Origin of the sequence: Actinacidiphila acidipaludis (assembly GCF_019890725.1) — a bacterium.
Taxonomy (GTDB): domain Bacteria; phylum Actinomycetota; class Actinomycetes; order Streptomycetales; family Streptomycetaceae; genus Actinacidiphila; species Actinacidiphila acidipaludis.
Genome location: NZ_JAINZZ010000035.1, coordinates 1 through 57,516 on the forward strand (window position 1 = coordinate 1; position 57,516 = coordinate 57,516).

At 70.3% G+C, this 57,516-nt stretch carries 47 protein-coding genes and 3 pseudogenes (1 of these 50 only partly in view); 19 read left to right on the forward strand and 31 right to left on the reverse strand.

Going from position 1 to position 57,516, the window contains the following annotated elements; all coding sequences use genetic code 11:
- The first annotated feature begins 264 nt into the window (after positions 1-264).
- Positions 265-627 (forward strand): hypothetical protein, encoded by a 363-nt coding sequence (locus K7862_RS23965; protein WP_222965935.1) that lies wholly within the window; start codon positions 265-267, stop codon positions 625-627.
- Between the two features lie 319 nt (positions 628-946).
- Here the strand turns inward: K7862_RS23965 and K7862_RS23970 are convergent, their stop codons facing one another.
- From K7862_RS23970 to K7862_RS23985, 4 genes are all read right to left on the reverse strand, one after another.
- A complete protein-coding gene (locus tag K7862_RS23970) occupies positions 947-3,298 on the reverse strand; it encodes an ATP-binding SpoIIE family protein phosphatase (RefSeq protein WP_222965937.1) in 2,352 nt (783 codons plus the stop codon).
- 88 nt (positions 3,299-3,386) lie between these two features.
- Positions 3,387-4,586 carry a PP2C family protein-serine/threonine phosphatase gene (locus K7862_RS23975; protein ID WP_262413704.1) on the reverse strand — a complete coding sequence of 400 codons (1,200 nt, stop codon included), beginning with the start codon at positions 4,584-4,586 and terminating at the stop codon, positions 3,387-3,389.
- Positions 4,587-4,666: 80 nt separating this feature from the next.
- Positions 4,667-5,299 carry a VOC family protein gene (locus tag K7862_RS23980; RefSeq protein WP_308012151.1) on the reverse strand — a complete coding sequence of 211 codons (633 nt, stop codon included), beginning with the start codon at positions 5,297-5,299 and terminating at the stop codon, positions 4,667-4,669.
- Positions 5,300-5,508: 209 nt separating this feature from the next.
- Entirely contained in the window at positions 5,509-7,011 is a 1,503-nt protein-coding gene (locus K7862_RS23985; RefSeq protein ID WP_222965939.1) for an MFS transporter, read from the reverse strand.
- 175 nt (positions 7,012-7,186) lie between these two features.
- Here K7862_RS23985 and K7862_RS23990 point away from each other — a divergent pair, with 175 nt between their 5' ends.
- Positions 7,187-7,708 carry a winged helix-turn-helix transcriptional regulator gene (locus K7862_RS23990; RefSeq protein WP_308012152.1) on the forward strand — a complete coding sequence of 174 codons (522 nt, stop codon included), beginning with the start codon at positions 7,187-7,189 and terminating at the stop codon, positions 7,706-7,708.
- A 202-nt stretch (positions 7,709-7,910) separates the two neighbouring features.
- Here the strand turns inward: K7862_RS23990 and K7862_RS23995 are convergent, their stop codons facing one another.
- Complete coding sequence (locus K7862_RS23995; protein ID WP_222965941.1) at positions 7,911-8,936, reverse strand: alcohol dehydrogenase catalytic domain-containing protein; 1,026 nt, start codon at positions 8,934-8,936, stop codon at positions 7,911-7,913.
- Between the two features lie 305 nt (positions 8,937-9,241).
- On the opposite strand from K7862_RS23995, the gene K7862_RS24000 reads away from it, so the two are divergent.
- A complete protein-coding gene (locus K7862_RS24000) occupies positions 9,242-9,421 on the forward strand; it encodes a hypothetical protein (protein WP_222965943.1) in 180 nt (59 codons plus the stop codon).
- On the opposite strand, the gene K7862_RS24005 is transcribed toward K7862_RS24000, so the two are convergent.
- Both K7862_RS24005 and K7862_RS24010 read right to left on the reverse strand, forming a co-directional pair.
- On the reverse strand, positions 9,394-10,071 hold the full coding sequence (locus tag K7862_RS24005; RefSeq protein WP_222965945.1) for a LysE family translocator: 678 nt from the start codon (positions 10,069-10,071) through the stop codon (positions 9,394-9,396). The two genes, K7862_RS24000 and K7862_RS24005, sit on opposite strands and share 28 nt — an antisense overlap.
- A gap of 309 nt (positions 10,072-10,380) precedes the next feature.
- Entirely contained in the window at positions 10,381-10,779 is a 399-nt protein-coding gene (locus tag K7862_RS24010; RefSeq protein ID WP_222965947.1) for a nuclear transport factor 2 family protein, read from the reverse strand.
- Positions 10,780-11,202: 423 nt separating this feature from the next.
- On the opposite strand from K7862_RS24010, the gene K7862_RS24015 reads away from it, so the two are divergent.
- Positions 11,203-12,300, forward strand: a complete 1,098-nt coding sequence (locus K7862_RS24015) for a pentapeptide repeat-containing protein (protein ID WP_222965949.1) — start codon at positions 11,203-11,205, stop codon at positions 12,298-12,300.
- 22 nt (positions 12,301-12,322) lie between these two features.
- Here K7862_RS24015 and K7862_RS37785 read toward each other — a convergent pair.
- Positions 12,323-12,481: pseudogene (locus K7862_RS37785) on the reverse strand (hypothetical protein); the annotation flags it as partial.
- 49 nt (positions 12,482-12,530) lie between these two features.
- Complete coding sequence (locus tag K7862_RS24020; protein ID WP_222965951.1) at positions 12,531-13,151, reverse strand: NAD(P)-dependent oxidoreductase; 621 nt, start codon at positions 13,149-13,151, stop codon at positions 12,531-12,533.
- Here K7862_RS24020 and K7862_RS24025 point away from each other — a divergent pair.
- Positions 13,150-13,998: a TetR/AcrR family transcriptional regulator gene (locus tag K7862_RS24025; RefSeq protein ID WP_262413705.1), complete on the forward strand. Its 849-nt coding sequence runs from the start codon at positions 13,150-13,152 to the stop codon at positions 13,996-13,998. The two genes, K7862_RS24020 and K7862_RS24025, sit on opposite strands and share 2 nt — an antisense overlap.
- On the opposite strand, the gene K7862_RS24030 is transcribed toward K7862_RS24025, so the two are convergent.
- From K7862_RS24030 to K7862_RS24040, 3 genes are all read right to left on the reverse strand, one after another.
- Positions 13,986-15,470, reverse strand: a complete 1,485-nt coding sequence (locus K7862_RS24030) for a HAMP domain-containing sensor histidine kinase (protein ID WP_222965953.1) — start codon at positions 15,468-15,470, stop codon at positions 13,986-13,988. The two genes, K7862_RS24025 and K7862_RS24030, sit on opposite strands and share 13 nt — an antisense overlap.
- Positions 15,467-16,216 (reverse strand): response regulator transcription factor, encoded by a 750-nt coding sequence (locus tag K7862_RS24035; RefSeq protein ID WP_222965955.1) that lies wholly within the window; start codon positions 16,214-16,216, stop codon positions 15,467-15,469. Before K7862_RS24035 ends, K7862_RS24030 begins: the two co-directional genes overlap by 4 nt.
- A gap of 62 nt (positions 16,217-16,278) precedes the next feature.
- Positions 16,279-18,492, reverse strand: a complete 2,214-nt coding sequence (locus tag K7862_RS24040; RefSeq protein WP_262413706.1) for an MMPL family transporter — start codon at positions 18,490-18,492, stop codon at positions 16,279-16,281.
- Positions 18,493-19,245: 753 nt separating this feature from the next.
- Between K7862_RS24040 and K7862_RS24045 the strand changes: the two genes are divergently transcribed.
- The 4 genes from K7862_RS24045 (at position 19,246) to K7862_RS24060 (ending at position 27,430) form a co-directional block, all read left to right on the forward strand.
- Positions 19,246-22,245, forward strand: coding sequence for an ATP-binding protein (locus tag K7862_RS24045; RefSeq protein ID WP_222965957.1), 3,000 nt, complete (start codon positions 19,246-19,248; stop codon positions 22,243-22,245).
- A gap of 351 nt (positions 22,246-22,596) precedes the next feature.
- Entirely contained in the window at positions 22,597-25,014 is a 2,418-nt protein-coding gene (locus K7862_RS24050; protein ID WP_222965959.1) for a hypothetical protein, read from the forward strand.
- 26 nt (positions 25,015-25,040) lie between these two features.
- The gene (locus K7862_RS24055) at positions 25,041-26,348 is read left to right on the forward strand and encodes a S53 family peptidase (RefSeq protein WP_222965961.1); all 1,308 of its coding nucleotides are present in this window, start codon (positions 25,041-25,043) and stop codon (positions 26,346-26,348) included.
- Between the two features lie 299 nt (positions 26,349-26,647).
- Positions 26,648-27,430, forward strand: a complete 783-nt coding sequence (locus K7862_RS24060) for a class I SAM-dependent methyltransferase (protein ID WP_222965963.1) — start codon at positions 26,648-26,650, stop codon at positions 27,428-27,430.
- Positions 27,431-27,512: 82 nt separating this feature from the next.
- On the opposite strand, the gene K7862_RS24065 is transcribed toward K7862_RS24060, so the two are convergent.
- From K7862_RS24065 to K7862_RS24085, 5 genes are all read right to left on the reverse strand, one after another.
- Positions 27,513-31,877: a caspase, EACC1-associated type gene (locus K7862_RS24065; protein ID WP_222965965.1), complete on the reverse strand. Its 4,365-nt coding sequence runs from the start codon at positions 31,875-31,877 to the stop codon at positions 27,513-27,515.
- On the reverse strand, positions 31,874-32,290 hold the full coding sequence (locus tag K7862_RS24070) for an effector-associated constant component EACC1 (RefSeq protein ID WP_308012154.1): 417 nt from the start codon (positions 32,288-32,290) through the stop codon (positions 31,874-31,876). Before K7862_RS24070 ends, K7862_RS24065 begins: the two co-directional genes overlap by 4 nt.
- Positions 32,291-32,559: 269 nt before the next feature.
- Positions 32,560-32,790, reverse strand: coding sequence for a hypothetical protein (locus K7862_RS24075; RefSeq protein ID WP_222965969.1), 231 nt, complete (start codon positions 32,788-32,790; stop codon positions 32,560-32,562).
- A gap of 697 nt (positions 32,791-33,487) precedes the next feature.
- A complete protein-coding gene (locus tag K7862_RS24080) occupies positions 33,488-33,793 on the reverse strand; it encodes a putative quinol monooxygenase (protein ID WP_222965971.1) in 306 nt (101 codons plus the stop codon).
- A gap of 203 nt (positions 33,794-33,996) precedes the next feature.
- Positions 33,997-34,758 carry an SDR family oxidoreductase gene (locus K7862_RS24085; protein WP_222965973.1) on the reverse strand — a complete coding sequence of 254 codons (762 nt, stop codon included), beginning with the start codon at positions 34,756-34,758 and terminating at the stop codon, positions 33,997-33,999.
- Between the two features lie 190 nt (positions 34,759-34,948).
- On the opposite strand from K7862_RS24085, the gene K7862_RS24090 reads away from it, so the two are divergent.
- A complete protein-coding gene (locus K7862_RS24090) occupies positions 34,949-35,821 on the forward strand; it encodes a helix-turn-helix transcriptional regulator (RefSeq protein WP_222965975.1) in 873 nt (290 codons plus the stop codon).
- A gap of 62 nt (positions 35,822-35,883) precedes the next feature.
- Here the strand turns inward: K7862_RS24090 and K7862_RS38310 are convergent.
- Positions 35,884-35,958, reverse strand: a pseudogene (locus K7862_RS38310) (winged helix-turn-helix transcriptional regulator); the annotation flags it as partial.
- 262 nt (positions 35,959-36,220) lie between these two features.
- Between K7862_RS38310 and K7862_RS24095 the strand changes: the two are divergent.
- The 4 genes from K7862_RS24095 (at position 36,221) to K7862_RS24110 (ending at position 39,430) form a co-directional block, all read left to right on the forward strand.
- Complete coding sequence (locus tag K7862_RS24095) at positions 36,221-36,907, forward strand: HdeD family acid-resistance protein (protein ID WP_222965977.1); 687 nt, start codon at positions 36,221-36,223, stop codon at positions 36,905-36,907.
- Positions 36,908-37,050: 143 nt separating this feature from the next.
- Entirely contained in the window at positions 37,051-37,992 is a 942-nt protein-coding gene (locus K7862_RS24100; RefSeq protein WP_222965979.1) for a diacylglycerol/lipid kinase family protein, read from the forward strand.
- A 275-nt stretch (positions 37,993-38,267) separates the two neighbouring features.
- Positions 38,268-38,705: a hypothetical protein gene (locus tag K7862_RS37795; protein WP_372461645.1), complete on the forward strand. Its 438-nt coding sequence runs from the start codon at positions 38,268-38,270 to the stop codon at positions 38,703-38,705.
- Positions 38,706-38,746: 41 nt separating this feature from the next.
- Positions 38,747-39,430 (forward strand): sensor histidine kinase, encoded by a 684-nt coding sequence (locus tag K7862_RS24110; protein ID WP_222965980.1) that lies wholly within the window; start codon positions 38,747-38,749, stop codon positions 39,428-39,430.
- Here the strand turns inward: K7862_RS24110 and K7862_RS38315 are convergent.
- Genes K7862_RS38315 through K7862_RS24125 form a run of 3 tightly spaced genes read right to left on the reverse strand, consistent with a single transcriptional unit; the run spans position 39,332 to position 43,691 of the window.
- Positions 39,332-40,810: a sensor histidine kinase gene (locus tag K7862_RS38315; RefSeq protein WP_222965982.1), complete on the reverse strand. Its 1,479-nt coding sequence runs from the start codon at positions 40,808-40,810 to the stop codon at positions 39,332-39,334. The two genes, K7862_RS24110 and K7862_RS38315, sit on opposite strands and share 99 nt — an antisense overlap.
- Positions 40,807-41,484: a response regulator transcription factor gene (locus K7862_RS24120; protein WP_222965984.1), complete on the reverse strand. Its 678-nt coding sequence runs from the start codon at positions 41,482-41,484 to the stop codon at positions 40,807-40,809. The genes K7862_RS38315 and K7862_RS24120 overlap by 4 nt, the downstream gene beginning before the upstream one ends.
- 41 nt (positions 41,485-41,525) lie before the next feature.
- Entirely contained in the window at positions 41,526-43,691 is a 2,166-nt protein-coding gene (locus K7862_RS24125; protein ID WP_222965986.1) for an MMPL family transporter, read from the reverse strand.
- A 102-nt stretch (positions 43,692-43,793) separates the two neighbouring features.
- Here K7862_RS24125 and K7862_RS38510 point away from each other — a divergent pair, with 102 nt between their 5' ends.
- Both K7862_RS38510 and K7862_RS38515 read left to right on the forward strand, forming a co-directional pair.
- On the forward strand, positions 43,794-44,387 hold the full coding sequence (locus K7862_RS38510) for a protein kinase domain-containing protein (protein WP_372461648.1): 594 nt from the start codon (positions 43,794-43,796) through the stop codon (positions 44,385-44,387).
- Positions 44,282-44,554: pseudogene (locus K7862_RS38515) on the forward strand (protein kinase domain-containing protein); the annotation flags it as partial. The gene K7862_RS38510 and the pseudogene K7862_RS38515, both read left to right, overlap by 106 nt.
- 632 nt (positions 44,555-45,186) lie before the next feature.
- Here K7862_RS38515 and K7862_RS37805 read toward each other — a convergent pair.
- The 3 genes from K7862_RS37805 to K7862_RS24145 all read right to left on the reverse strand — a co-directional run bounded on the left by K7862_RS37805 (position 45,187) and on the right by K7862_RS24145 (position 47,632).
- Positions 45,187-46,053, reverse strand: coding sequence for an SCO4651 family lipoprotein (locus tag K7862_RS37805; RefSeq protein WP_504740059.1), 867 nt, complete (start codon positions 46,051-46,053; stop codon positions 45,187-45,189).
- 97 nt (positions 46,054-46,150) lie between these two features.
- Positions 46,151-46,420: a hypothetical protein gene (locus K7862_RS24140; protein WP_222965992.1), complete on the reverse strand. Its 270-nt coding sequence runs from the start codon at positions 46,418-46,420 to the stop codon at positions 46,151-46,153.
- A 63-nt stretch (positions 46,421-46,483) separates the two neighbouring features.
- Positions 46,484-47,632, reverse strand: a complete 1,149-nt coding sequence (locus K7862_RS24145) for a serine hydrolase domain-containing protein (RefSeq protein ID WP_222965994.1) — start codon at positions 47,630-47,632, stop codon at positions 46,484-46,486.
- 475 nt (positions 47,633-48,107) lie between these two features.
- Between K7862_RS24145 and K7862_RS37810 the strand changes: the two genes are divergently transcribed.
- Genes K7862_RS37810 through K7862_RS24160 form a run of 3 tightly spaced genes read left to right on the forward strand, consistent with a single transcriptional unit; the run spans position 48,108 to position 49,900 of the window.
- A complete protein-coding gene (locus tag K7862_RS37810; protein WP_262413717.1) occupies positions 48,108-48,644 on the forward strand; it encodes a transposase in 537 nt (178 codons plus the stop codon).
- A gap of 21 nt (positions 48,645-48,665) precedes the next feature.
- Positions 48,666-49,010: a transposase gene (locus tag K7862_RS24155; protein WP_222965996.1), complete on the forward strand. Its 345-nt coding sequence runs from the start codon at positions 48,666-48,668 to the stop codon at positions 49,008-49,010.
- A 20-nt stretch (positions 49,011-49,030) separates the two neighbouring features.
- Positions 49,031-49,900, forward strand: a complete 870-nt coding sequence (locus K7862_RS24160) for an IS3 family transposase (RefSeq protein WP_222965998.1) — start codon at positions 49,031-49,033, stop codon at positions 49,898-49,900.
- Positions 49,901-49,913: 13 nt separating this feature from the next.
- Here K7862_RS24160 and K7862_RS24165 read toward each other — a convergent pair whose 3' ends face one another.
- The 7 genes from K7862_RS24165 to K7862_RS24195 all read right to left on the reverse strand — a co-directional run.
- Positions 49,914-51,149, reverse strand: coding sequence for an IS256 family transposase (locus K7862_RS24165; RefSeq protein WP_222966000.1), 1,236 nt, complete (start codon positions 51,147-51,149; stop codon positions 49,914-49,916).
- Positions 51,150-51,654: 505 nt separating this feature from the next.
- Complete coding sequence (locus K7862_RS24170) at positions 51,655-52,095, reverse strand: DUF1931 family protein (protein WP_262413709.1); 441 nt, start codon at positions 52,093-52,095, stop codon at positions 51,655-51,657.
- Positions 52,096-52,141: 46 nt separating this feature from the next.
- Complete coding sequence (locus K7862_RS24175) at positions 52,142-53,815, reverse strand: FAD-dependent oxidoreductase (RefSeq protein WP_308012155.1); 1,674 nt, start codon at positions 53,813-53,815, stop codon at positions 52,142-52,144.
- Between the two features lie 104 nt (positions 53,816-53,919).
- On the reverse strand, positions 53,920-54,183 hold the full coding sequence (locus K7862_RS24180) for a UBP-type zinc finger domain-containing protein (RefSeq protein WP_222966004.1): 264 nt from the start codon (positions 54,181-54,183) through the stop codon (positions 53,920-53,922).
- Entirely contained in the window at positions 54,183-54,707 is a 525-nt protein-coding gene (trxA, locus tag K7862_RS24185; RefSeq protein ID WP_222966006.1) for a thioredoxin, read from the reverse strand. The genes K7862_RS24180 and trxA overlap by 1 nt, the downstream gene beginning before the upstream one ends.
- Entirely contained in the window at positions 54,707-57,331 is a 2,625-nt protein-coding gene (gene clpB / locus K7862_RS24190; RefSeq protein WP_222966008.1) for an ATP-dependent chaperone ClpB, read from the reverse strand. Before clpB ends, trxA begins: the two co-directional genes overlap by 1 nt.
- A protein-coding gene (locus tag K7862_RS24195; protein WP_079138935.1) for a chaperone modulator CbpM crosses the window boundary here: on the reverse strand, positions 57,322-57,516 show its final stretch. The gene runs 195 nt beyond the window's last position; only the last 195 of its 390 coding nucleotides appear in the window; its start codon lies beyond the right edge, outside the window — the gene reads right to left on this strand; its stop codon occupies positions 57,322-57,324. Before K7862_RS24195 ends, clpB begins: the two co-directional genes overlap by 10 nt.

A 57,516-nucleotide genomic window follows, 5' to 3' on the forward strand; every position in this document is an offset into this window, starting at 1 on the left:
CCCTGCGAACTGCGACTTGCGTGTACCGCTGCCCGGCAGTTCATGTCTGCCGGGCCTCATCGATCTCGACTATGACAGAAACCATAACCACACCACGACCAAATGTCTACTCCAGCCGAGACAGATTTCAGCGTGTCCGAAGATGAGGTAAAGGCTCTCGAACGGTGGAGGGCGGAGAGGTCGGCGACTGCGGTGCCGGGCTGGCGTTCGCACGTCCAGCCCCACGGCGGCATCTGGACGAGCCGGTGCATAGACTTCGCTCTCATGCCGACGCATGACGAGCTACTCGTTGACATCGCCGCCCGCGTGGAGTCCGGGCAGAGCAACCAGATGCCCCTGACCGTGGTCACCGGGGGCGCCGTCATCACCGGCCGCCTGGCTCCCGAAGCCGTGTGGCGGCAGAGGGTCTCGGAGGTGCTGACGGCCTCGGCCCAACTGGGCGAGTTCTCCGCTGCCTTCGGCACTCCCGCCGGGGAGGACGGACGGCCGCCCACGCACCTGCACTTCCATGTCGCCCGCATTCTGCAGGGCGCGGTGGGAATCCCGGAGACCGGCGGCATGTACCGCGTTGCGATCGAGCACGTGAGCGCCTGGACGGTGGGTGACTTCAGCTATTCCGACCACTGACCCGCCGCCGCGCACTGATGGCCGCCGGGTCGACCCGATGCAGCATGCCGGCCCGCACGACATCCCGATGGCCGTTTTCGGAATCAGCGATCCGCGGACCTGGTCGGCCGAGGACTGGCCGTCCCACGTCATCCCCCACCGCGCCTACGGACTTGCCGCAGCCGCGGTACTCGCGGACGAAGGCGGGGCACCAGCCCACGTATCGACATCGCGGCCGACTGAGACCCCAGTCCAAGGACTACGCCTGATCGGCCCGCCAACCGCTCAGCCGGCGTCGACCGGCAGGCAGATCCGTTCGGTGGTCGGACACGTATCGATCTCAATCTGCGACACGTCTGCTTGTCCCGTCACTCACGTTCGCATGCGACGACGCTGCCGACGTCTCCCAGGTGCCTGCAGGCAGTTCGGCCCAGACGGTCTTTCCCTGCGCGTTGTACCGGGCCCCCCACCGGTTTGCGAGTGTCGCCAGGATGAACAGTCCCCGGCCGGTCTCGTCGACCGTGCGGGCGTGCTGTACGTGGGGAGCGCTGTTCGCGGCGTCGCTGACCTCGCAGGTGAGCATCTGTCCGAGGACCAGCCGTAGCCGCAGCGGCGGAGCGCCGTAGCGGACGGCGTTTCCGACGAGTTCGCTGACGACGAGCTCAGTGGTGAAGGCCGTCTCCTCGTCGACTCCCCACAGGTCCAGCTGGTGCCGGGTCGCCTCGCGGGCGATCGGCGCTGCCTCGGGGTCCGAGGGCAGCGCGCGGGTCAGTAGACGGTCGTCGGGTTGCGCCTTCGTCCGTGCGAGGAGCATCAACGGCTCACCGTTCGAGGCGTCTTGTCCGGAGCGGAGCTCGGATTCGAGCCTGTCACTGAGTTCCTTGAGGGGTCGCGCCTCAACGCTGTCCAGAAGCGGCAGCAAGGGACCCGATGGCCTGAGCATCCTGCTGGCGGCGGCCGTGCCCATCGCGAGAGTGCTTCCTTCAGGGAGGTCAACGGTATCGGCGGGGAACGGGGCCTCGCCTGCCCCGGCGAGTGGCGGTCCCGCGGGGCCGGAGATGTGGACAGACGTGCCATCGGGGAGCCGAGTAAGCGGCGCGGGAGCACCTGCGCGGGCGACAGTGCAGGTGCGCTCCACCGGATCATAGACGGCGGCAGTGCAGCTGGCGGTCAGCGGCTCGTGCCCTGGGAGGTCCGACGGGGCATAACCTGCGGCGAGACGAGTGGCGGTGTCGTTGAGGCGGGCCAGCAGTTCGTCGGGCTGCAGGTCCATGTCGGCCAACGTCTGGACGGCCGTACGCAGGAGACCGACCGTGATCGCCGTGGTGATGCCCTCGCCTGCCACCTCGCCGACGACGAGGAGGGTGCGTGAGCCGGGCAGAGCGATCTCGTCGAACCAGGCGCCGCCGCCCTCGGAGGTTGGCTGGTGCAGGTGGGAGACCTCCAAAGTGTCCTGGGCTGCCGGCTCCTGGGGGAGCAGCTGCCGCTGTACGGTCCATGCGGTGATCCACTCGCGCATGTACCGGGTGACGTTGTCGATGCACAGCGAAGTGTGGGTGCATACGGCCGACGCTACGGCGAGGTCGTCCTCTTCGAAGGGATCCCTCTGCCCACCGCGGTAGAAGGTGACCACCCCGAGTGCCCGGTCACGCAAGCACAATGGCGCCACGATCAGGGAGTTCGCACCGGACCGCCTGATGATGTCGCCGCGGATCGGATCGGCTTCCTGCCACACGCTGTCGTCATTGCCCGCGAGCAGGCGGGGCCGGAGATCGGCCAGGACCTGCGAAAAGGGGGTGCCGGTCGGCAGCGGACCTACCGGTGGGCCGGCGAAGGCCGAGCCGGGGCCCGCGGAGGCCGCCCGGCGCAGGGAGACGTTCTGGTGCACGGGTACCAGCGGCGCCTCCTCGCCTCGAACAATGCCATCGATCAACTCGACGGCCACGGTGCTCGCGAAGGCTGGCACTACCGCCGCCACCAGTTCCCGGCAGACCGCCCCGAGGTTCAGTCCCTGTCCCACCTGGGTGCGGACCGTGTCCAGCAGCGCCAGGCGGGCCCGTGCTTTCTCTCGCTCCGTTGCGTCCGCAACGGAGGCCACGAGACCGGGGACGTCACCGTCGCCGCCCTCGAGGCGGAAATATGAAACCGAAAGCGTACGACGCCCCGCCCGGCCCGGCGCCCGGACTCCCCGGACCACTCGGTTCACCACTGGCCGCCCGTCCTGCAGGACCCCCCGCGCGATGTCCGCCTCCTCAGTGCACGTCTCAGGCTCGAATACCTCGGCGAAGTGCCTGCCCAGCACGTGCCCATCCGGCACCCCGCACTGCCCTACCTGCAAGCTGCTCGTCCGCACCGTGCGCAGTTGACCGTCAAGGACGTGAACTCCCGACGGGAACGATGCGAAGAGGGATCGCAATGTCGCCGCGTCCCGCCCGGGAAGGGCCTCTCCGGCCGCGAGGATCTGCCACACCACAGAAACCCCGCGAAGTATGGGTTTGACCAGTACCGACGTGAAGTCCGGAAATTCCGCACGCCGGTCCTCGTCAGCGGCGGCAAGGTCCTGCACCGGAGTGATCGTCTCTCGGCCGACGGCGTCTTCGGCGGACAGCCCGACGAGTTCCTCGGCCAGGCGTCCCCACTCGATCACCCGGCCCTGCTCGTCGAGAAGGGCCAGCACGTCATCGCTGGGCATTCGCATGCACCTCCGCTGCCCTGTAACGGTGCTTTTCACCGCCCCTGACGTCGTGGGGACGGCTTGAAGTCTGACCACAGTGCTCAGGTCACGGCCAACCTGCCGGGTGGGCTGCTGGCCCGTCCGGGTCGGTCGCCAACTGTGGCCGGGGCAGGCGATGGGGGGAAGCGCGTTCGATGATCAGCAAGGCGGCGTCGTCGTTGAGTGGCTGGCCGGTATGGGCGAGCAGGTCCCGGTGGATGTGGTGCAGCAGGCCGTCAGGGCTTGAGGCGGAGAAGGCGGCGACCCGTTCCACGAGCGGATAGAAGGCACCGGTCGGTGAGCGCGCCTCGATGACGCCGTCGGTGTAGAGCAGCAGCTTGTCGCCGGCTTCCAACGGGAATTCGTCGGGGCGGAAGCGGGCCGCGTCCAGGCCGCACAGGCCCAGCGGGGGTGCCGGGTGCGTGGCGCTCAGGACGGTGATCTGATCGCCGCGTACGAGGAGGGGCGGCGGATGACCGCAGTTGATCATCTCGGTCTGTGAGCCTTGGTCGTGGATGTTGAGGGTGATCGCGGTGACGAAGTGCTCGCCTGGATCGAGGGTGGTGTCGGCGACGTCCTCCACGTTCCGGCAGACGCTCTCCTCGAGGACAGCGACCAGTTCGGGCAGGGTCGTGTACCGGTGAGCACCTTCACGGAAGGCCCCCAGCACGACGGACGCATCGGCGATGGCGGCCAGACCGTGTCCGCGGGCGTCACCGATGAGCACTCGGGTACAGGCGTGGTCGGTGTGCGCGACGGCTAGCAGGTCGCCCCCGATCTGGGTCTCGTCTTCAGCTGCTAGATACAGCCAGGCCACCCGGAACGGTCCCATACGGCGAGGCGGAGGGCGCAGCAGGACGTGCTGCGTTGTCTCGGCCACAGACCGTGCCCGGTTCAGCTGTCTGGTGCGCCGCTCTCGAACATGACAGAGGAAGACGACCGAGGCCGACAGGATCACCAGGGCGAGGAGTTGCGCCATGTGATTCGCCGTGGTCAGCCCACCGTGGAGGACCGAGATGATCAGCAGGGCGGCTATGGCCACAGCTCCCATGACAGCGGTCAGCCGCGCGCCCGCGAAGGAGGCCGTCAGAGCCGGCGCGACGACCAGAAAGGGGCCCAGATGAACGCTGGTCCCGATGGCGATGTCCGCCGCGGTGATCGCCAGGATCAGTGCGAGCGTGACAGTCACCATCCAACGTGCCGTGCGCCGCTCCGAGAGACCCTCGATCCATGTATGCCGTTTGCCCATGAACACCTTCTCGTCCATCGCCTGTGATCTGCTGGATGACGGTGTCGGCGCCTGCGTGCCGTGCGGGCCTCCCGGCGTGCGGCGACCTGCGTGGCTCGCTATGGGGGTGGCTCCTGGCCGGTCTGCTCGTCCACCATGAACTCCGCGTACCAGTCGGGCCAGTTGTCGTCGAACCCGCCGGTGCGCATCTCGTGCTCGCCATGGGCCGCCGCGGCGCGCCGCAGCGCCGAGGCCAGGTCGTTGCGCGACGCGTACTGGGTGGGGCCGGGTTCGACACGGCCCGGTAGTCGGCTGGTGACCTCCTGCATCTGCCACCCGTTGCCGTCGGGGTCCTCGAAGGAGAACAGCGAGCGGTAGCTGCCGCGGTCAGGATCGGGGCCGGGGTGGATGCCGTCCGCGGCGAGGTGAAAGATGTCGCTCACGCTGACGCCGGCGGCCTGCACTGCGTCCTGCGCCGCCACGATGTCCGGGGTGGTCAGGAACATACGCTGTGCCGAACCGGGCGCCGTCGGCACGAGGTCGGCACCGAACTGAACCGAGCATGATGAACCGGGCGGTGTGAACTGGAAGCGGCCCGGCGGAGTCTTGTCCTCCCGCCAGCCGAGCCTGCGGTAGAAGTCTCTGGCACGTTCGGGATCCGAAACCGGGATGGTCATCACCTCGAGCTTCTCGTCCGGCCTGCCGACCGTCGACGTGCCGCTCACTCCCTGGCTGACCTGGGATGTACCCACAGCGACCTCCCTGAGGTTGCTCCCCCCATGACGCTACTCGTGTGCCCCACGCGTTGCAGCGCGGTCACCGCCGACGAGCCTGGCCAACTGGTTCAGACATGCCATGGGCCTGCCAGTGCGCAGGAGCAGTCCGTGGCACATGCCGAGACATGGGCCTGCGTGATGTTGCCTTCTCGAACCAGGGAGCAGGTCATGCCGTCCCGCTCCCTCTAGCCTGCAGGAGCGGACTCCGTGGCCACCGTCTCGGCCGGCGTCGGGCCGTCGGCGTCGTCGGTGCCGCCAGCCGGGCGGCCCAGCCGTGGCAGGTGGAGCAGCAGCCCGGAGGCGAGGCCGAGGGCGCCCAGTACCCACCACACGCGGTGGAAGGAATCCACGGCGGTGGCCGGTGTCGGCGTGGCGAGGACGGCCACGAAGACGCTGATGCCCAAAACCGCTCCCAGCTGGCGGAAGCTGGCGTTGATCGCCGAGCCGACGGCGAGCCGGGCGGCCGGCAGGGCCTGGACGGCCGCTCCCGACTGCACCGGCAGCGTGAGGCCGATGCCGAGACCGATGATCAGCGACGCGGGCAGGAAACCCGTCACCCAGTGCGGATGGCCGCTCGTTCCCAGCGCCAGCAGCGTCAGTCCCACGGCCCAGCACAGCGCCCCGGCGGAGAGCACCCGCTTGGGTCCGTAGGCGTGCCCGAGACGGCTCGCGGTGCGGGCGACGGCGGTGACGACGAGCGGCGAGGGCGCGCTGGCGAGCGCCGCGCGCAGCACCGAGTACCCCCACACCGTCTGTAGGAAGAGGATGTTGGCGAGCAGCATCCCGTAGAAGGCCGACGAGAACACCAGCGACGAGGCGTTGACGACGCGGAACTGCCGTACGCGGAAGAGCGCGAGGTCCATGACCGGATTGGCGGCGGCGCGGGTGCGCAGCAGGAACACCGGCAGCAGCGCGACGGCGACGGCGAACGCGGCGATCACGCGAGGGTCGGACCAGCCCCAGGACGGGCCCTCGATGATGGCCAGGCTCAGCGCGGCCGGCATCGCGGCGACCAGCACCACGCCCACCGGGTCGGGCAGGCCGTTGGCGTGCTGCTCGCGGGTCTCGCGCAGCAGGCGCAGTCCCACGACCAGGACCAGGGCGCAGATCGGCACGTTGACCAGGAAGATCCAGCGCCACGAGGCGTACTGGGTGAGCAGCGCGCCGGTGGTGGGGCCGAGCGCGGCGGCGGCCGCCCCCATCGCGCCCCAGGTGCCGATCGCCATCGGGCGCCGGGCCGGCGGGAACTCGGGCAGCACGAGGGCGAGCGAGGTCGGTGTGACGAGGGCGGCGAAGGCCGCCTGCAGGGCCCGGGAGCCGATCAGCACGCCCGCGCTGGGCGCGATGCCGCACAGCGCACTGGTCAGGGCGAACCCGGTGATGCCGGTCAGGAACACGCGCTTGCGGCCGTAGCGGTCGGCGATCCGCCCGGCCGGGATGAGCACGGCGGCGAAGACCAGGCTGTAGGCGTTCAGCACCCAGGCCAGGTGCCCGGTGGTGGTGTGGAAGCCGCGGCTGATGGTCTCGAAGGCGACGTTGACGATGGTGGTGTCGAGGAACACCACGAAGACGCCGAGGCTGCTGAGGGCGAGGACGCGCAGGGCGCGCCGCCGGGCGGCCGGGGAGTCGTGGGCGTCCGCGGTGGTGCCGCTGGTGCCGGGGGCGGGCGTCCGCTCCGGGATGGTCATGGTGCCCCTCGGTGAGTGTGCTCGGGTGCGCGGGAGCGCGCGTCCGGAGTGGGGGTGCGCGCATCGGGGTGCGTGCAGCCGCACGGTGGAGTGTGTTGTGATTTCCTACTGACTCGGCTCGACTGTACCGGCGGTGGGTAGGAGAACACAACCGACCCGGAGCTACGCTGGGGGCATGGACGGCAGCAAGGCAGAGGCGCGGACCGCGCACGCGGCGGCAGCGGATACGGCGCGTACGGGCGACGAGGCCCCGCTGGCGCGGATGTCGGCGATGCCGGTCGAGCCGCGGCCATGCTCGATCGCGGCGGCCCTGGACATCCTCGGCGAGCGGTGGTCGCTGCTCGCACTGCGGGAGATGGGCTACGGCGTACACCGCTTCGCGAAGATCGCCGGCTACACGGGAGCGTCCCGGGACATCCTCGCCGACCGGCTGCGCAAGCTGGAGGACGCCGGTGTCGTCGAGCGCCGCCAGTACAGCGAGCACCCGCCGCGCTACGAGTACCACCTGACGCAGTCCGGCCGCGAGCTCTTCCCCGTCCTGCTGGCCCTGCGCACCTGGGGCGACCGCTGGGCCGTCGACTCCCCCGCGCTCGACCTGCGGCACACCTGCGGCGAGTCCGTCGACGTCGCCCTCCACTGCGCCCACTGCGGCGACCCCGTCACCCGCGAGTCCCTCACCCCGGCTCGCCCGCGGTAGCGGACTGTCAGCGGGGCGCTCGGTCCTACCGGCTACTCCAGCGGAATCTCCCGCGTCGGTCGCCTCCCCGCCGCCTGCCCCCTGGCGTGGCGGAACGACTGATCATCTGCGCCTGGCACGCTCGAGCTTGGACATCCTCGCCGAGAGGTCGCGGCAACCGGGCGGGAGGAGATCGACGCGACGGGCGTGCTGCCCCCGGCCGTCAAGCGGGGGTGAGTACCATCCGGAAGCGGGCGCCTCCGGAGAGCATCTTCTGGTAAGCGGCTTCGGCGTCGTCCAACGATGCGGTCTCCGTCATCGGCCGGATTCCGTGCAGCACGCTGAAGGCCATGGTGTCCTCCACGTCCTGTGAGGTGCCGGACAGGTGACCGCGGATGACGCGGCCGGTCAGGAGGAGCTGGTTCGGGGACGTCCCCAGTGGTCCGGGGTCGGCTCCGATGACGACGAGTTCGCCTCGTGGTGTCATGCCTTCCACGGTCGCGCTGACGGCCTGGGAGTTGCCGGCAGTGGCCAGGACGGTTGTTGCACCCCCCAGGGCCTGCAGCGCCTCCGCGACCGGGGTGTGCGAGGTGCTGTCGATGTAGTGGTGAGCGCCCAGTTGTTCGGCGAATTCGGCCTTTTCGGAGCCTCGGGCGATCCCCACGGTCTCGAAGCCCATGGCGACCGCATATTGGACTCCGAGGTGTCCCAGACCGCCCAGACCGAGGACGGCGACGAGGTCTCCGGGCTCAGCCGGACTGCGTCGAAGCCCGTTGAACGTGGTCACGCCGGCGCAGGCCAGCGGCCCGGCGTCGACTGCCGCTAGGTCGTCCGGGACCTTGGCGAGGGCGTCGGCGGGCGCGATCATCTGTTCGCCGAAGCCTCCGTCGTAGGTCCAGCCCGGGACTTTGAGGCTCTCGCAGGTGATGAAGTCGCCTTTGCGGCACCGTTTGCAGTGGCCGCAACTGCCGCCGAACCACCCGACCGCCACTCGGTCGCCCACGTGCCAGCCTCGCTCGGCCACATTGTCGCCGAGTTCTTCGATGTGTCCGGCGATCTCGTGACCGGGCACGTCCGGGAACGTGACTCCAGGCAGCTGGCCGTCGACGAAGAGGGTGTCGCTGTGGCAGATACCGCACGCCTCCACCGCGAGTCGGACCTGTCCGGGGCCAGGACGCCGCACTTCCCGCTCGACGATCTCGAAGCTGCCACTCGGGGAGGTTACCTGCGCGACTCGGTAGCTGGTCATCGATCCCTCCTACGGTGACGACAGGGACCTGCTACCAGCACAGCAGGTCGGGGATACTCACGCACCTCGAGCCCGGTGAGTGTCCCGGCCGGGTCTGCGCGGGGATTGTGGCCGACACGACATGACGGTGCCGGCGAAGGGGAGCAGGCTGAGAGGAGGAGCGCGGGGGTGACACCTGGCGAGCGATGAGGTGAGGCGCGCAGGGCAGAGGCACCGAGGGCCGTCCGAGGCTGCGTGGTTTCCTGGAGAAGTGAGCCGAATTCGTCGGGTGTGAACGACGAAAGGTCTCTCTGCTGCCGGAATCCATGCGTACGGGCGTGGCCGAGAAGGTCGGCGAGCCCAACGACGTCCTGCGGCTGGAAAGCCGGTCCGTGCCCACGCCGGAAGCCGGCCAGACGCTGATCCGTGTGACGGCGACCCCCGCGCACGCCAGCGATCTGCACGTGCTGCGGGGCCGCTACGGCTTCTCCCCCGGAACATACTGAGCCTTGTCCAACCTCAGTTGGAGCACGTCAGGTGCAGTGCGCAGAGCGAAGATGCCGAGCAGGCCGCCTGCCGTGAACCGCTGGGTGGTCATGACGCGGGGCCGGGCGGCGAGAAACCCGGACACCCGTGCTGCACCCAACATGATCACAGCGTTCACGGTGATCCCCACAATGATCTGTACACCGCCGAGCTGGAGCAGTTGCTTCCAGGCCGGACCGGCCTGAGGGTTCAGGAACTGCGGAAGTAGGGCGGCGTACAGCAGAGCGATCTTAGGGTTGAGCAGGTTGGTCAGCAGCCCCATCGAAAACAGTCGGACGTCGGAGACTGGGGGCAGGTCCTGGGCCGGGGCGAAGGGCGAACGGCCGCCGGGCTTGAGCATGCCCCAGGCGAGGTAGGCCAGGTAGACGGCTCCGGCGAGCTTGACCACTGTGTAGGCCACCGGCACGGCAGTGAACAGCGCGGAAAGGCCCGCAGCCGCGGCCACCAGGTAGCACAGGAAGCCCACGGCGGTCCCACTGAGGCTGACCAGACCCGCCCTGCGGCCTTGGGTGATCGCGCGGGATGCGAGGTGGATCATGTTCGGCCCCGGAGTCAGGGCCATGCCTAGTTCGACCAGAGCCACTCCTCCCACTGCGGACAGAGTGATCACCGGTCAACCTCCTGGTGGTTCGCGGGGTGCCTGGTACCCCGGAGCGGGGAAGCGCCCACTGCAATGGACAACAGGCGCATCTACAGCGCCTGCTTCGCCCACCGAAGGATATGGCCTTGCCGTTCGGCACATCCACGCTCCCTGCCCGCCTGCCCCGCATCTCGGGGGAACCTCGAACAGACCATGGCCGCCCTCAAGACCGGCGAACCGTTTGGACGCGAGCGGCCCGATCACACTGCGGGGTCGACAGAGCGTCGCCTTCGCCACCTGGCCTTCCAGCAGAGCGAAGCCATCTGGCGCAACCCGTCGTCAGACGGCGTAGGCCTGCGAAACCTTCAGCGTGTCCTCGTAGAGGTAGAACTTGACGATCTTGTCGCCCGCCACTTGGAAGTGCATCGCGATGGGCATCTCGTACGTGCGGCCCGTGCTCTTCGCCACGCGGGTGAATCGGCCCAACATGACCGCGTGGTCGCCGTCGACCACAAGGGCCTCCACGCGGTCGACATTCTTCTCCGGAACGATGTTGTCCACCAGCGTCCGGAGATAGCCGGGTACCTCACTGGACTTGGAACGGCGCCCGGTCCAAGGGAGGGACGGCGATCCGGGCACGTACCAGTCGATGTCCTCGCCGAAGACCTCCGCGACCGCGTCCGGGTCCCCGGCGGCAAGCAGACCGAAGAATTTCTCGACAACCTCACGTGTAGCCATGATGCGAAAGCCTTCCAGAACGAGAGACCCCGTACCTATGTCCAGGTAGATGAATCGCCGCACGCCCGACCGCAAGGCCGGGTGAGCGGTACGGAAGCAGATGAACCCGGCCGGATTCCATCCCGGGGAGTCCCGACCACGAGTACGCGGGAACGCAGCAAGATCTGCCGGAAGGTGGCCGGCAGAGGTTTCTCCTTCTCCGCCGGGCGTGGCTTGCGATTGTGGAATTTTATCGATCAACGCGCCTGCCCGGGCGCGGCCTGGCGACGGCCGAGCCCATGCGTGCCGTCACCGTTTCAGCCTATGCGTCTCACGGACAACGGCGCACGCGGGACTGCGGCGCACAGGCTCTCTGCGATGGCGGGCGAGGTGACCTGTTCGCCCGCGGGCCCCGGGCCCAGCGGTCGATGCCGTGCGGATGGCATGCTGCTCGTCATGGGGGCGGGTGATGCGTCGACGCGCTGGAGCACGGGCAGGCAGGCCGGACTTGAGCAGCCGTGGCTGTCGCGCCATCGCTTGCACATGCTCGCCGTCGTCGGGCTGCTCGGCGTGATCGGCGGCGTGCTCGTGATCCTCGGGCCGGTGTCCTGGCTTGTTGCGGGTGACAGCGTTCGATCGCTGAAGGGCAAGGATCAGGCGGACGCGCTGAACTCTGTGCGGCAGACGGTCCTCGGCGCCTTTGCCGGCGTCACCGTCTTCGCCAGCCTCGCCTACACCGCCCGCACCTACGGGCTGTCCCGAAGGGGCCAGGTGACCGAGCGATTCCGGTCCGCCGTGGAGCAACTCGCGTCACCCGAGCCGGAGATCCGCATCGGCGGCATCTACAGCTTGGAGCACGTCCTCGCCGAATCCCCGCAAGACCACATGGCGGTGGTCAGCGTCCTGGCCGCCTACATCCGCAACCACACCGACGCCGCGCCGGGAAGGCCCGGCATTCTGCCCGAAGACCACAACGCCGACCGCCCCGCGCCCCCTTGGGGAACACAGCCCTCTCAGGACGTCCAAGCCGCCGTCGACGTCCTGGCCCGCCGTCCGCACCGCCACGAACCCCGCAGGCTCGACCTGCGCGGAGCCGTACTGATCGGGCTCACCCTCCGCAGCTTCGAGTTCACCACGGCACCGCGGCTCTCGCCCATGTTCCTGACCTCGGCAGACTTGAGAGGGGCCGATCTTCGCGGCACCGACTTCCGGCGCACGATCCTGAACGGAGCCGATCTCCGCAGAGCCTGCCTGGTCCACGCCCGACTGGCCGGAGTCGCTCTGCACGGCGCCGACATGCGTCAAACCCTCCTCACGGACGCCGATCTGCGGGAGGCCGATCTGGGCGCGGCGGACCTGCGCGACGCCACGGGCCTGACCGCCGGCCAACTGGCCACCGCGTTCATCGACGCCGAGACCTCTCTGCCCGAGTCACTGGCCGCCGACCCCTGGGTCGCAGCCCGGCTCGCCGACTGCTCTGCCTGGCGGTCGCACGAAACCCACGGCTGGAGCGTTCCTCCTCCCACGCACCGGCCTGGCTAAATACGCTGCCGGCGCGGTGGGCCTGATGAGCCTGTTCCATGGGGTAGGTGCGGGCCACCCGCAAGGTCAGGGCGCCTTCTTCGGCCTGGCGTGCCAGCCGGCCCAGGATGTCGTGGCGTCCGTCGTAGGAGGCCCGGTCGGGACGGACCGTGCCGATCACCCGCAGCCCCTGCAGGCACATCACCGGGAAGCGCGTGGTATCGACGGCGCTCCGGTCGTCGGCCAGCGGGTCAGCCGAGTGGGACCAGGACCTCGGCGCGGTGGGTCGGGGCCTCGGCCTCGTCGATCAGGAGAGCGGCGAGCGTGTCACGGGTGATGCGAGGCGGGAGGAAGGGCCGCCGGTAGTCGGCCAGGCGCAGGATGCGCCGGTTCGGGCTGACGGGCCCGTTGGCGACGTCTGGTGCATGGAAGACGGTGGTGCCGCCGGCCAGCGCGATGTGGTCGGCGGCGGCCTTCTCGGCAAGCTCTCTGCCCACGAACATCCGCATCACGGCCTGGTAGATCGCTCCACCTGCGCCGGTGGAGACCCCCGAGCCGAGGGCGCCGAGCCAGATCGCGCGGACCCTCCGGGCGGTCAGGACCTTTGCGCCGGCCTCAAGGGCACCGGGGCCGTCGCCCTTGCTGACGCCGAGGGCGGAGACGACGACGTCGACGTCGGAGAGGTCGGGGAAATCAGCCGGCGAGGTGACATCGGCCCGCCTCACCTCGACACGGTCGTGTGCGCTGGGGTCGCGAACGGTGAAGACCTCGGGGCGGCGGACCAGGGCGACGACTTGGTGGCCGCGGGCGAGGGCTTGCTCCACGGTGGCATGGCCGGTCTTGCCGCTGGCGCCCAGTATGGCGATACGCATGGCTTTTCCCTTGACTGAACAAGTGTTGGTCAACATGAGTGAACAGGTGTTGGTTATTGATGTCAAGCCGCTTCGAGCCGGTAAGGTGAACACGCGTTGCCCAGTGATTCCGCCGGACCCGGGAGGGGTGGGAATGTCTGCTGGTGAGCCGGCTCCGCCGCGCCGGCGCAACCCGCGTGGGCAGGGCCAGGTGCTCAAGGCTCAGCTGGTCGAGGCGGCCGCTCGATTGCTGGCGACCCTGGATCAGCCCGAGACCTTGACGCTGAGGCAGGTCGCACGTGAGGTCGGTGTGGCTCCGGCGAGCATCTACAGCCACTTCCCGGACCTCGGCGCCCTCGTCGACCATGTCCTGCGCCAGCGCTACGACGAACTGGCGCGCCTGATGGTCCAGGCCGCGGCGGCGGCCACCGATCCGCTGGACGAACTCGTCGCCCGGTGCGCTGCCTATGTTCACTGGGGCGTCGAGCAGCCGGGCCACTATCGGACGCTCTTCGGCGGACGGATGCCCGCGGACCTGGCACCCCGTCCGGACTCCACCGCCGGCACCGGTCCGGATGCCGAACAGGCCGGCGACTCGGTTCACGGAGCCGGGGCCGAACTGCTGGAGTCGCTGATCGCCGCACTGGCAGCGGTCACCGACCCGGCCGGCACACGGGCCACGCCCGAGCGGAGATGGCAGGCCGGTCTGCTCCTGTGGACCGCCATGCACGGCCTGATCAGCCTCTACAACGACCACGGCGACCTTCCCTGGCCACCGTTGGACGACCTGCTCGCCGATCTGATCGGCCTGCACACGGCACGGTCCGCGCAGGAGATCGCAGACCTCCTTTCGGATCATTCGGTGTAGCCGGGCTCCGCGATGACGGACTCCTTGTCGCGCGGCGGCGCGTCGGCGCGGTGCGCGTCGAGCCGGACGGTGACGGTCGTGCCGACGCCGACGGCGGACTCCACCGAGACGTGGCCGTGGTGGGCGTGGATGATGGCCTCCACGATGGCCAGTCCCAGGCCGGAACCGCCGTAGGTGCGACTCCGGCTGGCCTCGGCACGCCAGAAGCGTTCGAATACGCGCGGCAGGTCTTGGGGTGCGATGCCGGGGCCGTCGTCTGCGACCACGACGTGGACGTGGCCGGGGTCGGTGGTGACGGTGACGTGCACGGCGGTCTGTGTCGGGGTGTGCTGGCAGGCGTTGCCGACGAGGTTGCGCAGCACCTGCTGGAGTCGGGCGGCGTCGCCGGTCACCTGGGCGGGTCCGGCGGCGGTCAGCGTGATGCCGCGGTCGGGGTAGATGACTTGCGCGTCCTGCACCACGCTGGCGGCCAGCGCGGTCAGATCGAGGGGCGCCCGCTCGATGGGTCTCCCGGCGTCGAGGCGGGCCAGCAGCGAAAGGTCCTCGACCAGCAGTCGCATGCGGCCGACCTGGTTCTCGATGTGGGCGAGCGCGGTCTCCAGCCGGGGCCCGGTGAGTCCGCCCTGGCGGTGCAGGTCGAGCCAGCCCGAGATGGTCGACAGGGGGGTGCGCAGTTCGTGCGAGGTGTCCGCGGCCAGGGAGCGGACGGTGGCCTCGGCGCGTGCCTGCGCGTCGAAGGCCCGGTTGACCGCTTCGGCCAACTGGTCCGTCTCACTGCGGTTTCCGCGGGTGGGAAGGCGTTCGGTCAGGTGCCCTTCGGCGATGGCGTCGGCGCTTGCGGCCATCTTGGCCAGCGGCCGCATGCCCAGGCGCAGTACGAGGACGGCGAGGGCGAGCAGCAGGACCAGAGCGCAGGCGACGATGGCCAGTTGGCGTGTGATGAGGGTGTCGGTGGTGGAGTCGTCGACCGAGGTGTCGATCACGAGGATGACGGCGGCCGGCTTCACGGCGGGCGCGCCCGACCGCTCCAGGGTCAGGCCGAGGCTGGGGATGCGGATCGCGCTGAGGTCGTCCAGGCCCTCGACGTCGTCGTAGTCGACGACGTGCCCCGCGGGGACGGTGGCGGTGGCGGTGACCATCGCCTCGGGGGCGAGGTCGCCCGTGCCGGTGGACAGCAGGATCCGGTCGTGCCCGTCGACGGCGATGCTGCCCAGCGGTGGGCCCAGCAGGGCGGAGAGTTGGTCGCCGTTGGCGACCTGGGGCCCCCGGACGAGGACAGCCCGCATGCGGGCGGCGCTGTCCCGCAGGGTGCGTGTGTAGCGCTTGTGCAGGAAGCTCTCCAGCAGCAGCGCGCTGGTTAGCGAACTCGCCGTCAGCCCTGCCACGAGCAGGACGGCGAGTCCGGCCAGGATGCGCAGGCGGACGCCGGCGCGGGCCGGGCGCAGGCGGCCGTGGATACCGGCGAGGTTCATCGGGCGGCCCGCTGCCTGAGGGTGTAGCCGACCCCGCGGACGGTGTGCAGCAGTGGGGTGCGGCCGTGGTCGATCTTGCGGCGGAGGTTGGAGACGAAGCGTTCGACGACGACCGAGTCGCCGCCGAAGTCGTACTGCCAGACGGCTTCGAGGATCTGCGACCGGGACAGCACCTGGCCCTGGTGGGTCATGAGGTGGCGCAGCAGCCGGTATTCGGTGGGCGAAAGGTCGACGAGGTCGCCGCCGCGGCGCACCTCGTGGCGCAGGTCGTCGATCTCCAGGTCGGCGCAGCGGAGTGTCGACTCCTCCGCGGCCGGTGGGCCGCCGCGGGCCCGGCGAAGCAGTGCCTGGAGGCGGGCGCCGACCTCGACGACGCTGAACGGCTTGGTGACGTAGTCGTCGCCGCCCAGGCGCAGGCCGCGGACCCGGTCCTCCACGGCGTCCCGGGCGGTGAGGAAGAGTACGGGAACCGTGAAGCCCGCCGCCCGCAGGAGTTGCAGGACCTCGAAGCCGTCCGCCCCGGGGAGCATCACGTCCAGGACGATGACATCGGGCGGGCGGTGGGCGACCTGGGCCAGGGCCTCGGTCAGGTCGCCCACCGCGGTCACGGTGAATCCGGCGAAACCGAGCGCGGAGATCAGCAACTGCCGGATACCGGGGTCGTCGTCGATGACCAGGACGCTGTCGGGTCCGGGGCCCCCGCCGGATCCGGGCCCGGGGCCGGCGGGCACATCGTCGACACTCATGCGCAGTGTGCTCCTTGAGCCGGGACGGCGGCTTCCCGCAACCCCGGTATCGGCAGAACTGGTCATCGTGCCGCGGACTCGGTTTCCCACGCGTCGCCGGTCGTGGCGCGGTCAGCTCCGTCGGCGCCGGTGGTGAGGCTTTCACCTTCGACGTCCAGGTGCGGCAGGATGCGGTCCAGCCGGCGCGGTATCCGCCAGGCGCGGTCGCCGAGCAGAGCGAGCACCGCGGGCACGAGCGTCATTCTGACCAGGAAGGCGTCGACCAGGACGCCGAAGGCCAGCGCGAAGGCGATCGGCATGACGTCCGGGTCCTTGCCGAACAGGAAGTCGAGGAAGACCGCGATCATGATGAGGGCGGCGGAGGTCACGACCCGGGAGGCGTTGCGTGCCCCGACGACGATCGCGCGGCGGGCGTCCTTGCGGTGGCCGTACTCCTCGCGCATCGCGGAAACCAGGAAGACCTCGTAGTCCATGGCCAGCCCGAACAGCACCGCCATGACGATGATCGGCGCGAAGCTGGCGACCGGGCCGAGGCTGGGCACACCGAGCGGACCCGCGAGCCAGCCCCACTGGAAGACGGCGACCGTCGCGCCGAAGGCCGCGCCCACCGAGAGCAGGAAGCCGACGGTGGCCTTGACCGGGATGGCGATGGACCGGAAGGCGATCATCAGCAGCACCAGCGACAGGCCCACGACGACGACCGCGAACGGGGCCAGCGCGCCGCTGAGTTTGTCGGAGACGTCGATGCTGACGGCCGTCTGGCCGGTGACGGCGACATGGCCGCCGCCGGCACGGGCCACGGGTGCGGTGACCTTGTTCAGACGGGAGACGAGATCGCTGGTGGCCTGCGTCCGCGGACCCGTGGTGGGGGTGACCCGGATGCGGGCGGCCGTACGGTCCTTCGCGATGTCGACCCCGCTGATGCCCGCTACGCCGTCGACGCTCTTGAGTTTCTGCTCCACGGCTGTGGCGGTCCGCACCGTGGCCTTGGCGTCGGCGCCTTCGACGAGGACGATCAGCGGGCCGTTGGCGCCGGGCCCGAAGGCACGGCCGATCATGTCGTATGCCTGGCGGGTGGCGGTCGATTCGGGGTTCGACCCGTCGTCCGTCAGGGCCATCGTCAACTGCAGGGCGGGCACGGCCATCGCCCCGAGCCCGACCGTCACGACGATCAGATTGCGCACCGGGTGGCGGAGCACGCCGCTCACCCATTTCGTTCCCATGGTCGCCCTGTCCGGGTGGGAAGTACGGGCAGCCCTGGAGCCGGGCTTGGGAACGAGCCTGCGGCCTAGGGCCGCCATCAGGGCGGGCAGCAGCGTCAGCGCCATGATCACGGCCATCGCGACGGCGCCCGCCGAGGCCAGGCCCATGGAGGTCAGCATCGGTACGCCGGCGACCGACAGCCCTGCCAGTGCGATGAGCACCGTCGCACCGGCGAAGACCACGGCGCTGCCGGCGGTGGCGGTGGCCTTCGCCACCGATTCCCCGACGGGCATGCCGCCGGCGAGTTGGGCGCGGTGACGCGAGACGATGAACAGCGCGTAGTCGATACCGACCGCGAGCCCGAGCATGACCGCCAGCGTGGGGGCGTTCTCGGAGATTCCGACCGCTGAGGCCAGGCCCATGATCGCCGTCATGCTGCCGATCACGCCGAGGACGGCGGTGAGCAGCGGCATCCCGGCCGACAGCATCGAACCGAAGGTGATGACGAGGATCGCCAGGGCCACGAGGATGCCGATCAGCTCGGTCGGACCGACCGGGGACGTCGTGGAGGCATAGGCGTCACCGCCGTACAGGACGGTCAGCCCCACTTTCTCCGCGGGGGCGCCGGTGGCTTTCAGGGCGTCCAGCGTCGCGGCGGGCACGTCACTGTCCTTCGCGGCACTGAAGTCCACTGGGGCCACCGCGGTCCGCCCGTCGGCCGAGACCATGCCGTTCGCGGCGGGGTCGCCGACCGCCGTGACCCCGGCGACCTTGCCCGCGGCGGCCAGGCTGACGCGCAGCGGCCCCTGGAACCCGGGCTCGGTCAGCTTGTGACCGGGTGCTGCCTGGAAGACGATCTGCGCGGCTGGCCGGTCCGCGTCCGGCCAGTGCCGGTCCATCGTGGTCAGCGCGGTCTGGGCCGGGGAGCCGGGGATGGATTTGCTGTTCTGGAACGAACCGTGGAACAGCAGTCCCAGGCCGGCGACGGCCACGAGAACGATCAGCCATCCGGTCAGCATCGTGCGCCATCGTCGGGCGCCGAAGGCGCCCAGCCGGTACAGGAGCGTAGCCATGACCCATCCCTCATCAGGTAGTGGAAGTGACACCGGCGATCCTGATCGGCGTGCTTGACGGCCGGCCCGCACTGCGCTTGACGGTTGCCTGACGGTCTCGCGCGATAAGTGAACAACCGTTGGCGATGTGAGTAAACAACCGTTGGTTATCGCTGTCAAAGCGAACCAGCCCGCTGCACGATCTCCGTCGCGGCCCGATGCCGGCCCGCGAGGCAGAGGCGGCCCGCCGGCGGTCACGCAGGCGTGGACGAAGTGCCGTCGCCCGCACCCGCAGCGTTCAAACCTGGTGGATACGGGGCGTGACCGCGGTGCGGGCTGCGGTAGTCCGAAAGCTGGCCCCCGTCCGCCACGGCAACCAGCTGTGGCAGGCGGGCCGTTGCGCGGGTCCGCGGGTGCGACGGAGATACAGCAGCTGGACGAATCGGACACGTTCCACGTCGCCCTCCGCGTACTGCCGCTGTCCGCCCGGCGTACGCGAGCTGCTGAGAAGCCGGGCTCCGCATGTGAGGAGGCCATCCGAGGGTAAGGAGTCCCCCGGCCAAGGGCCTGGAGAACATTCAGCGCTCACGACCGGCAGGGGCAATGACCCCACGCCGGCGGCGACCGCCGGAAGATCTTCAGCTCTCGGCCGACGGTCGGCGAGCGAGCGGATGAGGTCCAGGTAACCGGGCGTTGACGGCAGCGCCCACCGGGCTCGTCAGCTTGGCGACATATTCTCCTGCCTGGGTGATCGGCGCGGGACGAGGGGCGGGCATGGAGGTATCCGAACGGAGCGGCAGCAGCGGGTCAGCGGTCGTGCACGCTCCGGAATTCGTGGGCCGCGAGCGAGAGATGGCCGAGCTCGCGCGGGCCCTTGCCGCGCCGCCGACGGCGGTGTGGATCGAAGGCGAGGCGGGGATCGGCAAGAGCAGGCTGCTGCGCGAGTACCTGGCCTGGACGGCGGGCCGGGCCGACGGTGCCGGCCGGGTGCTGGTGGCGCGCTGCCCGCCGCTGCACCACCCGCAGACCCTGGGCCCGCTGGTCGACGCGTTGCGGCAGGCCACAGAGACGGTGGCGGGGCTACCGCTGAGCCCGCTGGCAGGCGCGCTGCGGCCGCTGTTCCCCGAGTGGGGCGGTGATCTGCCGGCCGCGCCTGGGCCCGCCGAGGACGCGACGGCCGTCCGGCACCGGGTGTTCCGGGCGCTGGCCGAATTGCTGGCCCGTCTGGACGTGGCGGTGCTGGCCGTGGAGGACGTGCACTGGGCGGACGAGGCGACGCTGGAGTTCCTGCTCTTCCTGGCCGCTGGCCCGCAGTCGATAGGCCTGGTGGTGACCTGCCGGCCCGAGGACGTGGTCGGCGGTTCGCTGCTGCGGCGGCTGGCCACGCGGCTCGCCGCCGACTCGGCCTCGGCAGCGGGGCGGCTTCGGCTGGCCCTCGGGCCACTGGACGTGGCCGCCACGGCGCGGCTGATGTCGTCGATGCTGGCCGGGGAGCACGTCTCCGACAGGTTCGCCGGGTTCGTCCACCAGCGCACCGAGGGCGTGCCGCTGGCGGTCGAGGGCGCGGTGCGGCTGATGGCCGACCGCGCCCACCTCAGCTTCGGCGCCGACGGCTGGGGAGGTTGCCGACCGGACGAGATCGGCGTGCCCGCCACGGTCCGCGACATGGTGCTGGAGCGGCTCGGACGGCTCGGCCCCGAGGGGCGGGCGGTACTCCAGGCCGCGGCGGTGCTGGGCCGGCCCGCCGACGAGGCCACTCTCCGCGCCGTGACGGGACTTGCGGCCGGGCGAGCCCAGGCGGGCCTGATCGAGGCCCTCGGCGGCGCCCTGCTGGACGACGACGGCTGGGGCCAGGTGGCCTTCCGGCACGTGCTGGCCCGCCAGGCGGTGTACGAGGCGACACCGGCGTCCCGCCGACGGACGCTGCACCGGCGCGCCGGACGGACCCTGGAGGCGCTGACGCCGCCGCCCGTCGGGGAGTTGGCTGACCACTTTCGCGTGGCCGGGGAGAAGAGTGAGTGGTCCCGTTACGCCGAGTGGGCCGCCGACCTGGCGCTCGACTCCGGCGACGAGACGACCGCGGGTGCGCGTCTGCACGACCTGGTGGTCAACGCCGACCTGCGACCCGCTTCGATTCTCCGGCTGATCAGGAAGTTTCCGTTCGCGTCGTTCGCCGGGCCGGCCCGGTTCCGGGAGCTGGTGCCGCCGCTGCGGGCCGCTCTGGCCTCGGGGGCATGCACCCCAGGACAGGAGGCCGACATCCGCGCCCAACTCGGCAACGTGCTGCTGTTCATGGGAGAGGACGATGCGGGCCGCGCCGAGCTGAAGCGGGCGATCCCGCACCTGGGCCATGATCCGGCCGAGGCCGCGCGGGCGATGATGCGCCTGGGCTGGCCGCGCAGCAGCAGCTGGCCCGTCTCGTCCCACCTGCGGTGGCTGGAGCGCGCCGCCGAGCTGGAAGTGCCGTCGATGACGGCCGCCGACCGGGTGGGCTTCGCGGCGGACCAAGCCACCGCCCGGCTCATGCTGGGCGAGACGGACGGGTGGGCGCTGGTGGCGCGGATCCCCGATGACGCCGACGCCCCGGCGGAGTGGCAGCAGATCACCCGCGCCAACGTGAACATCGGCGACATGGCGATGTTGTGGGGTCGGTATGCCGTTGCCGCGCAGCGGCTCGGCACGGCCCTCGTGCAGGCCGACCGCCGCCGGTACCGGCGCTACGAGTCCGTCGCCATGGTGACCCGGACCCATCTGGACTGGCTCACCGGCGCCTGGGAAGGCCTGGCCGAGCGGGCGGCGGCGCTGGCCGAGTCCGAGGACATCCTTCCGCTCGCCCGGCTGGAGTTGCTGTTCGTCGTCGGGCAGTTGCACGCCGTGGCGGGCGCCTACGGGCCGGCCGCCCAGCAGCTGCGATCGGTGCTGGACGGGGAGGTGGGCAGCGGGGCGCTCGCGGACTCGATGGAACCCGCCGCGGCGCTGGCCCGGCTGGCACTGTCCGCCGGCCGCGTCGAGGAGGCGCTGGAGATCACCGGGGAGCCGGCCGACCTGATCGCCCGCAAAGGCACCTGGGTCTGGGCGTCGGACCTCGGCCCGGCGCGGGTGGCCGCGCTGGCTGCCGCCGGCCGCCTCGAGGAGGCCGCGCGACTGACTGCGGCGTTCGCGCGGGGGCTACGAGGCCGCGACGCCCCGGGGCCGCGCGCCGGACTGGCCACCTGCCGGGCGATCCTGGCCGAGGCGCGCGGCGAACACGCCTCGGCCGCGGGGCTGTTCGCCCGCGCGGCCGTGGCCTGGCAAGCACTCCCCCGCCCCTACGAAGCACTGCTGGCCCAGGAGCGGCAGGCCGGCTGCCAGATCGCCGCGGGAAAACGTGAGACGGGGCTTTCCCTCCTGGTCGAGGTTCGGGAACGGCTGATCGCCCTGGGGGCCCTCGGTGACGCCGACCGGGTGGTGGCCTGCTTGCGTGAGCACGGTGTCGCAGCGAAGCGGCCCCAGCGCGGCGGCCGGCGTGCCCATGGCAGCCGGTTGTCGCCCCGGGAGCTGGAGGTGACCCAGCTGGTGGCCACCGGACGCAGCAACCGGCAGATCGCCGACGAGCTGTTCCTGTCACCGAAGACGGTGGCCCAGCACCTGAGTTCGGCCATGCGCAAGCTCGGCGTCTCCTCGCGCACCGCCCTGGCGGTCCTCGCCACCGGCGCGGGCACGGCCGACGCGCAGTTCGCGCAGGGGGATGTACCGGACCGGCCGTCCGGCGGCGTGACCACCAAAACTAGGTAATCCGCCGGATACCCAGCACGGTTCGCCGAGGCAAGACTTGACGGACAGGCACGTCACGGGACGTCGAGTGCGACGGTGCGTGTCTCGACGATGGCGTCGACATGCCCTCCCTGACCGCCCAACCCGTACACGTGGCAGGGCTTTGCGGGTCGGCCCAACCCGAGCCCGCCGCACGGCACTTCCGGTTCCCAGCCCCCGCCGACAGCTCGGGGAAAAACGCCCCATCGGTTGAGCCGGCGCTCCGCGGATCCCGGATCTGTGTGCGGGCGCCCCGGCCGTACGGGATTCGCACCGTCCCTCCCGGCGACGCCGCCGAAAACGAATGTCCCCTGCACAAGGAGAAATCGAGTGTTGAGTGACCACAGACGCCGCCTGCGGCTGCCGTCGGGTCTGAGTCGCCGTGCCGCGCGCCGGCTGGCAGCATTCACCGCGCCACTGCTGGTGGTGGTGTCCCTGACCGCCACGCTGAACGCCGTCCCGGCGCAGGCCGATTCGCCGACCGTCCTCACCGAGGCCGCCGCGCAGACCGCTGTGCCCACCGCACCGGCCGGCCCCCAGGCGCGCGGGGAGGGGCAGACCGTCACAACCCTGACCGGCGGAAGGATCTTGGTGCGCGCCGACGGCACGCAGGTGGCCCAAGGCGGCGGCCCGGCGCTGAGCTACTCCGGCTCGAACGGCGACCGCTACATCGTTCCCGCGGAGGCCGCCCCGTACGCCGGCCGGTCGCTGGACTGGACGCTGTTCGACGTCTCGGCGCTCGTGCGCGACCACATCACGGACGGGGCGAGGATCCCCGTGGCGCTGTCATTCAGCAGGGCCGGTGCGATCCCGCCGCCCGGGATCACCCTCACCTCCTCCGGCGCCGGCATCAGCGCCGTGGGCTACATGACCCCTTCCTCGGCCGGGGAGTTCGCCGCGTACCTGCGCGGTCGGATCGCCGCCGACGTCGCCGCGGGCAAGCCCGCCGGCACCACCCCGCTGCCCGGCATGAACCGGCTGGCGCTGGCCGCCGCCGCACCCGGCCAGGGCGTGACCCCGCAGTACGCATACCAGATCGCGCAGTTCGACACCCAGGGCCTGACCGGCCCGGCGAACGCGCTCATCAGGCTGTGGGACATGGACTCGTTCACGGCCGTGTCGACCACGCTCGCCTCCGTCGGGGGGACGGCCCGCATCGCCGTGCCGACCGGCCACTACTTCGCCGTCGCCGAGTTCGTCGAGTTCGACGACCAGGGCAACCCGACCGAACTGCGGTTCGTCTCCGTCGGATTCACCGTCCCCGACAGCAGCGGAACCGTCACCACGGTGAGCCTGGACGAGAAGAGCGCCACGACGCCGTCCACCGCGGTCACCCCGCGGCCGGCCCGGCAGATCAACCAGATCGTGACCTGGGGTCTGCAGAGCACGACCGGGCAATGGGACCTCATCTCGGCTATGGTCAGCGGCACGAAGGGGACCGACATCCAGGGCGATCCGGGAACCGATGTGTACGTCGCGCCGACGGCCTCCGGCCCGCCCGCCGGGACGCTGCGCTACGTCGTCCAGTGGGACGGAATCGCGCCGTCGTCCGGGAGCGGCTTCCCGTATCCCGGGGAGAGCGCCTATCCCTACCGGTACGACCTGGCATTCGGCTGGGAGAACCAGATCCCGAAGAGCCCGTACCAGGTGAAGAACCGCGACCTGGCCACCGTCCACCAGCACCTGTACGCCGACCCGGCGCAAACCCCCGCGGACTTCGAGTTCAGCAAGGCCCCCATCGACCCGGTCCTGCCCGCGGAGTTCGCCGGGTTGCAGCTGAGCGACGGGCTGCCTCGCGAAGCGCCCGGGGACTTCACCGACTACGTCGGCACCGCAGACGGCGGCGACTGGATCTTCAACTCGAGCGTCGGCCCGGGCTACGGACTCAACCAGACCGCTGCCGATCCGCGCACCTACGCCGGTGGCCACGAGTACTCGACGGACTGGGGTCGCGGGCCGCTGACCCCGCAGTGGGGCCAGCACACGCCGCGGCCGGACGCCCTGTACCTGAACTGCGAGGCGTGCGTCACCGAGAACGCGGGCGAGGCCTACGTGGTCGCGCTGTATCCGGCCGACGGCCAGGACACCCAGCAGGCCGCGTCCGGCAGCCGCTACATGGACGACAGCGGGGCCTGCTACATCAACGGGCAACTGGTCGCCAGCTCCCCCGCCTGCATCGACGACCACCCCCTCACGGCGGACAGCGACACCCCGGCCCCGCCCAACACCTACCGCCTGGTCTACGACACCAAGCTGCGCCCCGACGTACCCCAGTACAGCCAGTCCACCGCCACCCACACGGACCTGACCTTCACATACGCCTACAAGCCCCAGCCCCCCGCGGACATGGCCCTGCCGTCCGGCCACCAGTGCACCGAATTCCCCGTCCAGGGCACCTGCGAGATCCTGCCGGTGCTCACGCTCAACTACCTGCTGGACGAGAACGAGCTGAATACCAGCTCCGCCCCGGTCCAGCAACTGCGGCTGGACGTCGGCCACCTGACCTACGACGGCATCGGGTCGCACGCCGCCATCACCTCCACCTCGGTGGACGTGTCCTTCGACGGCGGCGCCACCTGGCAGCCCGCGGTGGTCGGCGGGCACGACGGCCACTACACCGCGCACTGGCCCAACCCGGCCTCCGCCCGAGGCACGAGCCCCGCGCTGCGCGTGACCGCAACCGACGCCGACGGCGGGTCGATCACCCAGGTCGTCGACAACGCCTACACCATCGCCGCGAACGCGCGCTGATCCGGCCGGAAGAAACGAGAACCCGTATGAGACACCTCTTCCCGGCAGCGGCGATACCCGCCGCGCTGGCCGCGATCGCCGTGTTCGCAGCGCCCGGGGCAGCGGCCGCCGACCCCGCGGCCCACACACCGCAGCAACCGGGCGCGTCCACGGCACAGCACGGCCGGCTCCCCTCGAACGTCCGTGAGGCCTGCCCGACGGCCGGTCCCCGCCAGGTCCGCTGCATGGCCCTGGTCCGCACCGACGTGCACGGCGGCCGCGGCCTCAGGGGCCGCGCCGCCGCGCACGCCGCCGCAGGGACCGCGGACGACACGACCGTACTGCCCGACGGGTACGGCCCGGCCGACATCCGCTCCGCCTACAACCTGCCGTCCACCGGGGGCGGCGGGCAGACCGTCGCCGTCGTCGAGGCCTACGACAACCCGACCGCCGAGGCCGACCTCGCGGTCTACCGCGCCACCTACGGGCTGTCCGCCTGCACCACCGCAAACGGCTGCTTCACCAAGGCCAACCAGCGAGGCCGGCAGGCCGGTTACCCGGGCAGCGACCAGTACACCGGCTGGAGCCTGGAGACCGCACTCGACCTGGACGCGGTGTCGGCGGCCTGCCCGGCCTGCCACATCCTGCTGGTGGAGGCGGACAGCACCGACGACGCCGACCTCGCCGCCGCGGAGAACACCGCGGCCCGCCTCGGCGCGACCGAGATCTCCAACAGCTACGGGGAGGACGAAGGGTACGGGATGTTCTCGTACGCCTCCGCCTACGACCATCCCGGGGTGGCGGTCACCGCCGCCTCCGGTGACTCCGGCTTCTCGGTACCGAAGTTCCCCGCCGTACTGCCCACGGTGACAGCCGTCGGCGGCACGTCGCTGGCGCGGGACCCGGGAACCGCACGGGGCTGGTCGGAGACGGCCTGGAACTTGTCGAGCAGCGGCTGCTCGGCCTGGTTCGACAAGCCCGCCTGGCAGACGGGTGTCCCCGACTGCCCCGGCCGCGTCACCGCCGACGTGTCCGCGGACGCCGACCCCAACACCGGCGGACTCGCCGTCTATGACACCACCCCCGACCTCCAGGCGTACCCCGGCTGGATCGAGGCGGGCGGCACCAGCCTCGCCTCCTCGCTCGTGGCCGCCGTCATCGCCTTGGCCGGGAACCCGGCCGACTTCCCCGACGCCTCCCGCCTTTACCGCCACTCCGGCGCACTGCACGACGTGACCGGCGGCTCCAACGGGGCTTACGGGTTCGACTGCGGCGGCGACAACCTGTGCAACAGCGCGCCGGGCTACGACGGCCCCACGGGACTGGGCACACCGAACGGCCTCGGCGCGTTCTAGTCTCCGCGGTTCGTCCACGGTGCCGTCCCGGTCTCGGGCCGGAGCGCGAAAGTGCCTTCTGAGCTGGGTTGACGGGGCCTGTCCACGGTCTCCGTCACCGGAGCGGAAGGCACTTTCCGCGTGCACTCCCCTCCGCCGTGAAGCAAGGCCGTCGTGTGGACCGGCGGCTACCACGCGCCGTGGCCGACACCCCGGACCCCCGTTGCCGGTGCGCCGGCCATTCCGGGTCAACCCGACCCGGCCGGGGCCCTCTTAGCACTGCCCGAGCTGCCCGGCGACCACGTATTACGGTGGGATACATGTCCGAGCCCTCCGTGCGGGATTTCTACGACGACTTGGCCCACGACTACCACCTGATGTTCCGGGACTGGGACGCGAGCATCGCCTATCAGGCCGAGGTATTGGGCGGGCTCGTCCGCCAGTCTCTCGGGGTGGGACCGCACACCGTCCTGGACTGCTCGTGCGGGATCGGTACCCAGGCCATCGGGCTGGCCCGGGCCGGGCACCACGTCGTCGGCAGCGACCTGAGCCCGGTCGCCACCGCGCGCGCCGCCACCGAAGCGGCGGCCCGTGGCAGCAGGCTTCCGGCCGCCGCAGCTGACATGCGCCAACTACCCTTCAGGAAAGCGGCATTCGACGTCGTCCTCTGCGCGGACAATTCGATCACGCACCTCCTCTCCCGGCGAGATATCAGGGCGGCACTCCTCGGCATGAGACGGGTACTCCGAGACGGCGGACTTCTGGTGATCACGGTTCGTGCCTATGACGAGACGCGCCGGACCGGCCCCACGGCCACACCTCCTCAGGTCTCGGAAACACGCGACGGCCGAGTGATCACCTTCCAGCTGTGGCACTGGCATGACGACGGCGAACGCTACGACCTGGAGCACGTGCAGCTCATCCACGCGGAGAACACCTGGCAGGTCCGAGTCCGCCGTGCCACCCACTGGGCGCTGACGGGCCGGCAGCTGACAGAGTTCGTGGCTGAAGCCGGCTTCACCGACATCGTCTGGCACAGTCCGGCCACAAGCGGGTACTACCAGCCCGTACTCACCGCACGGCGCGCTCCCTCGGCGCAGTAGCCCGGACAGCGGTTTCGCTCGACGCCGGCGCAGGACGAAGATGACGCCCAGGACCGGGCGCAGGGATGTGGCCTGGTGTCGATCACGAGCACGTCCGCTGGTACGGGAGGCCTGGCACGTAGCGGTCCCATTCGGCCCGGTCCAGGCCGCGGCCGGCACGGCTGCAGGCACGCACGACGGCATGGGCGCGAGCGTCGATGATCTCGGTGAGGTCGTCGAGGTAGACGAGATGGTCGCCACCGCCGGTCGCCAGCGTGCGGTTGTCCGCGCTGAAGGCCACCGCCGTGATGATGGCCGCATGCCCACGGCTCTGCAGCAGCAGATGCGGCTGTGCGGGTTCGGTGACGTCCCAGAGAAGCGTCCGCTCGTCGTTCCCTGCGGTCGCCAGGAGGTGCCCGTCGGGGCTGAACGCGACTGAGCGCACCCAGCCGGTGTGCTCGAGCAGCGGGGTGGCGGCCATCCGCGGACGCTCGCGGTCACGGACGTCCCACAGGATGACGCTGGTGTCGACACTGCCGGTAGCAAGGGTGCGGCCGTCGGGACTGAACGCGAGCGTGGTCACCCGGTTGGTGTGTCCGCTCAGTGTGGCTGAACGCCGGTAGTGCGCCGGGTCGGTGACGTCCCAGAGGATCGTCGTGGAGTCGTAGCTGCCGGTAGCAAGGGTGCGGCCGTCGGGACTGAAAGCCATCGCCGCGATTTGGGCTGTGTGCCCGGCGGGCGAGGCGATCTGCGTCGGCCGGCCCGGGTCGGTGAGGTTCCAGAGGATCACCTTGTCGCCGCCGGTGGCGAGTACGTGGCCTTTCGGGTCGAAGGCCAGCGAGATCACCGCATCGTTCTGCGCCGGAAGACTTCCGATGTGGTTGGGGGCGTCCGGGACGTGCACGTCCCACAGGCCCGTGGTTCCGTCCTCTCCGCTGACGGCGAGGGTGTGCCCGTCAGGGCTGAAGGCCAGTGCGTCGACCCAGCCGTTGTGCGCCGTGAAGTGGGCGGCCTTGCGCGGGAGCTTGCGATCGCTCATGTCCCACACGTTGACGGTGCCGTCCGCGCTGCCCGTGGCCAGCACTCTGCCGTCCGGGCGATAGCCCACGGCGCGCACCGCGTCGCGGTGACCGCCGAGCCTGAATGTCGGTTTGATCCCGGCCTCCGTACCGCTGCGCCAAAGGATCACGGTGTCGTCGGCACTGCCGGTTGCCAGCGTGTTCCCGTCAGGGCTGAGTGCGACTGCCGCGGTCAGGTTTCCGCCGGCGCCACCGACCAGTGTGTGCTGGATCGGCCGGGTCGGGTCGGTGATGTCCCAGCCGAGCATCCTGTGGTCGCCGCCCACAGCGAGCACGCTGTGTCCGCCGGCGGTGAACCGCACCGCGCTCGCGGGGCCGTCCCACCCACCGGTGAGTCGGGCGATCACCTGCGGCTTGGCGCGGTTGTGTGTGTCCCAGAGCCGGACGGTGCCGTCGCCGTCGCCGGTGGCCACGCGGCGCCCGTCGGGGCTGAACGCCAGTGAGCCTGTTCCGCCGCTGTTCTGCTCGGTCAGCGTGGACAGGTGGGCCGGGGCGTCCCGATGCCGGACGTCCCACAGGATGGCGGTGCCGCCCGCGTCACCGGTCGCCAGCGTGTGCCCGTCCCGGCTGAAGGCCGCTGACAGGACCGGCTGCCGGTGGCTGGTGAGGCGAGTGATCCTCTCCGGCGCCATCCGACCGGAAGTGTCCCAGAGGACAACCGTGTCGTCAGCGCTGCCGCTGGCCAGAGTGGTCCCGTCGGGACTGAACACCAGCGCGTCGACGGTGGCGGTGTGGCCACTGACGCTACTGAGCGGTGTGGGACGGCTGGGGATGGTGACGTTCCACAGAGCGATGCTGCCGTCCGCGATCCCGGCGGCGAGGGTGCGCCCGTCGGGGCTGAACGCCAGCGCGTCCACCCGGGCGCTGGTGCGCAGGGAGCCGAGCCGGCGGGTGCCGTCCCATATGATCACCTGGTTGTCGGCGCCGCCGGTGGCCACGATGTGGTTGTCCGGGTGGAATGCGACCGCTGAGACGGCCCGCGTGTGGCCGGCCAGTGTCCCCGCGTAGGGGTCGAGCAGGCCGGTGAGGAGACTCGCGGTGGTGGCCGTGTCGCTGTGCAGCCGGTCAGCGGCGATGCCGAGCATGAGTGCCAGTTGTGGCGCGTTCCCGCGGGCGCTGTCGGCTTGGTCGAGCAGGGAACGGGCGATGGCGGCCCGCTGCTGGGCGCGAGCCTCATTACGACCCTGGTAAGCCAGCACGGTCGCGACCACGGACAGCACGAGCAGGAGGGCGAGCGCGCTGATGGCACCGGTCCGCACCCTGCGGCGTCGCTGCTCGGCCCCTACGCTCGCATCGAGGAACTCCCTTTCCGTGGGGCTGAGCTGGTCCGGGTGGTCGGCCGCCCAGTCCCGCGCTCGATGTAATCGGTCGCCCCGGTGAAGGCGGTCGGCGTCCCGCCGGTCCCGCAGCCACTCGCCTGCGGCCTCGGAGAGTTCCTGCTGTACCAGGAGCCCGGCTCGGTCGGCCTTGATCCAGTCGCGCAGCCGACCCCAGACGCGGAGCAGCGCCTCGTGGGAGATCTGGCCGGTATCGCCGTCCACGGTGATCAGGCGGGCTCGGGCAAGCTGGTCGCGGGCAGTCGCTACGGCGGGGGCGTGCTCCACCAGCTCGGTCAAGTCGATCCGGCGGCGCGTGTCCTCGGTCCCCTCCCCGAGGCTGACCATCCGCAGCAGCATCATGCGGGCCGCCTGCTTCTCGTCTGCGGCGAGTGCCCCGTACACGGTCTCGGCCTGACGGGTGACCGCGTTCCACACCCCACCGGTGGCCCGATACCCGGCCAGAGTGAGCGTGCGGCCCCGATGGCGATGTTGCCAGGTGAGGAGCAGGGCGTACGACAGCAGCGGCAGCGTCCCGGCAGCGAAGTCGTGTTCGGCCCGCAGGTCGTGCAGCAGCAGTTCGACCAGCCCGGGTTCCAAGGCGAGACCGGCGGCATCGGCCGGCTTCTGGATCGCTTCGCGGAGCTGCTCGGGATCCATCGGCCGAACCCGCAGCGTGGAGTCGTCGAGTACGCGGGCCAGCTCCGGGTAGGCCAGGCAGTGCGCGTAGAAGTCGGCGCGCACCCCGAGGACGACCAGAGCGTGCTCCTGGGCTGCTGCGCACACCGCCCGGACGAAGTGCGCACGTTCGTCGGCGTCCTGGCAGACGGTGAACAGCTCCTCGAACTGGTCCACCACGAGCAGCAGTCGGCTGTCCCCCGCGTTCCTGCCGCCCGCGTAACGGCGCAGCGCCTGGTCCACGACGTGATGCAACCTGGTTGCGTCGGCGCCGAGTTCGGTGCGGATGGCGTCTGCGGTCACGCCGGCGGGACCGGCCAGCCGGGTGGCCAGGGTATCCAGCGGGTGAGCGCCCGGCGTGAGGACCATGCTCGGCCAGGCCGAAGAGCCGCGCACCGGAAGTTCACCGCGGGCCACGGCCGGCACCACCCCGGCCCGCAGCAGTGAGGACTTGCCCGAGCCCGACAGACCCACCACGGCCACCGGTGCCCCCGTCCGCCAGCACGTGGCCATGTGGTCGAGGAGCTCACGGGTGAGCTGTTCGCGGCCGAAGAAGAAGCGGGCGTCGTCGGCGGTGAACGGCTCGAGACCCCGGTAGGGGCAGACTCCATCGGCCAGCGGTTCCCCGGTGTCCGCGAGGTCGGTGACCGGCGGGTTGGCGCCAACGGGATTCCTGGCAAGGACAAGGTCGCCGGCCTGGCCGCTGAGAAACCGAACCGGCGCCGGAATACCGCGCAGTGGCAGCTCCCGCCGGAGGTGACGGAAGGCACCCTCCACTGTGAGCTCGGGCAGCCCGGCGGGGTCACCCTCGCGCAGCAGAGTCATCAGAGCCCCGGTGAAGCTGGTGTACCGCTCCCCAGGAAGGGCCAGGGCGAGTTCGTCGGCGGACGCGGAGGACAGCACGTAAGCCCCGGCGAGCGGCGCGAGTTCGAAAGCATCGGTGGCAGCGGTACCCAAGGAGCCACGAGCCCGCCCGGAGTAGCAGCAGTCCAGCACCACGACGACGGTGCGCGCACGGCAGACCGACAACGCGTCCGCGACCACCGCGTACGGCAAGGCCTTGAAGCCCAGACCCTCGCTGAAGTGGTCGGTCTCACGGGTGGCCAGGTGCAGCTTGTTGCCGGGGCTGACCAGCCCGTGACCGACATAGTGGAAGTAGAAGACGTCCTCAGCCTGCTTTGCCGCATCGATCAGGGCGTTGCCCAGTTCGATCGGGTGGGGATCGACGATCGGTGGGAGCAGGTTCTCCGGGCGCAAGCCGCAGCGATCGATCAGGACGCTGCCCAGGTCCCGTACCGTGTCGGCGACAGCGGGGACGTCCGGAAGCCGGGAGCCGGCAACGTGCGTGCCGGTGCCGGCCAGCAGAGCCCGAGTCCCGGCCGAGTGCAGGTTCATCCGGCGGTGTCCTCCTCGCCGGCCGCTGGAGACCCGGCGGCGACGGCTGGCGTGCTGGCCGCGCTTGCGGACAGTTGCGCGGCAAGGTCGGCAACTGCGGCTGTCCCGAAGTCCGGTACGTCGGTGGCCGTCAGCTCGTACGACGTGCCGTCCGGCCTGGTGACTTTCAGCGTGACATCACTCGTGCGGTGCCGGATCCAGGCGATCAGGACACTCGCAACGGCCGTCGCGATGCCGCCAGGCGCAAGGGCGACCGCCAGCGCCTCCACCCCCGCGCCGAGCGTGCCGGGCACGACGGGCCCGTCCACCAACCGGACTCTGCCGCGTAACCCGTCCTCGTTGAGCAACCACTCCCGCAGGGACCGCAGTTCATCCGCCGCGCGGTGTCCCTCGACCTCCAGCGTCACGTCCACGGGCCTTCCCTCAGCTCTTGCCGACACGCTGACACGCACCATAGTGACCGACAATCACCAGCCGTGCAGCGCGTGTTCGGCCCTGGCCCAACGACTACTTCGTTGCCGGGAGGCGCTGGATCGCCAGAAGGGCGACGTCGTCGGCTGGTTCCCTGCCACATGGCTGAACAGGTCGCCTTGAATCCCCCGCAGCAGGGCGTCGGGGGTGGACCCCGAGAAGGAACGCAGCCGCTCGCCCAGCGGGTAGAAGTCGGTCGGTGGAGACGTGGTCAGACGTGGTTCCGGCGGATCAGCAAGGGCGGCGGGTGCCCGCAGTTGATCAGTTCGGCGGGCTCGTCCCGATCGGCGGCGATCGCCACGAGCCCCACGAACGCGGTCATCTGCGGCCCCGCGAAGGCGGCGGTCACCGCCGGAGCCAGCGCGACGAGCGGGCCGAGATGAACGGACGTCGAGGACATCATGTCCACGACGCTGATCACCGCGATGATCGCGAGCGGCACCGCTATTGCCGCGCGGCCCCACGGCCTCGTAACTAGGCCGGTGCGGCACAGCCCCGATCAGGTCCTCGCGACGCTCACCCGGAGAAGGAGGCCGCGCCCGCCTGGTGGCGGTGGCCCGCGCCGCCTCTCCCTGCCACGGATCAGCACGCGTCCGGCAGGTCCAGCCGGCACCAGGGCTGCGACGACCATCGTCAGCGTCCGATGCGGCAGTGCGGGGCGGCCGTGGGCGGGGGTGGACAGACACGTCATGCCGTGGTCCGTCGACATGGCCCCGACTCGTACCGCCTGCCTACTGCCGGCAAGCGTCATCGCTCCATGGCCGCCGGCCGTCATCGCGGTCCGCGTAGAACTGGGATCGATTCCCGGGGACATGGGAGACGCCATGGATGCGGAGAGGCCGCCGTGACAGCCGTCGGCGGCGGAGGCCGGAGAGCCGTGCATCAGGAACAGGCCGGCCAGGACGGCGCAGACCGCCAGCAGCCGGGCCGTGCCCCGCACGCCGACGTGCTTGCTGCCCTTCACCGCCCGTGTCTCCTGCCTTGCCGCCCCGGCCCATGCCTGAGGGCCGCGGTCGATGTGCCGTACGACATACGGCGGCCAGGGCGCACGCGGTGGCTCCCCACCGCCGGCGACGGGCACCGAGACGGGCATCGAGAGCGGAGGCGGCCGCGCCGGGCCGACCAGCCGCATCCGGTCTTCAGGGAAGCTTGTGGGCGAGAACGTCGAGTCGCTCGACGGAAGGCGGCTGGGCGAACAGATCGCCGGCTCGTTCCATCAGAGCCTTGCCCAGCCGGCCGTTGAGGTGGGTCTGACGTGCGGTATCGGTGGGGAAGACGTCGAAGATCGCGAAGGCGGTCGCACTCAGGCGCACGGCGAACCAGGCGACGGTGTCGGGCTCCTCCTGCACGATGTCAAGGCCCTTGCGGAGAAAGTCGGCGACCTCTTCCTCCTTGCCGGGCTTGGCCTCCACGTACACGTACAGCCCGACCTTGACGTCCGCCATGAGGAGTCTCCTTTCGGCGCTCGGCCGCCCGTGAGCGCCCGGGCACTGCCGTGACCGGTTGGCACAGAATTGGTCCATTATGTCTGGACTACTCTGCCTTTGCGTATATCCGCCTCCCGCTGGCAGGTCGTCACCCTCACCGCGCCGCAGCGCCCGCACCGTGCGGGCCAGAGGCGGGCGAGGAGGGCGGCGATCGGGGGGTGTCAGCCTCGGCGGCTGGGGAGCATGGCCAGGGCCTTGGAACGCTGCGCGACGAGGTCGTCGTAGGTGCCCTCGCGCTCGGCCCAGCGGTGCACGAGAACGCCCTTCACAAGGATCTCGTGGGGGGTGGGGTCCTGCGAGAGCAGGTGCATGACCTCGGTGGCGAAGTCGTCGAGGGGCAGCGCGTGCGGGTTCACCTTTTCCTGGCCCGCCGTGGCGACGGCCGGGGGGACGAGCTCGGCGACGTCCACACCGGTGCCGTCGAGCTGCGCGCGCAGCGCCTCGGAGTAGGCGTGCACCGCGGCCTTCGATGCGGCGTAGCTGGGCATGGGCGGGAAGGGCAGGAAGGCGATGCCGGAGGTGACGGTGACGAAGGTGCCGGCACCCCGCTGGACCAGGTGCGGGGTGAAGGCGTCGACGACCCGGATGGTGCCGAGCAGGTTGGTGTCGATCGTCGTCGCCGCCGTCTCGAAGTGCGCGGGGTCGCGCAGGTCCTCCAGGAGCATGACGCCCGACATCGTCACCACGGTGTCCAGTTCGGGGTACCGGGCGAGCGCGGCGTCACGGGCGGATGCGACGGAGGCGCTGTCGGTGACGTCGACGCTGAACGTGCCGAAGCCTTCTTCGGCGAGTTCCGCGAGTGCCTGCGGGCTGCGGCCGCCCACGGCCACCGTGCTCCCCGCCGCGGCGAAGCGCCGAGCCAGCTCTCGCCCGATGCCCGAGGTTCCGCCGACGATGAGAACGGTGCGGTTGGAGAGGTCCATGGAGGTGTTCCCTTCAGTTCAGGGCGCCGTCGGCGTTTCGACCCGCGGCGCAGACAGTGATGCTCGCTGTCTCCTTCACAACGGTGCTATTGCAGTCTTGACGGCATCCGCCGGGTGTAGGAGTGCCCCCGTCTTCCCTGGTCCTGGCAGGGCCCCCTGTGAGACACGCGCACCGCATTACGGTGTGGGTATGAAGGACGAGGAATCCGGCAACCCGCTCGGCAGCTACCTACGGGCCCGGCGTGAGCTGGTCTCCCCGGAGCAGGCAGGAATCCCGCCCGGCGGCAGGCGCCGCGTGCCCGGCCTGCGCCGTGAGGAGGTCGCCCTGCTCGCCGGGATCAGTCCCGACTACTACCTGCGCCTGGAGCGCGGCCGCGACAAGAACCCCTCACCGCAGGTCCTCGAATCACTCGCGCGCGTCCTGCAGCTCGACGACGTCGAACGGACGTATCTGCTCGGCCTCGCGTCGGTACGCCCCAGGGCGCCGCGCCGCAAGAGGCCCGAGCAGGTACCGGCACGGGTGCACGAGCTGCTCGCCCACCTGCAGATCCCCGCGTTCGTCGAAGGGCGCGCGTTCGATGTCCTGGCCTCCAACCCCATGGCCGTCGCGCTCTCCCCCCGCCTGCGACCCGGCCAGAACCGGCTGCGTTCTCTCCTCCTCGATCCCGAGGAACGCGCCTTCCACCAGGACTGGGAGAACGCCACCGCCGATTTCGTCGCCGCCCTTCGCACCACCGTCGGGGACGACACCGACGACCCCCGATTCGTCGAGCTCGTCGGAGAACTCGCCCTGTCCAGCCAGCGGTTCCGTACCCTGTGGGCCCGCCACGACGTCCGCGGCCTCGACGGAGGCACGGCCACGGTCCAGCACCCCGTCGTCGGTGAACTGCGCCTCCACCGCGACAAACTCCCCGTCGACGACGTCATCCTCGTCGTCTACTACCCCGACAAGGACAGCGACAGCGACGAGAAACTCCGGCTCCTCGCCTCACTCGCACACACCGAGCCCGCCGGCACAGCCCACGACGGACCGGCAGGCGCCCCGCGCCCGATGACACCCTGACCAACAGCCATCGGCCCGGCGCCGGAAGCGGGACCGCCCGCATCCTTCCGCGCCGACTGCACCGACCACTCCGTGAGCGCCTTCAGCGGTTCCCGCAGCCTCTGGCCGAGCGCGGTCAGTTCGTACCCCACGCGCGGCGGTACCTCTGGTTAAACGGTCCGGCTGACCAGCCCGTCGCATTCGAGCGAGTGCAGCGGCGGGGGCTGTGGCACCGCGAATCGAGCGGGGAATCGAACCAGGTGCAGCTCTACGCCGTCGTCAAGGGCCGGCGCCGCGAGGCCGACACATCGTGGTGGTACCTCCTGCAGACCGAGGACCTCGCCGAGCGGTCACGGCTGGCCGGGGTGACGATGGAAGTGAAGGGGGCTGCTGACCACGCTGTGGGAAGGATGGGATGCGATGACATCTCCCTCCGATTCCACTTCCGGCACCGGCCCCCCGCGCTCGCACGGGACCGAGCCACAGCACGACTCGATCAACGACAGCTTGACGTTCGTGGCGAACCGGGGCTGGCAGATCGTTCTCACCACGGGTCTGGCCGCGATCGCCCTGGGCATCGTGGCCCTGGCCTGGCCTGGCGCCACGCTGCGGGTAGTCGGTGTGCTCTTCGGCATTTACCTCCTGATCGCTGGTGTCTTCCAGTTGGCTGCCGCGTTCGGTTCGCACGTTCCCGGTCATTTGCGGGCGCTGCATTTCCTCGTCGGGGCGCTGTCGATCGTGCTCGGCTTGATCTGCTTCCGGGGCACCCTGGAGTCGATTCTGCTGCTCGCCCTGTGGATCGGCTTTGGCTGGCTGCTGCGCGGCGTCATGCTGACAGTCACAGCGGCCTCCGCCCCGGGGATGCCCGCGCGCGGCTGGATGTTCTTCTGGGGGATCGTCGGAACTCTGGCGGGCATCGCGCTGATCGTCTCGCCTTTCACCTCGATCGCCGCGCTCACCCTGACCGTGGGCGTCATCGCGGTGGTCCTGGGGGTGGTCGAGGTGTTCTACGCCGTCAGGATGCGCCTCGACATCGGCCGCCTTGAACTCGGCACCGCCCGTGAGCGCCGCTCGCGGTTCCACTCCCAGCCGCATCCCCAGCACTGATCCGGGCCCCGGCTGCCGCAGCCGGGCGCAGTGCGCGCGGGCAACGGTCAGCACTCGTTGGTGCGCAGAACACGGACCTGGGGCCCCGGTCCTTCGGTTCGCGGCGGGCCAGTGACCAGTCAGCGGCGAAAGGATGTGCGGTGATGTCCAGCATGCGGGCGTGCGGTGAGGTGGTGATCGTGGCGAACCCGCGCTCCGGAGGCAGCAAGTGCGCTCGTTACCACGTGGTCCAGCGGGCCGAGGACACGGGAGCACAGGTCTGGATGACCAGCGCGGAGCAGGACGCGGCATCCCTGGCCAGGGACGCTGTGCGCGCGGGAGCCAGGGTGCTGGGAGTTGCGGGCGGCGACGGCACCGTTTCAGCGGTCGCCGCGGTCGCCGCCGCCACGGACCGGTCGCTTCTTGTGGTACCGGCGGGCACACGCAACCACTTCGCCCGCGACCTGGGCCTGGATGTCCGCGATCCGGGCCTGGCGCTCGGTGCCCTTGCCGACGGCGAACCGGTCCGAGTGGACCTGGGCGCGGTCGGCCCACGGGTCTTCGTGAACAACGTGTCCTTCGGAATGTACGCCGACGCCCTGCTGGAACCCGGCTACCGGGAGGACAAGCCGGGTGCCTTCGCCGCGGTCGCCCCGGGCTACCTCAAGGGCGAGCAGTGGCTCGAGGCCCGTGTGAACACTCCGTGGGGGACCGTCGAATCTCCTCAGGTGGTGCTCGTCTCCAACAATCCCTACGACCTCGCCCCGCCCCGCCGGCCCGGATACCGCCCGTCGCTCACCACAGGCAGGCTCGGGGGCATCGTCCTCAAACGCCCGGCACAGGCGCCCCCGGACCTTCTGCGTCACCTGCGCGACCAACTGCGCCGGCACCAACACGGTCCTCCCCCTCCAGGTCAAGGGGCAGTCGTATGGTCGGCATCCGACATCACGCTGCACGGTGACGCCGAGCAGCTGGACGCAGGCATCGACGGCGAAGCCGTACGACTGCCTCTTCCCGTCGAATGCAGCATCCGGCCGGGCGCTCTGTGTGTCCTGCTGCCGAAGGACCGGCCAGGTCCTCCACGACCCCACGGCACACCTCGCTGACCCGCACGCGAGGGCCCCTCCACGAACAGCCACCGCCGCTCGCTCCAGTCCAAACCGGCTCAGCTCATGTCCGCCGACAACGCCGTCCATCGAGGGTTTGAACGGTCTGCAAGAACGGCCGACTCGGCCATCCCGGCGGGAGCTGGGACCGACGTCGCAGGGGAGACGACCTTGAGCGAGCCCACCCACCGTCACCAGGGCCACCGCACCGGGCGGCGCCGTTCCGGCGCGCGGGGCGGCCCGCGGCGGGGGGAAGCGGCGCGGCCGGGGGGGCGTTGAAGATCACCGGCTTGACCATGGGCTTCGTACTGCTCGCGACGGGCGGCGCGGCCGCCTACGCCTACTGGAAGCTCAACGGCAACATCAAGTCCGACGACCTGTCGGCGAACGGCAAGGACGGCGCCGGCCACGAGAGGCCGGACGCCTTCGGGCGCACGCCCGTCAACATCCTGGTCATCGGATCCGACGGCCGCACCAGCTCCGCGTACTGCAAGCTCGGCGGTGCCTGCAAGCAAGCCGGCGGGCGAGCGGGCGGACGTGGAGATGGTGGTCCACATATCCGCCGACCGCTCCAACGCGACGGTGATGAGCGTACCCCGCGACCTGCGCGCGGACTGGAGCGGCTGCCACGACGCCGGCCATCAGGCCATGGGGCCGCAGCACGACACGATGACTCTCCTCGGTCTGCCAGGACATCGCCGACGGCGACTTGACCGCCCGGGCGGCGAGCAGCCATACAGCCGAGCTCGATCAGGTGGCCCGCACCCAGAACGTCCTGGTCGCTGAGCTGGCACGTCTCCTACAACACGAGCGGCACTTCACGGCGAATACCTCCCACCGGTTGCGGACACCGCTGGCCGGACTGCAACGCGGCCTGGAGAGCGCGCTCACCACGCCGGATGTCGGCCTGCGTGCGGCGATCGAGGAAGCCCTGCCGAAGAGTGGACACCTGCACCACACGATCGACGAAGTCCTGCGCCTGGCCGAAGCCGAGAGCGGCGGGGGAAAGGCCGGGAGCACCACTCGGCCGGCCGCCATTCTGCTCGATCGCGTCGAAACCCGCTGGCACGGCGTGTTCGCCCAGGAGCAGCGCCGTCTCGCCGTACGTCTCACTCCCGGCGTGGAGGACCTGCCGCTGCCCGGCCGCGCTGTCGGCCAGGTCCTCGACGTGCTGCTGGACAACGCCCGCGTTCACGGCAGCGGGCGCGTGGACGTGACCGTGCGGGAGGCCAGTGGCGCGCTCGCATTCGACGTGGCCGACGAAGGGCGGACGACCTTCCCGCCGGCCAGGCTGTTCGACCGGGGGGTGACGGGCTGGGGCGGCGCCGGAATCGGCCTGTCACTGGCCCGGGATCTGGCCGAGGCCTCCGGCGGCAGGCTCTCCCTTGCCGGTTCCTCCCCCACCGTGTTCACGCTGCTGCTGCCCTGCGGTGGGTGAACGCGGCAAGGTGACCACGGCCAGCGCGCCGCCGCCCGTCGCCTGGTCGAGAATCACCGTCCCGCCGTGTTGCGTCGCGATCGCCCTGGCGATGGGCAACCCGAGTCCGCTCGAACCGCTGTCGCGGCTGCGGCTGCGGCTGCGGCTGGTGTCCAGGCGCACGAACCGGTCGAAGACACGCTCGCGGTCTTCTTCGGGGACTCCGGGTCCGTCGTCCTCGATCTCGATCCGCACCAGGTCGTCGGGAGTCTCGGCGATGCGGATGACGACGCCGTGGCGGGCATACCGGACGGCGTTGCCAAGGATGTTGCGCAGCAGGCGGCTGAGGTCTTCCGGGTCACCGACGACCACTGATGCGCTCGATGCGGGATCCACCGTGATCGCGATCCCGAAGTCCGGTGTGTGCGTTCGTGCGTCGTCGACCAGTTCGCCGAGGTCCACGGGAAGCCGCCGGGCAGGCTGCCGGTCGTCGCCGCGGGCGAGGGCCAGCAGTTCCTCCGCGAGGGTTTCCAGACGCTGTGATTGGCGCACCGCCCGCCGGGCGATGTCCGGCCACGGGGCGACGTGTTCGTGGGCGAGGCCGACTTCCAGAGTCGTACGGAGCGCCGCCAGCGGGCTGCGCAGTTCGTGTGAGGCATCGGCGACGAACCTGCGCTGACGCGCGGAGGAGTCCTCGAGCCGGCCGAGCATGTCGTTCATTGTGCGGGCCAGGTCGCCCACCTCGTCGCGGGTGCCGGGGTCGGGAACGCGTCGTGCCAAGTCCGCTGCGCTGATGGTGGTCACGGTGCGGCGGATGCCCTCCACCGGACGCAGCGCGCGGCCGACCACCAGCCAGACGGTACTGCAGGCCAGCAGGAGGATGCCGGGCACGCCGACCAGGAGCAGGCGGGCGAACGTCTCATTGATCTTGCTGAGCAGTTCGGTGCTGGTGACGGCGATGATCGTCACGCTCGTGCCGTGCACGACTGCTCGCGTCCCGATGGCGCGGGCGTCACCACTGACAATGGCGTCGGCCGCCGGCTGTCGCAGCGGGGCAGCGGCGCCGGCGGGCAGGGTGTAGACCGGGCCTTTGCCGGCCAGTGGCGGTGTCGACGCGAGGACGGTGCCGTCGGAGGCGATCACCTGGGCCTGCGCGCTGGCGTCGAGGGCGGACCCCCGAAGCGGGTGGGGCCACGTGCCGCCCTGCCCAGACTGCGCGACCTGCGCGGCATAGGTCCGAAGCTGGTCGTCGACGGTCCGCTGGGCGGACTCCGTCTGCAGCAGGTAGAGGATCACCAGGCCCAGGGTCACGGCGATCGTCAGGGCGAGCCCCGCGACGGCGGTGACCCTAGTGCGCACAGTGCGCAGCCCGATCCGGTGGCCGGTGCGCGGGCCGTTCACGGCCGGTCCTCTCGGACCACGTAGCCGCCGCCGCGGACCGTCTCGATCACGGGCAGTCCGCCGGGATTCTCGATCTTTCGCCGCAGTCGGTGCACGTGCACCTCGACCACGGAAGGGCCTCCGTCGAAGTTGACGTCCCAGCAGCGCTCCAGCAACTCGGACTTGGACACCACGCGGCCCTTGCAGCGCAGCAGATGTTCCAGCACGGACACCTCCCGAGGTGTCAGGCCCAGGTCTCGCCCGTCTCGGGTCACGGCGCGGCTGGCGGGATCCAGCACGAGGCCGGCGGCCGAGAGGACCGCCGGCCGTGCTCCCAGGCCGCGGCGGGTCAGGGATCGCAGGTGCGCCAGTAGCACCGGATAGGAGAACGGTTTGGCCAGGTAGCCGTCCGCGCCGCTGTCCAGCCCTTCGGCGTGGTCCAGGTCCTGGTCCATGGCAGTGAGCATCAAGATCGGCATCCACAGTCCCTGGCCTCGCAGGGTGCGGCAGACCTGGTACCCGTCCATGGCCGGAAGCATCACGTCCAGGATGATCACGTCGGGGGTGGTCTCGCGGGCCTTCCACAGCCCGTCCACTCCGTTGTCCGCCACGTCCACGACGTAGCCCTCCGCCTTGAGCCCCCACGACAGGGACTCGGCGAGGTCGCGGTCGTCCTCGATCATCAGCACGCGCATCCGTTCAGCATCCTCCTGCGCCCTGCGGGTTCCTCCGCCGCTCAGCTGCCCACCGGTGCCCGGACCGGTGCGGGCCGTTCATCTTCGCCGGTCGAGCGGCCGACCCGCAGCAGCCGTGCGAGGGCGGCGGGCAGCCACCAGTTCCAGTCGCCCATGATCGCCACCAGGGCTGGCACCAGCAGGGTACGGACGACGACGGCGTCGACGAAGATACCGACGCCCAGCCCCGTGGCGATCATCTCCACGACCACGTCGGGGGCGCTGGACAGGGACGCAAACGAGATCGCGAGGATCACCGCGGCGCACGTGACCAGTCGACCGGTTCGGGCGAGGGCGCCCACGATCGCCTGCTGGGTGGAGCCGGTGCGGTCGTACTCCTCGCGCATCCGGGCCAGGATGAACACCTCGTAGTCCATGGACAGCCCGAACAGGAACGCGAAGGTGATGATCGGGATCCAGTTGCGGATCGAGCCCGTCGCCGCCACCCCGTAGACAGCCTGCGAGCCGAACCCGTGTTGCCAGAACAGTACGAGGAACCCGAACGAGGCTCCGAGGGAGACCAGGTTGACCACCACTGCCTTGATGGCCAGCGTCAGCGAGCGGAATTCGCGTGCCAGCAGGAGCAGGGCGAGCAGTGAGATCACCGCCAGCATCAGGGGGAAGTTGCCGTACACGGCCCGGTTGAAGTCGACGTTTTGAGCGGTGTTCCCGCCGACCTCCACTCCTCCGGGGACGCCGGCGAGCGCGGCGCGTACGCGCGCCACGGTGGCCCTGCCGGCCGCCGTGCTGCCCTCGTGGTCGGGGATGGCGGTGATCAGCGCATCGTTGCCGCTGCGGAACGCCGGGGTCGAGGGGGCGAGGACCGCGTGGATGCCTGGCGTCTGGCGGGTGATCCGCACGACGTCTCGCACGGCGCTCGGGCCACCGTGGACCAGCATCTGTACCGGGAAGACCACCGCGCTGGGCACTCCCTGCCTCTCCAGGCCGTGCAGAGTCGCAGCGGCCTGACTCTGGCCGCCGAGGGAGTCCGCCCGCGGCTGACCGGTGTTCATGGACAGGGCCGGGACCGCCAGGCACACCACGACGAGCAGGCCGAGGCCTCCGGCTACCCAGCGGTGCCGCACGATGGCACCAGCCCACCGCTCCCACCCGGCGCTGTACGTCGTCGATCCCTTGCGGATGCGGTGCTTGTCCATCGCCAGCCCCCACCCGGCGAGGATCACGGGCAGCAAGGTGACCGCGGAGGCGATGGCCACCATCGGGATGAGCATGCCGCCGACACCGACGCTGCGCAGGAATGGCACCGGGAGGATGACCAGCGACAGCAGTCCGGCAGCGACGGTCAGTCCGCTGAGCACGACCGCGCGTCCGGCGGTCGGGCTGGCCGCGAGGATCGCCTCTTCGTTGCTGCGCCCTGCTTCGCGTTCCTCACGCCAGCGGGTGATGAGCAGCAGTGAGTAGTCGACGGCTACGCCGAGCCCCATCACGGCGACCAGGTATTCCACCAGGAAGCTCACGTCCATGGCGTAGGTGACGCCCAGGATGAGCAGGAACGTCGTCAAGATCGCGGGAATGGCGATCAGCAGCGGCACGATGGCCAGGGCCGAGCCGTAGACGAACAGCAGCACTGCCAGAGCGCCGGCGGCTCCGATGAGCGTCTCCACCAGAACGCTGGGGCCTCCGCCTCCCGAGCCTTGGCCGGTGGACTGGATCTGCTCGAAACCGGTCACGGAGACGGTGACGCCTGCGGGCGCCGCCGCCTTGAGGGCGGGTTCGATGCGGTCCATCACTCCCGCTCCGGGCGGAGTGTCGGGATTGGGCATGTCGAACACGGCCCACGTGGTCCGTTTGTCGGCGGACACCAACGTGGAGTCATGCGTGTTCGCCCAGTCCGCCACGGCCAGATGGCCGGCCTTGTTGGCGGCTGCGAAGGTGCGGGCGGCCATCTCCTGCCCGGCGAGGGTGTCCATGCCCTTGCCTGCGGGGAGGGTGAGGACGCCCAGTGTCGGCTGCTCGTTGCCGTCGACGCCGAAGCGTTGGAGCAGGTGATGGTTGGCGTCGTAGCCGGCGGTGGCGGGTGTGGCGAAGGTGTGCGAGAGGCGACCGGTGGCATGGCCCACCGTCAGGCCGCCCAGCACGGTCAGTGCCAGCCAGGCCAGGACGACGAAGAGCTTGTGGTTCAGACAGAGACGGGTGATGGCGTTCACGGCATGAGTCCCCAGACGGCAGATTCGGTGTCTGCGGGAAGTCTCGGGATCGCGTGCTTACAGAACCCTTTCACCAGCGCCCAGCGCCTGCACGGGACGACCATGCCGGTGGGTCCCGTCGCGGCATCGTCGGAGGTGAAGTGGCATCGATCGCCGGACCGATCTGTGTGCCGGGGCGAGTGGCGACGCTGCCAGGCGCGAGCATCAGCCGCAGTGTTCGGCACGCGATCGGCTCGCGCGAGCGGCCGTCAACACCGCGTCGGGGAGCCGGCGCGTCAAGTGCTGGCCGCTCGCCTTGGCCTCACCGCATCAGTGTCCCCCGGCAGACCGGCGGCGTCCTCCAAGTTCCTGGACGGGCGGACCCTCGCCGAGTTGTTGGACGGGCTCCCGCGCGGGCTACCGGCGTCAAAGGCCGTCGAGGCGATGACGCCGATCGCCGCCGCGCTGGCGCACGCGCACGGCAGAGGGGTGGTGCATCGGGACATCAAGCCGGCCAACTTGATGCTGCTCACCGACGGCGGCGCGAAGATCCTGGACTTCGGCATCGCCAGCTACGCCGAGGCGACCACGTTACTCACCCGAGCGGGGTGGTGCTGGGCTCGGCCCCCTACATGCCGCCGGAGCAGTGGCGCGGCGGCCCGGTCACGCCGGCGGCCGACATGTATGCCTTCGGGGCAACCCTGTTCACCCTCTTGACCGGGGGTCCGCCGTTCCCGGGCCCGACGGCGGCGGCCTGGATGCACCAGCACCTGGGCGTCCAACCGCCGCGTCTGCCAGGGCAGGCAATGCAGATTCCCGAGCAACTCGGCGACCTGGTTGACAGGTTGCTCGCCAAGGCCCCGATCGAGCGGCCGGGCGCGGCCGAGACACTGCGCTCCCTTCGGGAGACCATTGGTGAGTCTCCCGCGCACCCAGCGACGTTGGTGATACGGCCGGCCGAATCCCCGGGAGCCGAGTCCACGCGCCTCGCCCCGACACCCGAGCTGGACACGCTCACCGCCGCGCGACCGGCCTCCGGACCCGCGGAGGGCTCCTCCACGCCCGCTCCCCCAGCCCCGCCCCTACCCCCGCATGCACCCGACGCCCCATCCGGGACCCGGGACCGCCCAGCGCCCGTTGACTCGCCCAGCGTGCCCGCCGGGCTCAGCCGCCGCACCCTCCTGCTGGTCGGTGCGGGTGTCGCCGCCGCGGCGGCGGGGGGGGTGGCGGCGGTCACCTGGTCCCCCTCCGACCACCACGGCACCGGCCCCCCTCGATGCGAACTATGGGCTGCGCGGATGCTGAGGTTTGCTGGGGTGGTGACGGGGCCTCCCGGGAGCGGTGACGGTCGGCTGAGGTCGCTTTGGTTTGCTGCACTCTCACCACGGCGGTCACCACGGCTGATCCGTCACCACCGTGGTAACGCCTCGTATGCCCGGTCCGGGGCTACGAGGCACTACCGGCCGGCTGGCGCCGACATGCTGGGACCGTTGCATCAGCACCTCAGCAGATGTCTTCAGATGCTCGTGGGATGCGCAGCGACTGCCGCCGAATCCACGGTGTCCCACACTGGGGGCGCCGGGACGCCTGCTCCGCCGAGGAAGTGGAAGAGGTCGACGGCGAAGGAGGTGGTGCTGCCCATCTTGGCGAACCACCACAAGGGTTTCCCGTGGGCGTCGACCCACACGTCGAGTTCGGCGCTGTCGGCTCCCGCGAGCAGGGTGGGCAGTGCGTTGCCGGCTGCCTGGGCCAGGCGCTTGTCCGCGGTCAGTGCGGTGAGGGTGACAGCGCCCTGGTAGTGACGGCCGACGGTGTCGTCGAGGTTTTCCGCGCCCAGATCCGTCCAGCCCGTTGCGTCGGCGAGCATCCACACACCGTACTCGGGGTTGGCCTGCAGTCCATGAGTGGCTGGGCCGCCGTTGACCTGTGGCAAGGGCGCGCGCATCCAGTGCTTGCCCTTGAGCGGGCCGCTGGTCCGCGGATCGACGCTGTAGTAGAAGGAGTCGCCCGTCAGCAGTACTTCGGTCTTGTCTGCGGAGTTCAAGTGCTGAAGGCCCAGTTGCGCCGTGGGTGACTTCACGTCCATGGCCGGCCGCTCCCCCCAAGCGAACAGGCCGTCGAAGCGGACCCTGCGACCGTCGTGGTCTACGTACTCGGTGGCGATCACCGAGTGGTAGTCGTCGGTCCATGCCGCGACCCGGCGCATCAGCGCTGTCAGCCGGGCACGGTCCGCGGACGCGGTTGTTACCACCGGGGAGGCCGACCAGGGAACCGGCGACGGCGACGCGGCGTGCGACCCAGCGCCGGGGCCGGCAGAGCAGCCCGCCGCCCCCACCAGGGCCGCAGCCACAACAAGACGTGATACGAGCGTGCGCATCTTCATGCTGTAGCCCCCACCTCCGGCCCTCGGGCCATACGGACCGCCCCGTACATGGCCGCCCACTGCGAGCGGCACTGTAGCGGTACCGGAAGTGGAGCCTTCAGCCGCCGGCCTGCAGCTTCGTCAGCCGTCTGGAGACATGGCGGGCGAGCTTGTCGTGCTGCCCCACGGTGCGGAGCAGAGCGGCCAACAGCTCCATCCCGAGTCGGTGGGCCTCCGCCCGGTCGGGGATCGACGTCCAGGCGTAGACCGCCTGCTCCGCCCTGGCACGGGTGGACGCGTGTCCAGCTCCAGGTACCTGGGACGGCAGGACGAGGGTGTGCAGGTACCCGCGGGTTGCGGTCACCGGCTGGCCGGTGGTGAGGGCCATCCAACCGCGGCCGCCACCCGGTCGGTTGGGCCCACCACGAGGCTACGGCGTGAGATGCGTGCGTCAGGCGTTCGCCGCGTACCGCCAGAACTCGCTGATGACCGGTGCCGGCACGGGGCTCATCGCTGCCACCTGAGTCAGGAGGATGGTGACCGCGCCCGTGGCCGGGATGACGTGCGCCGCTGTGCCTGTGCCGCCGACCCAGCCGTAACGGCCGGGCGTATTCCACGGGTTGGTCCGCTCGATGTCAACCGAACCGCCGAAGCCCCAGCCCTGGCCCTCCAGGAACAGCTGGCCGATGTCGCGCTGCGCCCGATTCGTATGGTCGGTGGTCATCATGCGCACGGACTCGGCCGACAGCACCCGGGAGCCGTCGGCCGCCACCCCGCCAGCCAGCAACATCCGGCTGAAAGCCAGCCAGTCATCAGCGGTAGAGGCCAGCCCGCCATTGCCGAGCGGTAGCGCGGGCAGGATGCTCCACTCTCCGTCCGGGGCGTCTGCGAGCTCCAGGCTGCCGTCGTCGCCGGGCCTGTAGAAGCTGGTGAACCGGCCCCGCTTGGCGGCCGGCACCTCGAAACCGGTGTCCACCATGCCCAGCGGCCCGAAGATCCGCTCCGCCAGAAACTCCGGCAGCGGCTGTCCGGTGATCCGCGAAATCAACACCCCCTGCAGGACGGAGCAGGTGTCGTACAGCCAGGCAGCACCCGGTTGGTACAGCAGCGGGATGCGGCCGAGCGCCGCCATCCACTCGTCGGCCGGCGGGAAGTTGCTCGGCACCCGGCCGTCTTTTTGCACCGTGAACAACTCCTGCACTGCCGGCAGTGTGAAGTCGGAGGGGAATCCGTACCCGGCCTGGGAGGCCAGCAGGTCGAATACGGTGATGGGCCGGTCGGCCGGCACCACGTCGTCCACCGGGCTCGCCGGCGTGCGTACGACGACCGGCTTCCCTAGCTCCGGCAGCCACATGTCGATCGGGTCGTTCAGTGCGATCCTGCCCTCCTCCACGAGGATCAGCAGTGCGGCGGCGGTGACGGACTTGGTGATCGAGGCGACCCGGAAGATGGAGTCCCTCGCCATCGGGGCGCCGTCGTCGGCGTCCTGCGCGCCGACGGCCGCCACCTCGACCTGGTCACCCCGGGCCACGAGGCCAACCGCTCCCGGCAGCGCGCCGGCCCCGACGTGGGCTTCGAGCAAATCGTGCAGGGTCGTCATGAGGCCGCCTTCCAGAAGATTGCTGTCGAAAGACAGACTCTTGCACGGGCCGGGAATCATCGGCCTCGACAGGTCTGGTGGCCGGAGCCTCGTCACGGACCGTCTCACGAGGACCAGATCATGGTCGTGTTGCGAGCTCTGAGAAGCCGTTGCTTTATCGCTCATGGTGAGCGTGGGTTCGAGTGTGGCTTCCCGGTCGGGTGATCTTCGGTGGGAACGTGTATGAGGACTGAGAGGACTGAGCCTCCGGTGCATCTCAGGGTTGTCGAGACCAACGAGCACGCCAGGAGGCCTGTTGCCGCTGTTGTACGCCTTCGCCTGGGTCGGGTCCAGCTCGCTCACCCGGTCGTGTGACTGCCTCGCGCACCGTTTCGGGATCGCCAATGATCGCCCGGACCGGGAGCCGCGGTATCCGTCGGACATGACGGACTGCGAGTGGGCCGCCGTGCGGGATCTGCTGCCGGTGCCCGGCTGGATGGAGGGCAGGGGCGGGCAGCCGGAGGGCTACTGCCACCGGCAGATGGTCGACACGGTCCGCTACCTGGTCGCGGGCGGTACCACCTGGCGGGCGATGCCCGCAGACTTCCCTGCGTGGGATGGCGTCTACGAGTCCGTCCCGCCACACCGGCACCACCGACCCGGGCACCGCACCAGCGACCGGCACCGACCCGACGTCGGCAGCCGTGACCGGGGCCTTTCCGTCCCCACGCGGCTCCCCCAGAACCTGCCCGACCGTCTCACGAGCGATCACCAACCGCTCCCACGCGGCCTCCGCCTCCCGCACGTGGGCCTGGAGGACCTCCACCCGCCGCCAGGCAGCACGCTCACGCTCTTCCAACAGCCCCAGCACCGACGGCACACGGCACCTCCAACGAAGAGACGACACGAACACGTCATCTCTGCCGCCGAAGCATCTCCCTCATGCCTGCTGGCCCTACCGGTCGCTGTCGGACTTCTGGCAACGAGCCCACCCGTCCCGGCTGACCATCCCCTCGTAGCGTGGAGCCCGTGATTGCAGGGGAAGTTGGGATTCATGGGGTCCAGGAAGAAGCCGTCGTACGACGCTGAGTTCCGTGAGGGCGCGGTGCGCATCGTGGTCGAGACCGGGAGGTCGGCCGGGGAGGTCGCCGAGGAGCTCGGCATCAACCCGGGCACGCTGCACAGCTGGGTGTCTCGGTGGCGGCGCAACGGGACGACGTCCTCGGACCGGCCCGTGCAACCGACAGCCGCCAGTGGCGGTGGCGGTCGGGTGCGGGAGGCCGAGCGGGCCGAGCTGGAGCGGTTGCGCCGGGAGATCGGGGAGAAGAACAAGCGGATCCGTGAGCTGGAGATGGAGCGTGATGTCTTCAAGCGATGCATGGCCCTCTGGGTGAAGTGACCGAGAACGCTCCGGAGGCGGTGGCCGCCTTCATCGGTAACCAGAGGGTCGAGCATGGTGTCCCGCACCGGGTGTCCTGCCGGGTGGTCGGGGTGAGCGAGGCGTGGTTCTACAAGTGGCGCCGGCGTCCCGACGAGCCGACGAAACGCGAGGTCAGGAGGGCGATGCTAGAGGAGCGGATCTTCCACTTCTTCACCGAGTCCGGCGGCACCTATGGCTCGCCGAGGATCGTCTTGGACCTGTGGGCGGAGAACTGGAAGGTGTCGGTGAACACCGTCGCGGAGATCATGGCCGAGCTCGGTCTGCAGGGCCGCGAACCGCCCAGGCGGCGGTCGCTGACCCGGCAGGGCAAGCGGAAAGCCGCTCCTGACCTGGTGAATCGCCGTTTCGACGCGGTGGCCCCGGACGTGCTCTGGTACGGGGACATGACGGAGATCGAGACCGGTGAGGGCAAGATCTATCTGGCCACGGTCCTGGATGCGTTCTCGCGCCGTTGCATCGGCTACGCCATGGGCGAGCATCATGACGCAGCCCTGGTCGGAGGGTCGTTGAAGATGGCCACCGCGACGCGTGGCGGCCGAAGGGACGGGACGATCTTCCACAGCGACAGGGGAAGTGAGTACACGTCAGAGGCGTACAACACTCTGTGTGACCGCCTGGGTGTGGTGCAGTCCATGGGGCGGGTGGGGTCGGCGCTGGACAACGCCGCCGCGGAGTCGTTCAACTCACTGCTCAAGGTCGAGTACATCCCCCGGCACCGGTTTGCCACCCGCACCGAGGCCCGCCTGAAGATCGTCACTTGGATCACCGGGTTCTACAACCCACGGCGCAGGCACAGCGCGGCCGGCGGTCACGTCCGCTGGCGTGGTGTATTGACGGCCTCCGTCTGATCTTGTTGTGAGGCTAGGCGGTGAGTTCGGTGGGCAGGGCGGGTTCGGTGGTGTCTGACTCGTTCGGGTGGCCGGCTTTGGCGAGGAGTTCGCGGCTCATGTAGCGGCGGGCTTCGGTCCATTCGTCGTTCTGCTCGGCCAGGACGGCGCCGACCAGGCGGATCAGGGCGGTGCGGTCGGGGAAGATCCCGACGACGTCGGTGCGGCGCCGGATTTCCTTGTTCAGCCGTTCCTGCGGGTTATTGGACCAGATCTGCCGCCATGCCTCCCGCGGGAAAGCTGCGAACGCCAGCACGTCGTGCTGGGCGGCATCCAGATGCTCGGCAGCCTTGGGAAACTTCGCCTCCAGAGCGGTCAGGACGTGCCGCTTCTGGGCGTGGACAGCTTCGGCGTCGGGTTGTTCGAAGACCGTCCGCAGCAGCGTCGCCACCCACGGCTGGGCCGATTTCGGGACCTGGGAGAGCAGGTTGCGGGCGTAGTGGGTGCGGCAGCGCTGCCAGGAGGCTCCGGGCAGCACCGCTGCGATCGCGCCGACCAGGCCGGTGTGGGCGTCGGAGATGACGAGCTGGACGCCGGACAGGCCGCGGGCGGTCAGCGAGCGCAGGAACGCCAGCCATCCCGCGCCGTCCTCCGCGGTGGCGACATCGATGCCGAGGATCTCGCGGTGTCCGTCGGCGTTGACACCCACCGCGACCAGCGCGTGGACGCCTGTGATCCGGCCGCCTTCGCGGACCTTCTGGGTCAGGGCGTCGACCCACACGAACGCATACGGGCCGGCGTCCAGGGGCCGGTTGCGGAACGCGGTGACTTGCTCGTCGAGGTGTTTGGCCATGGCGCTGACCTGCGACTTCGACAGTTGAGTGACGCCCAGGGACTCTGCGAGCTTTTCGACCCGGCGGGTGCTGACTCCGAGGAGGTAGGCGGTGGCGACCACGGAGATGAGGGCTTGTTCGGCTCGGCGGCGGCGTTCCAGCAACCAGGTCGGGAAATAGCTGCCGGACCGCAGTTTCGGGATGGCCAGTTCGATCGTGCCGGCGCGGGTGTCCCACTCGCGTGGGCGGTATCCGTTGCGCTGGTTGACGCGTTCCTCGCTGACTTGCCCGTATGCGGCGTTGCAGGCGGCGTCGGCGTCCGCGGACATCAACGCGTCGGCGAACGCCTTGACCATCTGCCGCAGCAGATCGGGACTCGCCGAGGCCAGGTTCTCCTCGGTCAGAGCGTGCAGGGGCAGACTGTCGGGTGCGGTCATCGTGCTGATCTCCTTCGAGGCTTAGTCACTTCGAAGATCAGCCGGTGGCCGTCTTTTCATGCGGGCACCAACCCGGACGCCGGAGCAAACCCCCGGAACGGGTCCCACCCCGCTACACCACTTCCAAGGACGCAACCCGGCCGCGGCCTGCCGCCGGAGGAGTTCGAACGGACCATCACCGCAGCACGCAAGAAGAGCGACCAGAGGTGCCAGGCCGCATAGGAGAGGTCTCTACGAAACCAGGGGATTGACTCACCTCCAGGACGCACTCGCCGCCCTCAAGACCAAACAGGCCCTCCGAGTAACCATCCGGCAATCAGACCCGGCCCGCCACACGGCAGAAACGGCAGCCCGCACAGCCGCCACCCACAAGCTCACCGATGATCCTGCACAGCCCATCGTCGTGACGAACCGTCAGCGCCGCTCGAACCGCGCACAGGGCTCCCCCTTGCCGTAGCCCTGCCAACCACGGCGGTCTGTCCCTCGATCCCACAGGCACCCCCGCTCAGATCAGCAGGTCGAAGAGTTCGAAGGCCTCGTCCCACTGGTCCGTGGAGGGACGGCGGGTGTCACGGGCGATGGTTTTGAGGGCGCGCGCGAGGGCGACGCTGAGGCCGCCGGCCAGATCGGGCAGCCGCTGCTGGGTGTCCTCGGCGGCGTCCATGCCGAGGTCGGGGCGGGCGGCGAGCTGGTCCAGCAGCGGCCGTAGTTCGATGCCCTCCTCCAGCTTCTGGAAAGCGTGGATGCTCTCTTGCAGGCCTTTGGTGACCGGCAGGTCCTGCGGCTCGATGATGTCCCGGTCGTTGGCCTTGGCGTCTGCAGTGCCGATGAGGAAGAGGTCGTAGAGCTTGGCGTCCACGAAGTCGTTATAGCGCTTGAGGTCGTTCTTGTTGACGTCGAGGCCGGCGGCTGCGCGGAAGAAGCGCTCGAACTTGGGAACTCCCATGACGGGCATGGCATTTTCCTCTCTCATGGCAGTGGGTGGGCGGAGGTCATCGGACGGACTGTGCTCCCACCTCCCCGAGGTGCTCATGTGCCAGGCGTACGGCCATGGCACCCTCGCCGACCGCGGAGGCCACCCGCTTGACCGAGCCGCTGCGGACGTCGCCGACGGCGAAGACTCCCGGCAGACCGGTCTCCAGCGCGAGCGGGGCGCGGCCCAAGGGCTCCCAGACGTCCGTCAGCTGGGCCACGTCCTGCCCGGTCGGAATAAACCCGCGCCCGTCCAGGGTGACGGCGCCGGCGAGCCAGGAGGTGGCGGGACGTGCGCCGATGAAGACGAACAGGGCGCGGGCTGCCAGCACTTGCCGCTCGCGGGTGCGGTTGTCCTCGACCACGACGGATTCGACCCGGTCCTCGCCCGTCACCTCCCGGACTTCGGTATGCAGCCGGACACGGATCCGGGGGTGCCGCTCGATCCGGTCGATCAGGTAGCGGGACATGCTGTGTTCCAGGTCTCCGCCACGGACCAGAAGATGGACGGCGGGCGACTCGCGTGCCAGGAACAGCGCCGCCTGGCCGGCGGAGTTACCGCCGCCTACGACGGCCACCGGGTCCAGGCGGCAGGTCCGCGCCTCCCAGACGGTGGCGGCGTAGTGGACACCGAGTCCTTCGAACCGCTCAACGCCGGGGGCGGTCAGCCGCCGGTAGCGGGCACCGGTGGCCACCACGACGTTGGTCGCGGTGACCCTGCCGCCGTCGGCGAGCCGCACCACGCTGTGCCCGTCGCCTTGTTCGAGGCCGGTTGCCTCGGCGGGGACGTCGATCCGGGCACCGAACCGGTCGGCCTGTACGACGGCGCGTTCGGCGAGCTCCATGCCCGAGATCCCGGCGGGGAAGCCGAGGTAGTTCTCGATCCGGGAGGAGGTGCCGGCCTGGCCGCCGGTGGCCACGGCGTCCAGGACGACGGTGGAGAGTCCCTCGGAGGCGCCGTACACCGCTGCAGCCAGGCCACCGGGTCCCGCCCCGACCACCACCAGGTCGCAGACACCCTTCGCGGCGCTCTCGGTCCGCAGCCCGATGACCTGGGCGAGTTCGGCGTTGGAGGGATTGCGCAGCACCCGGTAGTCGTGCCAGACGACGATCGGGGTCTCCTCGGGAGCAACACCGAGACGCCTCAGCAGTGCCTCGGCCTCGGTGTCCTTCTCCAGATCCGCCCAGCGGTGCGGCAGACGGTTGCGGGCGGCGAACTCCAGCAGCCGCCGGGTGTCGGCGGAGAAGGCGGAGCCGATGATGCGGAAGCCCGTGCCGGTGCCGGCCAGCATGGTACGGCGCAGCAGGTAGGCCCGCAGGATCACGTCGCCGAGCGCGGGTTCGCGGCTCAGCAGGTCGCGCAGTGCGGCCGAACCCACAGCCAGTACCTCTCCTGGCCTGTTCACCACCGCGCTGACGAAGGCGGTCTGGCCCTCCAGCAGGCCCAGTTCGCCGAGGAAGCTGCGCGGACCGTGCCACTGAACGACGTGCTCCAGGTCGTCGTGGGCTTCGACCACGGCCACTGTGCCGGTGAGGACGACGAAGAACTCGTCGGTGCGTTCGCCTGCCCGGAAGAGCTGTTCCCCCTCACAGACCTGCCGTTTCTGTCCGCAGGATCTCAGCATCGCGATCTGGTCGTCCGTCAGCCGCGGGTAGGCATCGTGGACGTCGGCCGTCGGGGTCAGGGTCGGCACGGTTCACTCCCTTCGTCGGAGACAGGTGCGGAGGCGGAGAGCACGGTGCGGAGGGCGGCCGGAGCAGCGGCTTGGGAGGAGGCGCCCGGGCCGGCCGGCCGCGTTCAGACCATCGCCTCATGCACGAAACACCACCGCCAGTCCTCACCAGGCTCGAGCGACTGGACGATCGGGTGCCCGTCCGTCGCCGCGTGAGCACGGGCATGGCGCATGGGCGACGAGTCGCAGCAGCCCACGTGGCCGCAGGTCAGGCACAGGCGCAGATGCACCCATGGACTTCCCATGCGCAGGCAGTCCTCACAACCGTGCGGCGTCTTGGGCGTCACCGGCCGAACCATCGACAAGTGCGGGTCGAGAAAGCTGGTCATCACGGCCTCCTGGAGGCGGAGTGGGCTGGTCCATGGGACGCCGACAGAGACTCGTCCACCCACTGACGCAGTGCGTTCGCCGGAGCGGCGCCGGTCTGGCGGGCGACTTGCCTGCCCTGGTCGAGAATCAGCAGGGTGGGTACCGCTTGGACTTCGAAGCGCCGCGCCAGCCCGGGCGACTTGTCGATGTCGACCTTCACGAGCTTGATCCGCCCCGCCAAGCGCTCTGCGACCTGTTCGAGGGCGGGGCTCACCATGCGGCAGGGACCGCACCAGGTGGCCCAGAGGTCCACGAGCACGGGCAAGCTCGCTTGCTCGGCGATCTCCCCGAAGTCGGCGTCGCCTGCCTCGGCGATCCACGGCAGCGGCGCCCGGCAGTTTCCGCAACGGGGGCTGCCCTGCGCAGCGGCGGGCACGCGATTGGTCCGGCCGCAGTGGGCGCAGCTGACCGTCCGCGCCGAGGTACCGGCCCCATCGGGGCCACGGCCGCCGCTGTGGGCGCGGCCTTCTTGAGACGTACTCATCACGGCTCCTGGGGTTCGTCCTGGAGAGTGACGGACAGTTCGCCGCCATCGGCGTCGACCAGGATGGTGACGCCCTCGCGTGCCTCGCCGCTGAGCAGGGCGCGGCCGATCCTGGTCTCGACCTCGTGCGAGATGAAGCGGCGCAGCGGCCTGGCGCCGTAGACCGGGTCGTATCCCTCAGCCGCGATCAGCCGTCGGGCCGGCTCGGTGAGGACGAGCGTGATGCGCTGCTCGGACAGGCGGTCGCGCAGCTCGGCGAGGAGCAGATCGACGATGCGCTCGATCTGGGCGATGCCGAGCGGGTGGAAGAGGACGATGTCGTCGACGCGGTTGAGGAACTCGGGCCGGAAATGGCCGTTGAGCTCGGTCATCACCATCGCCCGCGCTTCCGGCTTGATCTCGCCGGCCTGGGTGGCGTCCTGGAGCAGGTACTGGGAGCCCAGGTTCGAGGTCATGATGACGACGGTGTTGCGGAAGTCGACGGTGCGGCCCTGCGCGTCGGTGATCCGGCCGTCGTCCAGCACCTGGAGGAGGGTGTTGAACACGTCGGCGTGCGCCTTCTCGATCTCGTCGAAGAGCACGACGGAGTAGGGCTTGCGGCGCACCGCCTCGGTGAGCTGGCCGCCCTCCTCGTAACCGACGTAGCCGGGGGGCGCGCCGACCAGGCGGCTGACGGTGTGCCTCTCCTGGTACTCGCTCATGTCGAGGCGGATCATGTTGGTCTCGCTGTCGAACAGCGCGGCGGCCAGCGTCTTGGCCAGCTCGGTCTTCCCGACGCCGGTGGGGCCGAGGAAGATGAACGAGCCGATCGGCCGGCGCGGGTCGCGTACTCCGGAGCGGGCCCGGATCACCGCGTCGGCGACGAGCTGGACGGCCTCGTCCTGCCCGACCACCCGCTCACGCAGGATCTCGTCCAGCTTGAGCAGCTTCTGGCGCTCGCCCTCCTGCAGCCGGGTGACGGGGATGCCGGTCCACGCGGAGACGATCTCGGCGATCTCGTCGGCGGTGACCACCTCGCGCAGCAGCCGGGCCTCGCCCTGTTTGGCGGCGAGCTGTTCCTCCTCGGCGGCCAGGCGGCGCTCCAGTTCGCTCACGGTTCCGTAGCGCAGCTGAGCGGCCCGGTTGAGGTCGTAGGCGCGTTCGGCCTGCTCGGCCTCCTGCCGGGCGCGCTCCAGGTCCTGGCGCAGTTCCTGGACCTTCCGAATGGCCTGGCGCTCGGCCTCCCACTGGGCGTGCTTGGCGTCCACGTCGCCCCGCAGGTCGGCCAGTTCACGCCGCAGGTCCTCCAGCCGGGCGCGGCTGGCCGGATCGGTCTCCTGCTCCAGCGCGGCCTCCTCGATCTCCAACCGGGTGGCCCGGCGGGTGAGCTCGTCGAGTTCGGCGGGCATGGAGTCGATCTCGGTCCGCAGCCGCGCGCACGCCTCGTCGACCAGGTCGATGGCCTTGTCCGGGAGGAAGCGGTCGCTGATGTAGCGGTGGCTGAGGGTGGCAGCGGCGACCAGCGCATTGTCCTGGATCTTGACGCCGTGGAAGATCTCCAGCCGCTCCCGGATGCCGCGCAGGATGGAGATGGCGTCCTCGACGGTCGGCTCGTCCACCAGCACGGTCTGGAAGCGCCGCTCCAGGGCGGCGTCGGACTCGATGTGCTTGCGGTATTCGTCGAGTGTGGTGGCGCCGATCATGTGCAGTTCGCCGCGGGCCAGCATGGGCTTGAGCATGTTGCCCGCGTCCATGGCGCCCTCGGCGGCGCCTGCCCCGACGACGGTGTGCAGTTCGTCCACGAAGAGCAGGATCCGGCCCTCGGCGCTCTTGACCTCGGCCAGCACGGCTTTCAGCCGCTCCTCGAACTCGCCGCGGTATTTGGCTCCGGCTACCAGCGATCCCATGTCGAGCGAGAACACCGTCTTGTCCCGCAGCCCTTCGGGCACGTCGCCTCGGACGATCCGCTGGGCCAGGCCCTCGACGATAGCGGTCTTGCCGACGCCCGGTTCGCCGATGAGCACAGGGTTGTTCTTGCTCTTGCGACTGAGGATCTGGATCACCCGGCGGATCTCGGCGTCCCGGCCGATGACAGGGTCGAGGCGGCCGGTGCGGGCCTCGACGACGAGGTCGCGCCCGTACTTGTCCAGGGCCTCGTAGGCCTCTTCGGGGTTGGCGGAGGTGACCCGCTGGTTCCCGCGCACCGTGGTGAGGGCGGCGAGGAAGGAGTCCTTGCTGACGCCTTGTTCGCCGAGGCGCCGGCCGGCGGCGGTGGCCGAGCCCTCGTCCACCAGGGCGAGCACCAGGTGCTCGGTGGAGACGTACTCGTCCTTGAGCCGCCTGGCCTCCTGTTCCGCGGTCTCCAGCAGTCGAGCAAGGCGCTGGGTCACCATCACCTGGCCGGGCGTGGCGCCCGGACCGGTCGTACGCGGGCGCTTGGCGAGGTCGGCCTCGACGGCGGCGCGCAGCGCCGCCGGGTCGGCGCCGGCGTCCGCCAGCAATCGGGCCGTCAGGCCGTCCTGCTGGTCGAGCAGAGCCAACAGCAGGTGCTCCCCGTCGACCTCGGTCTGGCCCATCCGTACCGCGACGCTCTGCGCTTCCTGCAGCGCTTCCTGGGACTTCTGGGTGAGGCGGTTCATGTCCATGTCGTCGGCTCCTTGGCGGCTCTTTCGCTGCGCCGCAGTGCGGTTTCCAGGCGTTCGATGCGGTCGAGCAGGTCCACGACGACGCCGATGGCCGCGTAGTTGAGGCACAGTCCGTCCCGCAGTCGCTGCACCCGGGCGATGGCCGACGGCGCGCTCGGCCGGAACCACAACCGCCCTCGGGCGTC

Coding starts and splice junctions, on each gene's coding strand:
- K7862_RS23965 (WP_222965935.1), top strand. CDS start 265: ATGCCGACGCATGACGAGCTACTCGTTGACATCGCCGCCCGCGTGGAG.
- K7862_RS23970 (WP_222965937.1), bottom strand. CDS start 3,298: ATGCCCAGCGATGACGTGCTGGCCCTTCTCGACGAGCAGGGCCGGGTG.
- K7862_RS23975 (WP_262413704.1), bottom strand. CDS start 4,586: ATGGACGAGAAGGTGTTCATGGGCAAACGGCATACATGGATCGAGGGT.
- K7862_RS23985 (WP_222965939.1), bottom strand. CDS start 7,011: ATGACCATCCCGGAGCGGACGCCCGCCCCCGGCACCAGCGGCACCACC.
- K7862_RS23990 (WP_308012152.1), top strand. CDS start 7,187: ATGGACGGCAGCAAGGCAGAGGCGCGGACCGCGCACGCGGCGGCAGCG.
- K7862_RS23995 (WP_222965941.1), bottom strand. CDS start 8,936: ATGACCAGCTACCGAGTCGCGCAGGTAACCTCCCCGAGTGGCAGCTTC.
- K7862_RS24000 (WP_222965943.1), top strand. CDS start 9,242: ATGCGTACGGGCGTGGCCGAGAAGGTCGGCGAGCCCAACGACGTCCTG.
- K7862_RS24010 (WP_222965947.1), bottom strand. CDS start 10,779: ATGGCTACACGTGAGGTTGTCGAGAAATTCTTCGGTCTGCTTGCCGCC.
- K7862_RS24015 (WP_222965949.1), top strand. CDS start 11,203: ATGCTGCTCGTCATGGGGGCGGGTGATGCGTCGACGCGCTGGAGCACG.
- K7862_RS24025 (WP_262413705.1), top strand. CDS start 13,150: ATGGCTTTTCCCTTGACTGAACAAGTGTTGGTCAACATGAGTGAACAG.
- K7862_RS24020 (WP_222965951.1), bottom strand. CDS start 13,151: ATGCGTATCGCCATACTGGGCGCCAGCGGCAAGACCGGCCATGCCACC.
- K7862_RS24030 (WP_222965953.1), bottom strand. CDS start 15,470: ATGAACCTCGCCGGTATCCACGGCCGCCTGCGCCCGGCCCGCGCCGGC.
- K7862_RS24035 (WP_222965955.1), bottom strand. CDS start 16,216: ATGAGTGTCGACGATGTGCCCGCCGGCCCCGGGCCCGGATCCGGCGGG.
- K7862_RS24040 (WP_262413706.1), bottom strand. CDS start 18,492: ATGGCTACGCTCCTGTACCGGCTGGGCGCCTTCGGCGCCCGACGATGG.
- K7862_RS24045 (WP_222965957.1), top strand. CDS start 19,246: ATGGAGGTATCCGAACGGAGCGGCAGCAGCGGGTCAGCGGTCGTGCAC.
- K7862_RS24055 (WP_222965961.1), top strand. CDS start 25,041: ATGAGACACCTCTTCCCGGCAGCGGCGATACCCGCCGCGCTGGCCGCG.
- K7862_RS24060 (WP_222965963.1), top strand. CDS start 26,648: ATGTCCGAGCCCTCCGTGCGGGATTTCTACGACGACTTGGCCCACGAC.
- K7862_RS24065 (WP_222965965.1), bottom strand. CDS start 31,877: ATGAACCTGCACTCGGCCGGGACTCGGGCTCTGCTGGCCGGCACCGGC.
- K7862_RS24080 (WP_222965971.1), bottom strand. CDS start 33,793: ATGGCGGACGTCAAGGTCGGGCTGTACGTGTACGTGGAGGCCAAGCCC.
- K7862_RS24085 (WP_222965973.1), bottom strand. CDS start 34,758: ATGGACCTCTCCAACCGCACCGTTCTCATCGTCGGCGGAACCTCGGGC.
- K7862_RS24090 (WP_222965975.1), top strand. CDS start 34,949: ATGAAGGACGAGGAATCCGGCAACCCGCTCGGCAGCTACCTACGGGCC.
- K7862_RS24095 (WP_222965977.1), top strand. CDS start 36,221: ATGACATCTCCCTCCGATTCCACTTCCGGCACCGGCCCCCCGCGCTCG.
- K7862_RS24100 (WP_222965979.1), top strand. CDS start 37,051: ATGTCCAGCATGCGGGCGTGCGGTGAGGTGGTGATCGTGGCGAACCCG.
- K7862_RS24120 (WP_222965984.1), bottom strand. CDS start 41,484: ATGCGCGTGCTGATGATCGAGGACGACCGCGACCTCGCCGAGTCCCTG.
- K7862_RS38510 (WP_372461648.1), top strand. CDS start 43,794: ATGCCGGTGGGTCCCGTCGCGGCATCGTCGGAGGTGAAGTGGCATCGA.
- K7862_RS37805 (WP_504740059.1), bottom strand. CDS start 46,053: ATGAAGATGCGCACGCTCGTATCACGTCTTGTTGTGGCTGCGGCCCTG.
- K7862_RS24140 (WP_222965992.1), bottom strand. CDS start 46,420: ATGGCCCTCACCACCGGCCAGCCGGTGACCGCAACCCGCGGGTACCTG.
- K7862_RS24145 (WP_222965994.1), bottom strand. CDS start 47,632: ATGACGACCCTGCACGATTTGCTCGAAGCCCACGTCGGGGCCGGCGCG.
- K7862_RS37810 (WP_262413717.1), top strand. CDS start 48,108: ATGGAGGGCAGGGGCGGGCAGCCGGAGGGCTACTGCCACCGGCAGATG.
- K7862_RS24155 (WP_222965996.1), top strand. CDS start 48,666: ATGGGGTCCAGGAAGAAGCCGTCGTACGACGCTGAGTTCCGTGAGGGC.
- K7862_RS24165 (WP_222966000.1), bottom strand. CDS start 51,149: ATGACCGCACCCGACAGTCTGCCCCTGCACGCTCTGACCGAGGAGAAC.
- K7862_RS24170 (WP_262413709.1), bottom strand. CDS start 52,095: ATGGGAGTTCCCAAGTTCGAGCGCTTCTTCCGCGCAGCCGCCGGCCTC.
- K7862_RS24180 (WP_222966004.1), bottom strand. CDS start 54,183: ATGACCAGCTTTCTCGACCCGCACTTGTCGATGGTTCGGCCGGTGACG.
- trxA (WP_222966006.1), bottom strand. CDS start 54,707: ATGAGTACGTCTCAAGAAGGCCGCGCCCACAGCGGCGGCCGTGGCCCC.
- clpB (WP_222966008.1), bottom strand. CDS start 57,331: ATGGACATGAACCGCCTCACCCAGAAGTCCCAGGAAGCGCTGCAGGAA.